Below are 57,671 nucleotides of genomic sequence, written 5' to 3' on the forward strand. Positions count from 1 at the left end.
AACAATTTGCGCAGGCTTTCACTGATCAGCGTGCAGAAGACTATCGGCCGGCATTGGTCGGCGGCGGCCTGCGCGCGGATTTGTGCTACAGCTTGCAGGGCTTTTTCTTCGCTATCGATGTACGGCAGCACAATGCGGCGAAAGGTCACGTCGTCAAACTGTGTGATCAGGCTGTGACCAAGCATTTCGGCGGTAATGGCAGTGCGGCCGGAAACGAAGAAAGCAGTACGAAGCATTGCTGGATACTCCAGCCCGACAAGTCGGGGTTTGACGTCAAGGGCGCCAGAGCGCCGGCTAAAACACCAGGTTAGAAGGTGCGCCGAACCAGTCCGGTGCGATGCATGATGGTCGTGGCCAGTTCTTCAATCGAGCGGGTGGTTGAACTCAGATAAGGCACGCCGACATGGCGCATCAGCGCTTCGGCCTCCGAAATTTCGAACTGGCAATTATCCAGCGCTGCGTAGCGGCTGCCGGGTTTGCGCTCCTCGCGGATTTGCGCCAGTCGGTCAGCATCGATGGTCAGTCCAAACATTTTGGTGCGATACGGCAACAACAAGCGCGGCAGGGTGTGCGCTCCGAAGTCTTCCGGGGTGAGTGGGTAATTGGCGGCCTTGATGCCATATTGCAGTGCCAGATAAAGGCACGTGGGCGTTTTGGCCGAACGCGAAACACCAATCAGGATAATGTCCGCTTCATTCAAATCTCGCGGCATCACGCCATCGTCATGGCTGATGGCGAAATTCACCGCGTCAATCCGCGTTTTGTATTCTTCAAAATTGGAAATACCGTGAGAGCGGCCTACGGTATGTGAAGATTCACGGCCTAATTCACGTTCCAGTGGATTAATGAATATTTCAAAAAAATCCAGCGTCAGTGCTTGTTCGACGTGAATGATTCGTCGCAACGTTTCATCAACCATGGTTGAAAAAACCAGGGGCCGACATTGATCGGCAGCAGCCTGTTCCCGAATGCGGTTGGCCGCTTCCTGCGCTTTCTCTGGGGTATCGATAAACGGCAAGGCAATGCGGCGAAAATTCACGTCATCGAATTGGGTCAACAAAGAGTGGCCCAGCATTTCCGCCGTGATCCCGGTGCGGTCAGAGACGAAAAAGGCGGTACGCGGCATTGTCAGCAACTCCAGGAAACCAGCACGGTTCGAAAGATAAATTTATCTAGCATAAAGTAGTTCATTCATGCGGGTATTGCCGAAACCCCGTAAGGCATCGTTTGCGCGACAGATGACTTGCCATTATTGCAATTGACACTAATCATTGTGATCGAATGCCACGCCTGCCAGATCAGTAAACCCGATAAAAATCAGACCATTGGTGGCTGTTGGGACTTTCCCGATCCGGGATTTTCCCGTAATGGTTATCGCCACTATGCGATCCGCGTTCCCAGCCTAGAATGAAGGCCATCCATTCCGCAACGCAACATTTTGACGAGGTCCGCTGATGAATACCACTGTGAACCACGACCCCGCTGCTGCTGGTCAAGCGCTGGTGATAGATTTCACCCAGTTGCGCATGCACCAGGTTGAGCAAGTGGGCGGCAAAAACGCATCACTGGGCGAGATGATCTCCCAATTGGCCGAACAAGGCGTGCGTGTACCAGGGGGCTTTGCCACCACAGCGGATGCGTATCGGCAGTTTCTGGCACATGAAAGTCTGGCTGACCGCATCGACGGCGCGCTGCACGGGCTGGATGTGGATGATGTCAAAGCACTGGCGCAAGTAGGCAAACAAATCCGTGAGTGGATTGTTGCCACGCCGTTCCCCAAAGCGCTGGAAACAGAAATCGCCGCGCATTATCAATTGCTGGGCGACAACGTGACTGTAGCTGTGCGCTCGTCAGCAACCGCCGAAGATTTGCCGGATGCCTCATTTGCTGGCCAGCAAGAAACCTTCCTCAATATTCAGGGCTTTGAAAATATCCTGCATGCCATCAAGGAAGTGTTCGCCTCGCTCTACAACGACCGGGCGATTTCCTACCGCGTGCACAAAGGGTTCGATCACAAGCTGGTCGCGTTGTCGGCTGGTATTCAGCGCATGGTGCGCTCCGACAAGGGCGCCGCCGGGGTGATGTTCTCGATTGATACCGAAACCGGTTTTGATCAGGTGGTGTTTGTGACTGCCTCGTATGGTCTGGGCGAAACGGTGGTGCAAGGCGCGGTCAACCCCGATGAGTTCTACGTGCACAAGCCCACGCTGGTTGGTGGTCGGCCAGCGATTGTGCGCAAGCATCTGGGCGGCAAAGCCATCAAGATGGAATTCAATACCGAAAGCGTGGCAGGCAAGTCGGTACGCACGGTAGAGGTTGATCCGGCTGAGCGTCGCCAGTTCTCGATCAGCGATGCCGAGGTGGAAGAACTCGCCCGTTACGCGTTGATTATTGAGAAACACTACCAGCGCCCGATGGATATCGAGTGGGGTCGCGACGGCATCGACGGCAAGTTGTACATCCTGCAAGCGCGTCCGGAAACCGTGAAGTCGCAAGAAAGCGCAACCGATAAACTGACCAAGTTCCGCATGCAGGAACGCAGCACGGTACTGACCGAAGGTCGCGCCATTGGCCAGAAGATTGGTGCGGGCAAGGTACGCATTATTCGCGACGTTTCCGAGATGGATCGCGTAGCACCGGGCGATGTGCTGGTGTCTGACATGACCGACCCGGATTGGGAACCAGTCATGAAACGCGCGGCAGCGATTGTGACCAATCGCGGTGGACGGACCTGCCACGCCGCCATTATTGCGCGTGAGTTGGGCATTCCGGCCGTGGTCGGTTGCGGCGATGCGACGCGCGTTTTGCGCGAAGGCGATGAAGTCACGGTGTCTTGTGCCGAAGGCGATACCGGCAATGTCTACCAGGGCATTCTCAAGTTCGAACGCGTGGACGTCTCGCTGGCCAAAATGCCGGAATCCCCGGTCAAGCTGATGATGAATGTCGGCAACCCCGAACTGGCATTCGAGTTCTGTCAGTTGCCGAACGAAGGTGTGGGTTTGGCACGGCTGGAGTTCATCATCAACCGCATGATCGGTGTGCACCCGAAAGCGCTGCTGGCCTATCCGAATCTGCCGCCAGAACTCAAAACTCAGGTAGAAGACCGTATTGCGGGCTATCGCTCGGCAGTGGATTTCTATGTCGACAAGATCGCCGAAGGTATCGCCACGCTGGCCGCCGCCTTCTGGCCGCGCAAGGTGATCGTGCGCTTGTCGGACTTCAAGTCCAACGAATACGCCAACCTGATTGGCGGGCCGCAGTACGAGCCGCATGAAGAAAATCCGATGCTGGGTTTCCGTGGTGCCTCGCGCTATATCGATCCATCTTTCCGCGATTGTTTTGAACTGGAATGCCGCGCCGCGAAGAAAGTGCGTGACGTGATGGGTTTGACCAACGTCGAGCTGATGATTCCGTTCGTGCGCACGCTGAAAGAGGCGGAAAAGGTCATTGATCTGCTGGCGGAAAACGGCCTCAAGCGTGGCGAGAACGGCTTGCGCGTCATCATGATGTGCGAGATTCCATCCAATGCGGTGCTGGCGGATCGCTTCCTTGATTATTTCGACGGGTTCTCGATTGGCTCCAACGACATGACCCAATTGACGCTAGGGATTGACCGCGATTCGGGCGGCCCGGTTTCGGCCTCGTTTGACGAACGCAACGACGCCGTCAAAGCGATGCTGAGTATGGCCATCAAGGCCTGCAAGGCGCGCGGCAAGTACGTCGGCATCTGCGGGCAAGGCCCGTCTGATCATCCGGATCTGGCGCAGTGGTTGGTGGAAGAGGGTATCGAAACCATCTCGCTGAACCCGGATACGGTCATAGAAACCTGGTTGTTCCTGGCCGGTGAAACTGTACAGACTCACTAATCTGCTGGCTTGGTCACAAAAAACGGAGGCGCTGGGTGGCCTCCGTTTTATTTTTGTGGTTTTTGCTTTGGATCATGCCGGTTAGAATGCAAAGCATCGTCTGGCAGCGTGTGCCACTTTGACCCATCGAGTTAAGCGAAAGGAACTGCAATGTCTTTTACCCGTGCCGATTTTGACCAATACATGGTACCCAACTACTCGCCCGCCGCGTTCGTGCCAGTGCGTGGCGAGGGAAGTCGCGTATGGGATCAGGAAGGCCGTGAATACATCGACTTTGGCGGTGGCATTGCGGTGAACTCGCTGGGGCATTGCCATCCGGCGCTGGTCAAAGCGTTGACCGAGCAAGGCAACAAGCTATGGCATTTGTCCAATGTGTTCACCAATGAGCCCGCGCTGGCGCTGGCCAAAAAGCTGATCGAACACACTTTTGCCGAGCGCGTATTCTTTTGCAATTCCGGTGCCGAAGCCAACGAAGCTGCGCTCAAGCTGGCACGTCGGGCGAGCATCGAGCAGTTTGGCGAAAACAAACATAAAGTGCTGGCCGCGCTCAATTCTTTCCACGGTCGCACTTTCTTTACCGTGTGCGTGGGCGGGCAAGCCAAATATTCAGATGGTTTCGGCCCTCGGCCCGCCGGGATCGAACACTTTGAATACAACAATCTGGAATCGCTCAAAGCGCTGATCGATGACGACACCGCGTGCGTGATTGTTGAGCCGATTCAGGGTGAAGGCGGCGTCACCCCGGCAACGCAAGCATTCTTGCAAGGCGTGCGTGAACTGTGTGACCAACACAATGCCATCCTGATCTTTGATGAAGTGCAGAGCGGCAATGGCCGTTCCGGCAGCTTGTACGCATATCAGGACTTTGGCGTAACGCCAGACATTCTCTCCACGGCCAAAGGTCTTGGCGGCGGCTTCCCGGTGGGCGCCATGCTGACTACGGAAAAACTGGCAAAGCATCTGGCGGTAGGCACCCACGGCACTACTTATGGTGGCAATCCGCTGGCGTGTGCGGTGGCTGGCGCAGTGCTGGATGTGATTACCGATCCGGCTGTATTGGCTGGCGTTAAAGCCAAAGCCGAGCGCATTCGTTCCCGTTTGTTGGCCATTTCTGCCAAATACCCGGTATTCCAGGAAGTGCGCGGCATGGGCTTGCTGATCGGTGCAGAACTGAATGACCGCTACAAAGGTCGTGCTCGCGATGTGCTGGCTCTTGCTACGCAAGAAGGTGCAATGATCCTGATGGCGGGGCCAGATGTGCTGCGTTTCGCACCATCGCTGGTGATGCCGGATGCGGATATTGACGAAGGTTTGAATCGCTTTGAAAAGGCAATCGCCAAGCTGGTGGCATAAGGCGTCTTTTGCCAGTCCCATAAAAAAACCGCCCCTGTGGGCGGTTTTTTTATGGGTGACACACTCGTCATTCCATCGTGCTGGAGTTCCAGTACGCCTGCTTGATATACGGCTGGGTCGAAAGCCGCTGGGCAATTTTCTCCAGTTGGGCGGAATTGGCTGATGTCGCCAGCAACGTGGCGGTCAGTTCGACATCGTCATCGCCGAATGGCTCGATATCCATATCGCTGAGCGGATATTGCGCTTGATCCAGCAAAGCATCGATCAAGGCCAGCGCATGTTTTTGCTGGTCGCCATCGACCACCACATGCAACTGCCAGGTAACTTCACTGCTGCTATCGCTAATCGGTTGCCGGTTGATGGCGTTAACCAGCGGGCGCAGCAGTGTGTTGGCGGCCAGCACCAGCAAAGCGGTGAGGATGGCGGCATCCAGTTGCCGGGCACCGGCGGCGGCACCTGCCGCAGCCGAGCCCCAGAGCGTAGCGGCCGTGTTCAGGCCGCGCACGTTCAGACCTTCTTTCATGATGGCGCCTGCGCCCAGAAAACCGACGCCAGACACCACGTACGCCACGACGCGGATGGCGCCGCCCGCACCATCCAGCCGGAAAGCCATATCGACGAAGGCCGCAGCGCCAACGGCCACCAGCGTGTTCGTGCGTAAACCCGCAGTGCGCTGGCGGAACTGGCGTTCGTAGCCAATGATGGTGCCCAGAATAAACGCCACGACGAGCGCAACAATGGATTGGGCGAAATGCGGTAGATCAAAAGTGAAAACACTGAACATGGGTTCTCCTTGCCGTGGTCTGCGCACCATACGCACCGAGCACGACAAAATTGCGACGGCACTTTCAGTCAGCCCGAATGGACAATCCATTCAGTATGAGAAAGTGCGTTGAGCAAAGCAGGTGATTTACATCATCTGCCATGATTAACATTTAAATCGCAATGCGCTGATAGATAAGCGCGCAAGAACTAGCAGAGCGCACCGTCTCGCCGGGCGGCGGGACGATGACCAGAATTGGGCAGGGTCCAGCCGGATCAGCTAACAGGCAAAGCGAAACCGGAAAATATCTGGATATCCAAAGGGGTAGCCCCGAAAAGGAAAACGGCGCGATGGTAAATTCGCGCCGTACTGGCTGTCAACCTTGCTGGGGCAGATTGGTTATCCGACCCGCCGCAGCAAGGGATTATTGAATGAACTTGCTGGCGATCCAGAACAGACCTGCCGCCAGGCCCATTGCTGCGGGCAGCGTCAGTACCCAGGCCAGCAGGATGTTACGGATGGTCGAGCCCTGCAGGCCGGAGCGATTGGCCAGCATGGTGCCCGCTACGCCAGAAGACAGCACATGCGTGGTCGATACGGGTAGACCGAAAATATTGGCAATGCCAATTGATACCGCGGCGGTAATCTGCGCCGACATACCCTGAGCGTAAGTCATGCCTTGTTTGCCGATCTTCTCGCCCACGGTCTGCACCACGCGACGCCAGCCGATCATTGTGCCGACGCCCAGCGCCATGGCCACGGCCAGAATTACCCAGTAGGGCGAGTATTCGGTGGTCGCTGTCAGGTCTTTACGCAACTTTGAGAGGTCTGATTTTTCTGCCGAATCAATGCTTTTCATCGAGCCGACTTTCTTGGCGGTATCGTCCAGACAAAGCAAATTACGGCGCACGCGGTTGCGTGCTTCCGGCGTGATGTCACGATAAGATTGCACGCTGTCGAGCGTGGACAGCAGATCGGCAATCATCGGCTCGGTCATTTGCGGATCACATTTGTACTTGGCCGGCAGCTCGGCAGCAGGGGCTTTGCCTAACGCCAGATATTCGCCCAGCGATGCGTTATTGCGCTGATAGAACTGACGCAAGTGAATGGATGCATCGCGTGTGCGTTCAATCTGGTAAGCCGTGGCATCCAGATCAACCACAAACTTGGCGGGCACGATGCCGATCAGCACCAACATGATCAAGCCAATGCCTTTCTGGCCGTCATTGGAACCGTGAGCAAAACTGACCGCCAGCGCCGAAACCACCAGTACCAGACGAGTCCAGAACGGCGGATGCTTTTTGCCGTCAACCAGTTTGCGTTGCTCCGGATTCTTGTGCATGCCCGATAAGGGGCGCAGTTTTTTCAGAATAATCAACAACAAACCGGCAATCACCACACCCACAATCGGCGAAATGATCAGCGACAGGCCGATTTCCACGACCTTGCCCCAATTGATGCCGTCATGAATCGAGGTATTCGTCAGCACCGCGTTGGTCAGACCTACGCCGAGGATCGAACCGATGAGGGTGTGCGAACTGGAGGCCGGCAAGCCCAGATACCAGGTGCCCAGGTTCCACAAAATGGCCGACGCCAGCAGGGCGAACACCATCACCAAACCGTGGCTGGTGCTCACGTTGATCAGCAAATCAACCGGCAGCAAATGGACGATGGCATAAGCCACACCCAAACCGCCGAGCAGCACACCGCCGAAATTGAAAATACCGGACAAGACCACCGCCAGATGTGGCGGCATGGATTTGGTATAGATCACGGTAGCCACCGCATTGGCGGTGTCATGAAAGCCGTTAATGAATTCGAAAGTCAGGACAAACAACAGCGCCAGCGCAAGGCTGATCGCCACATGAACCGGAATACCGCTAAAAAGATCGGGCATCAGAAGGAGGGGCTTGAAGGCAGGATGGGCCGGATTATCTCAGAATCCGGCCCCGATGAGTGACGTACATTACTAAATATATTGCGCAATTATGACGAACAAGAGACCGATAAGCTGGCCGCCCAGTCCGGCGGCGCGGCGGCATAGTCAGCATATTCAGGTTGTTCAGCGAAAGGTTGGGACAAGCAATCGTGCAGGCGCTGCATCTCGCTGAAGTCGCCTTGTTGGGCTTTGCGGATGGCGATTTCGGCCAGGTGATTGCGCAAAATGTACTTCGGATTGGCCGCGCGGGCGCGTTCCTGAATGACTGCAACCGCATCGCCCGTGGCTGCTACCCGCTCGCGATAGTCAGTTAGCCACTGGTCAAAGGCTTCGCGATCCACAAAGCGATCACGCAACGCCGGGCATGGGTGCGCATCCTGCAATCCCAGGGATGCCAGGTCACGCCAGAAGTTGGTCCAGTCGGTGCGCCCGGCTTGCAGCAGATTAAACAGCGTGGTCAACAAACCCCAATCTTCATCGCGCCAGTCCGGCAAGCCCAGCTTGGACTGAAATTGTGCGGCAAAGGCGGTTTCGAACAGGTCTTGAAAAGTATGCAAAGCAGCGATGGCTGCTTCGCGATCCAGCAACGGCAATAACGCCTGAGCCAGCGTCTGCAGATTCCATAAAGCGATTTGTGGCTGCTGGTTATAAGCGTAGCGGCCACTTTCATCGGAATGATTGCAGATATGGCCCGCGTCAAAGCCGTCCATAAAGCCAAATGGGCCGTAATCCAGGGTCAGACCAAGAATCGACATATTGTCGGTATTCATTACGCCATGACAAAAGCCGACTGCTTGCCAATGCGCCAGCAAGGTGGCGGTACGGGCAATCACGACTTCCAGCAGTGCCAACGCAGGCGAGGCCGCGTCTGCGCATTCTGGATAGAAATGTTCGATGGTCCAGTCGACCAGTGTGCGCAACCCTTCATGATCGCCGTGATGGCAATAGAATTCGAAATGACCGAAACGCACGAAGGTGGGGGCGACGCGTGCCACCACGGCGGCGGTTTCCCGGGTCTCGCGCCAGATGGCTTCGGGCGATGCCGTCATCGCCAACGCCCGGGTAGTGGGAATGCCCAAGCCGTACATGGCTTCAGAGCACAGGTATTCGCGAATGCTGGAACGCAAAACCGCGCGGCCATCGGCGCGCCGGGACCACGGCGTAGGGCCGGCGCCTTTAAGCTGGATTTCTTGCACAATGCCATTGCGGTCTTTGACTTCCGCAATCAGAATCGCCCGCCCATCGCCCAATTGCTGAACGTAAACCCCGAACTGATGCCCGCAGTACACGCTGGCCAGTGGCTCGCTACCAGGAATCAGTAAATTGCCGGTCAGGTAGTCCGTTAATCCGACATGTGCGTTTGTATCAGGATCAAGTCCCAGTTGTGCGGCCAGCGGCGCGTTCCAGATTGCCAGAACCGGCTCGGCTAATGGCGTGGGTGCAACCTTGGCGAAAAAGCGCTCCGGCAAGAGCTGGAAGCGGGGAGTTAGCGCAAGTCGGGCAAAAGTGTCGTTCACGTTTTACAATCCAGTGTTTGTCGGATGTGTCCGGCATGTATCCGGTTTAATTGTTGAGTTGTTTTGTCGGGTATTATATCACCCAAAACGACCAAGCCATCCCAGGAGAGGTGTGCGTTGAGCGAGAAAGCACCGGTCACCGCGGCGATTCGCATGCTGCGCCAGCATAAAGCGTCTTATACCGAGCACTTATACGACTACGAAGAAAAAGGCGGCACGACAGTCTCGGCCCGTGAATTGGGCGTGCCAGAACACGCCGTCATCAAAACCTTGATCATGGAAGACGAAGCAAAGCAGCCCATGGTGGTGTTGATGCATGGCGATTGCGAAGTCTCTACCAAAAATCTGGCGCGGCTACTGCACAAGAAAACCATCCACCCCTGTTCGCCGGATATCGCCAACAAGCATTCGGGATATATGGTGGGCGGGACATCGCCGTTTGGCACGCGCAAGCCGATGCCGGTGTACATGGAAAGCAGCATTTTGGCGCTGGAACGAATTTATCTGAATGGCGGAAAACGCGGATTTCTGGTGGGAATTGCGCCTGCCGTTGCCCAAGACATTTTGCAGCCCGTACTGGTCGATGTGGCCATCGCCCGTGGCGAAAGCCACTAAGACCAGCAAACGCCGGAACGCATCCGGCAAGCACATTCCAGCTTAAGGAATGGCTAATAAGCACAGAACATAATCTCACTTTTTCAGCAAAGGCATCAGCATGGGGCATCGCTTAAGCAAGATCACCACTCGCACCGGAGACGACGGCAGCACCGGACTGGGGGATGGCTCCCGTGTTGCCAAGGATCACCTGCGCATTCATGTGCTGGGAGAGGTGGATGAGCTGAATTCGCAAATTGGGGTAGTGCTAGCGGAGGATTTGCCGGCTATTGCCAGCGAGTGCCTGGTGCTGGTGCAGCATGACTTGTTCGATCTGGGGGGCGAGTTGTGCATACCCGGTCGCGTCGCCTTGGGCGAAGCGCATCTATTGCGGCTGGAAGAGGCCGTCGAACAGTTCAACTCACAGCTATCGCCACTCAAGGAATTCATCCTGCCGGGTGGTACGCGCGCAGCGGCAGCCTTGCATGTTGCCCGCTGCATTGCTCGCCGCGCTGAGCGAGCACTGGTTACGCTGCGGGCCGCCGAGGAGGGTATCTCGGAGAACTCGCTGCGATATCTGAACCGATTGTCGGACCTGCTGTTTGTGATGGCACGCATTGCCAACCAGCACGGCGGCACCGGTGACGTGCTGTGGCAGCCGGGCCTTAATGCTCAGGCCATGGACTGATCCCTTGTACCCATTCATGATTTTCTTTTGTCCTGGTCCGCTGCATGCGTGATTTGAATCTTTCGTCTTTACGCTCGGCGGGCGACGCAGCGCATCGCCTACCCATTGTGTCCGGTCTGGTGCTGTTGGCATTTGTATTGGCCTGGCTATTGCCTGGTCTGGTGGGGCATGAACCCTGGAAACCTGACGAGGGCTACACCTTTGGTCTGGTTGAAAATATCGTCAAAACCGGTGACTGGGTTGTGCCAACGCTGGCCGGTGAGCCTTTCATGGAAAAGCCGCCCATTTTCTTTGTGACGGCGGCGTATTTCTTGCAAGCGTTTGGCGGCTGGATGCCGCTACACGATGCGGCTCGTCTGGCTTCGGGCTTCTGGCTGGTGATCGCCATGGTCGGGATCGCACTGGCGACACGGCAGATGTTTGGCAAAGGCTCCGGGCGCTGGGCCATCTTTTTGTTGCTCGGCTGCATTGGTTTGCCATTGCGTGCGCACCAACTCATTACTGATACCGCGCTGTTCGCGGGCGTGGCATGGGGCATCTGCGGGCTGACCTATGCCCTGAGTCGGCCAATCTGGGGTGGCATCATGTTGGGGCTGGGCGGTACGGTCTCATTCCTGTCCAAAGGGCTGCTCGGGCCGGGATGTCTCGGGCTTACCGCAATTTTGCTACCGGTGTTGCTGCCCGCTTTTCGTAATTCGCGCTATGCCAAAGCGATTGTATTAAGCGTGATTGTGGGTGCGCCGTTGCCGGTGCTGTGGATGTTTCGGCTGTATACCCGTAATCCCGAACTGTTCCAGGTCTGGTTTCGCATCAACAACTTTGGCCGCTTTAATGGCACGGCCCACCTTGGCCCGGCGGCCACACCTTTCTTTTATCTCAAGACGTTGCCTTGGTATGCCTTTCCCGCCTTACCGCTGACATTGTGGGGGTTCTGGCGTGCATCTCGCGGCGCGGTTCATCTGGATGCCGTCAAAGTTGCGCCAGCGGTACTGTGCTTTCTGGTGAGCTTTGGCGTGCTGGTGATCGCATCCGATGCCCGCGAGCTGTACGCCATGCCGTTACTGGCGCCGTTGGCCATGCTGGGGGTGGCCGGTCTGGTGGAATATCGCGAGCCTGATCGTGGCTGGAGCGCTATCTCGATTCTGGTCACGGTACTTGCGTTGATACTGATGGGTTTGCTGCTAACGACTGGCTATGCCTTGTCGACAGGCGAGCCTCACGCCTTGACGACGCTGCTGACGCATCGTTTGTTTGTAGGCTGGATGCCTGCCTGGCACCCCGCCAACTGGGTGGCGTACGGCGCATTGCTGCTGGTGATCGTCATGCTTTGGCGCCGTGTGCCGCGTGGCCTGCCTGCGGGCTTCGTCTGGCGGTGGTCGTTGCTGATTGTGATGACGTGGGGCGGGATTGCAACGCTGTGGTTGCCCGCGCTCGATTTTGGCATGCGTTACCGCGAAGTGTTCATGACACTCAAGCCCGAATTATCAAGGTTGAACGATAAAGGCGAGTGCGTGGCCAGCTTGTGGCTGGGCGAGCCGCAGCGTGCCTTGCTCGATTACTACACGCATTACCGTACCTTGCGGCTGGAATCCTCGGCGGCGGGCTGGTCATGCCATTGGTTGCTGATCCAGAGCCGCCATGATCAATTGCCGGATGTCGCTCATGGTGTGCAACCTGCTTTTGTGGCGGCTCGCCCCGGCGACTTCAACGAGCGCTACATGCTGTTCCAGTTTCCGCAAACCATCCGCCAGATTTGGCCGGATGACGACATGCGGCCAGACCCGCGTGAAGCAAAGTAAAGCGTCAGTGGTGGTTGGCCTTGCTTGAGGCTGGGCAATAAAAAACGGGAGACCAGGTCTCCCGTTTTTTATTGCTGATTCATCACCTGGAAGGGCGATGAAACAGGCTTGATCAATCCACCAGTTCGCGTGCTGCGCCAACCTGGTCTTTGTACGCATCAAAGATACCTTTGAGCGAATCGGCCATGCTGGTGGTCGGCGCCCAGTTCAGATCTGCCTTGGTGTTGTCGATCTTCGGTACGCGGTTTTGGACGTCCTGGTAACCCTTGCCGTAGTACTCAGCGGAGGTGGTTTCCACAACGTTGACCTTGGCCACGCCATCGGCGTATTCCGGATATTGCTTGGCCAGGTCGATCATCATGCTGGCCAGATCACGCACCGAGTAGTTGTTGACCGGGTTGCCGATGTTGTAGATCTGACCGGAAGCGATGCCATCCTTGTTGTCGATGATCTTCATCAGCGCATCGATGCCATCGTCAATGTACGTGAAGGCACGTTTTTGATGGCCGCCATCCACCAGCTTGATGGTTTCGCCACGCACGATATGGCCCAGGAACTGGCTGATCACGCGGCTGGAACCTTCCTTGGTGGTGTGGATGCTGTCCAGACCAGCGCCGATCCAGTTGAACGGACGGAACAACGTGTAGTTCAGACCTTGTTCCATGCCATAAGCGTGAATCACGCGGTCCATCAGTTGCTTGGAGCAGGAGTAAATCCAGCGCGGCTTGTTGATCGGGCCACAGATCAGTTCCGAGTTGTCCGGATCGAATTCGTCGTCGTGACACATGCCGTACACCTCAGAGGTGGACGGGAACACCAGATGCTTTTTGTACTGCAAAGCCTGACGCACGATCGGCAGATTGGCTTCGAAGTCCAGTTCAAACACGCGCAGCGGGTTGTTCACATAAGTGGAAGGCGTTGCGATGGCCACCAGCGGCAGCACGACATCACACTTCTTCACGTGGTATTCGATCCATTCCTTGTTGATGGTGATATCACCTTCAAAGAAGTGGAAACGCTTGTGGTCGAGGAATTCACCAATCTTGTTGGTGAACATGTCCATGCCGAACACTTCCCAATCGGTTGTTTCCAGAATGCGCTTGGTCAGGTGGTGGCCGATGAAGCCATTCACGCCCAGAATCAGCACTTTTTTCATTCTCAATGTCCTTCTCAGGTGTAACCAATCAATTAAAAATCCAGCCGGGCTGCCAGACCCATTGGGGTCACAATCAATTCAGGCAAACCGGCGGCAACAAATCATGCACTCAGCAGCAGGGTGCGACCGGGAAAGCCGGACACCATCTGGGTGGTAAGCGGCTGGCCGTTCAATTCAGCTTCCAGAATCTGCAAAAAACCGCCTTGGGCCGTGGTGGCGATCAGCTTGTCGTGTTCGGCCATCAACGCGGCACGTGGTGCTTGCCCGGTGGCTTGCAAAATGCGCGTACGCCACAAAATCAGCCGACCCTGTGCGGTGTCGCAAAAAGCACCGGGATAAGGGTGGGTTACAGCTCGGACCAGATTATGAACCTGAGTGATCGACTGGCTCCAGTCGATTCGTCCGTCTTCGGCTTTGCGGCCGCCAAAATACGCTCCCAAGCTTAAGTCTTGCTGAACAAACTGCGCAGTGCCGTTCAACAAACCGGGCAGGGCACGATTCAGACAGATTTCAGCCGCTACAGTCACTTTCTCAAAGACTTCTTCAGCCGTGTCATCGGGCAGGATGGGGATAGCCTGTTGATCCACCAGCGGGCCGTTGTCTGGCTTGACGTTCATGACATGCAATGTCGCACCGGTTTCGGTCTCGCCCTTGATGATCGCCCAGTTTACCGGCACCCGGCCGCGATACTTGGGCAGCAGTGATCCATGCATGTTGAATGCGCCGTACTTCGCGGATTCCAGCAGCGTGGCCTTGAGCATGTTGCGGTAGTAGAACGAGAACAGAAAGTCCGGCTTCAGACCGGCAACACGCTGCTCCACTTCCGGCACATTGGGGTTTTCTGGTGTGATAAACGGAATGTCGTAATCTCGGCAAACCTGCGCCACCGAACCAAACCAGATGTTCTCGTTCGGGTTGTCTTCATGGGTTACTACCAGCGCGACGTCAACGCCTTGCGCCAGCAGCACCTTCAGGCAGCGCACGCCAACGTTGTGGTAGGCAAAAACAACGGCACGACTCATGACTCATCCTTTTGCTGCAAGATCGTGGTAATGAGGTAGCGCGGGCGCTGGCGTACTTCGTGATAAATACGACCAATGTATTCACCCAACAAGCCGATGCCGAACAGCGCAATACCGATCAGGAAGAAGGCAATGGCAAACAGAGTAAACAGACCGCCAACTTCCGGCCCGAAAAAAATACGGCGACCGATCAGCAGCAGCACCAACAGGCCCGACAGCAGCGAGATCACCATGCCCATCATCGAGAACGCCTGCAGTGGCACAATCGAAAAGCCCGTCATCAAGTCAAAGTTCAAGCGGATCAGGCTGTACAGCGAATATTTGGATTCACCCGCATGGCGCTCCTCGTGACCGACAATCACTTCGGTGGGGTTTTGCGAGAACGAATACGCCAGCGCCGGAATAAACGTATGCATTTCGGCGCACTGGTTAATCAACTGAATAATGCGGCGGTCATAGGCGCGCAGCATACAGCCCTGATCGGTCATTTTGATGCTGGTGAGCTTTTCGCGCAGGCCGTTCATCGCACGGCTGGCGATGTGACGCCACCAGGAATCATTGCGTTTACGGCGAATGGAACCCACGTAATCGTGGCCTTTGTCCATTTCAGCCAGCAAAGTGCCAACGTCTTCGGGCGGGTTCTGCAGATCGGCATCCATGGTCACAATGCGCAAACCGCGCGCATGTTCAAAGCCCGCCAGAATGGCCCGATGCTGGCCGAAATTGCCATTCAGCAATACGACGCGAGTGACATCAGGGCGCGTTTCAAACTGTGCGGACAGCACACCGGCCGAGCGGTCGCGGCTGCCGTCATTGACGAACAGCACTTCATAGGTTTTACCCAAGGCATCCATGGCCGGGTAAAGCCGGTCGAACAAGGCTTGCAGTCCAGCCTCTTCGTTGTAAACAGGGATAACAACCGTTACTTCTGGATGGCTCATGGTGATATTTTTTGTCGCTGATGAATGGGAAAAGCCGGGCGCTTGCGTCCGGCCAGATAATTCGATGTTGTTGTTATAACGTGGCGCGTCGGTCATTGGCGAACTCTCGTGCCACGGGCACACATTGGATCAAGCGGCTAGAACAGGCAGCAACACATTGCGCAGTGCGGCGCAGACGCGGCTGACATCTTCGTTCTGCATGGCCGGGAACAGCGGCAGGCTTACTGTGGATTCACCCACCCGTTCGGCGTGAGGATACATGCCTTCCTTGAAGCCACGGGCGCGATACAGGCTAAACAAATGCAAGGCTGGGTAGTGGATACCTACGCCAATGCCTTGATCCTTCATACGGTTGATGAATTCGCCGCGGCTGATGCTCATGCGTGCCAGTGGCAGCAGCGGCTGGAACATATGCCAGTTGCTGTCATCGGACCACACCGGCATGGTCAAGCCCAGAGCAGGGTCGATTTGCTCGAAGTACAGCTTGGCCAGTTCTACCCGGCGCGCGTTAAAGGCATCCAGTCGCTTCAATTGGCCCAGGCCCACTGCCGCCGAGACATCGGTCAGATTGTATTTGCCGCCGGGCAAGTCGCAATCCATGGTGCCGTCTGGAAAGCGCGTCACGCCTTGCAGGCGCCATTTTTCAAACAGGCGCGCTTCTTCAGCATTGTTCATAACCAGCGCACCGCCTTCGGTGGTGGTCATGTTCTTGTTGGGGTGAAACGATACTGAACACAGGTCGCCAAAGCTGCCAACCCGCTTGCCACCCCAAGTTGCACCTTGCGATTGGGCGGCGTCTTCCAGTACGCGCAGATTATGCTTTTTGGCGATGGCGTACAGGCGATCACGATCCACCGGCAAGCCCGCCAGATCCACCGGCAAGATTGCCTTGGTGCGGGGCGTGATGGCGGCTTCGACCAGATCCAGATCAATATTACGTGTGGCCGGGTCGACATCTACCAGCACCGGCGTAGCGCCCGCGTTGATGATGATATTGGTGGTGGCAACCCAGGTCATCGGCGTGGTGATGACTTCATCGCCGGGTCCGATGTTCATCAGATGCAATGCGATTTCCATGGCGCCAGTCGCAGAATTGACCACGCGCACCGGACGCCCGCCAAAGTATTCAGACAACCCGGCTTCCAGTGCTTGCACCTTGGGGCCGCTGGTAATCCAGCCACTGCGCAGCACATTGGCTACATCGGCAATGGTTTCTTCGTCAATGGAAGGGCGGGTAAACGGCAAAAAATCAGTCATCGCAACAATCAACTCCGAGCAATCAGGAAAACGCCAACCATGATGATGCCAATGCCGGCGACGCGTTGTGAACTCAACGCTTCACCAAATAACTGCCAAGCCAGCAGCGCGTTGACAACATAACCAATCGACAGCATCGGGTAGGCCACGCTGACCTCAACCCGCGACAGCGCCAGAATCCACACCACCACGCTGATTACATAGCAACTCAGGCCAGTCAGGATGTACGGATTGGTGCCCAGCTGCCAGCCTATCGGCAAAGCGTTAGAGAGCGAAAACTCAAAGTGACCAATGGTGCGTACGCCGGCTTTAAGGGCCAGTTGCGCCCCGGCATTGAGCAGCACGCCAATCAGAATCAACAGAAATTCAAGGGGTTTCATGGTTTGGCAATCACAATGCGACGCGGGTCGCTGGTTACGACAGTCATGGGCAAGCCGAGCTTTTGCAGCTTGTCATAGGTACCTTTGGCCATCACGGCCATGGGCGCGGCATCGGTTTGCCAGCGGCGCATGAATTCATCCAGATGGATCAGTTTGTCGGGTTCGGAAGTCTGACCCAGTTTGAATTCATCGACGTAATCCACAAATTGCAGAGTTCGTTTCAGATAAAACGGCAGCGTCTGATCGTAATAATCGACCGAATACAGCGTTGTTTGCGGCGTAATGCGTGGCTGCATGGCCTGCACGAGGTAATAGCTGGAATTGGTAGCGGCGAAAGACTCGTGTCCGACCATTGGCAACTGGCAGCCAATCAATCCGCCGATCACGGCGCTGGCAATTGCCGCGCTTTTACAGCCTTTGCTGGCGAAGACCCAGGCAGCAATACCTGCAGCGGTCAGTACCACCCCAGCCGCGGTAAGCCACAAGGAATACGCGTGGTTAATGGCAACGGGCGTGCGGTCGTTACCGTGCATGCCAAAAATCTGCGCGCCGATGATCAACGCGATCCCGGCTATCACCAGCCAGCCCAGATGCCAGCGCAATGCCTTGGCGGAAACCCGGTCCAGCACTTGTGCAGCCAGCATGGCCAACGCCGGAAAAATCGGCAGGATGTAAGAGGGCAGCTTGGAATCAGATTTGGAGAAAAACGCAAAAATGAATACGGCCCAGATCAGTAGAAAACGGTTGGTCTGAAAACGCTGGCTAGTTTCTTTCTGCCAACCTGTTTTCAATGCTTGCGGCAAAAAGCTGGTCCACGGAATCATCCCGGCGATCAGGATCGGGATGAAGTACCACAATGGCCCGACTCGGTTGTGCTCGGTGGTGGTAAAACGCTGGAAATGCTCATGCACAAAGAAGAACCAGAGGAACTCCGAATTGGCGCGAGACACCAGAAAGAACCAGGGCACTGTGATCAACAACATCAACAGCAAACCCTTGACGATATGCAGCTTCAACCACATCCGGGCATCGCGCTGGATGATCGAATACAACACCAGCACGGCGCCGGGCAGCACCAGTCCGATCAAACCCTTGGACAGAATCGCCAGGCCCATGGCGGCCCAACAGGTGAGCATCCAGTTGCGGGTTTCTTTGGCGGTGGCAGAGTCACGCTGGGCGAGTACAAACGCGCCCATGCCTAACGTCATGAAATAGCTGACGCCCATATCCAGCGTCAGAAAGTGCCCATTACCCAGCCACCAGGCGCAGCTGGCCAGCATGGCTGCGGCGTACCAGGCGGTGCGCTCACCCCACAGGCGACGGGAAACATAAAACGTAAACAGGATGCCCAGAAAGCCGGTCAGCCCCGGCCAGATGCGGGCGGCGAATTCGCTCTCGCCCAACACTTCAAAGCTGGCGGCGGTGGCCCAATATTGCAGTGCGGGCTTCTCGAAATACTTGATGCCATTCAGACGCGGCGTAACCCAGTCGCCCGAGACAGTCATCTCGCGGGCGATTTCGGAGTAACGGCCTTCATCCGGATTGATGACTTTGCGGTAACCCAGCGTACCGAACCACAGAACGGCAAGCAGAATCACGAGCAACAGGCGAGCCCAAGGCTTGGAGGTGAATTCAGTCATCTGATCAGCATAGCGTCAAAACGCGGCATTGTACCTGAATGGCAGGCCTCACAGCTTAGGGCAGACTTATGCCTCTGTAACGGTCGTTTGCTGGCAGACAATGAAACAATGGCCGCGAAACTATTTTTCACGCCAGCCTTTCAGTAGTACCAGCACGGCGCCGGACCCACCATCCACCGCGCGTGCCTGACTAAAACCAAGCACTTCATCGCGTTGCGCCAGCCAGTTTTTCAGCTTGAGCTTAAGCACCGGTTCGCGATTGACCGAACCCAGACCCTTGCCGTGAATGATTCGCACGCAGCGTTTGTTAGTGCGACGGCAATGCAAGAGAAACTCCGCCACGGCCAGGCGGGCGCTATCACTGTTCATGCCATGCAGATCAAGTTGCGCCTGCACCACCCACTCGCCGCGCCGCAATTTGCGCAAGGTCTCCATCTTGAGGCCAGGCCGGATAAACAGCAGCTCTTCGCCGCTTTCCAGTTCATCCCATGGCCACAGGTCGGACATGGCGTCCGCCATAACCGCCGCTTCATCCTTCTCGTGCTGCCTGGGCCAGGGGCTGGGCTTGGCACGCGGATACTCAAAACGGGCCGGTCGATAAAGCTTTACCACCCCCTGGGTCGCGGCCAGAAACAATTCGTGATCGGTGGGTTCTGAAGGAATGATCGGCGCCGGTTTGGGCGCAGCCTGAGTTTGCTGAACCAGCGTCTTTTTGATTTGCTTCAGGCGCTGCTTCAGGTCGGCACTCATGATGAATAAATAATTGCGGTTCGATGGCGGCAACATAACATGTGTTGCCGGATTTGTTGAGTTTTGCGGGGGCCGGACCAACCAGCGCAGCGTCTGCGGCGTCAGTTGGGCGCGGCGAGCATAAAAAAACCGCACCCGAAGGTGCGGCTTGTCCACAGAGCGGGTCGGCCGTCCGGGTTTAGCGCAAAGTTTCCAGGTAACGATCCGCATCCAGCGCGGCCTGGCAACCGCTGGCAGCGGAGGTCACTGCCTGACGGTAGATATGATCTTGCACGTCGCCGGCAGCAAATACGCCCGGCACGCTGGTTGCGGTAGCGCCGCCGTCACGACCACCCTTGGTGATCAGGTAACCGGTGCTGTCCATCTCCAGTTGACCCTTGAAGATGTCGGTATTGGGCTTGTGGCCAATGGCAATAAACACGCCAGCGACTTCCATGTTTTTGGTGCTGCCATCAATCGACGATTTCAGACGAGCGCCAGTCACACCGGAAGCATCACCCAGCACTTCATCCAGAGTCTGGTTCACTTCCAGCGAAATCTTGCCTTCAGCAACCTTGGCCATCAGATGATCAACCAGAATCTTCTCGGCACGGAAGGTGTCACGACGGTGAATCAGGGTGACGTGGTTGGCAATGTTGGCCAGGTACAGTGCTTCTTCAACAGCGGTATTGCCGCCGCCGACTACCGCGACCTTCTGGCCGCGATAGAAGAAACCATCACATGTAGCACAAGCAGAGACGCCCTTGCCTGCAAAAGCTTCTTCGCTAGGCAAGCCGATGTACTGCGCCGAAGCACCAGTAGCAATAATCAGTGCGTCGCAGGTGTATTCACCGGCATCGCCGACCAGACGGATTGGTTTCTCGTGCAGATGCGTGGTGTGGATGTGGTCAAACAGGATTTCGGTACCAAAGCGCTCAGCATGCTTTTGAAAGCGCACCATCAATTCCGGGCCTTGCACGCCATCGGCATCAGCAGGCCAGTTGTCTACGTCGGTGGTGGTGGTCAGTTGGCCGCCTTGTGCCAGACCGGTGATTAGCACTGGCTTGAGGTTGGCGCGTGCCGCGTACACGGCAGCGGTGTAACCCGCCGGGCCGGAACCAAGGATAAGCAGACCGGAATGTTTGGTGGACATGAGATATTTTCCTGTGTGAAGACCGCAAACTGGTTGTTAGTTTAATTCATTGAATCCAGTCGATCTAATCGAAAATGACTATTAGCGTGATTTGCAGATTGGGGTTGCCCACGGTTTTGCCAAGATGTGGTCGCGGCCGCCAGTGTCCGGCCTCTATAAGCTGTGATACACGGCAATGGCGGAGTCTGACGCAGTTTTGTTGCAGGCTTTCAATGCAGGTTATAGTGCTGCTTCGCTAATGATATTCAAGGGCATCTGCTCCGGATCGCATGCTGCTACGACGCATATTTTTGCCCCTTTTCAGGCCGCTAGCCGGTTTGCAGCATGCCGCCGTCAGACGGGTGCTGCTTAAACAAATTTACTTTACCGGTAACGAGGCGGCATTTCTGATCTTGCTGATCGGTTTTGCGCTGGGTGGCATTGTGGTGGCGATGCTGCACGGGCAATACGGGCAAAGTCAGGAATCCTCATTGCGCTTGCTGGCCTCGCTGGGTTTTCGCGAGATCAGTCCGTTGCTGGCGGCGATTATCCTGGTGGCGCGTTCGTCTTCGGCCGTGGCGAGTGAACTGGCCACCATGCAAGTACATGGAGAGATTCGCAGTTTGTATCGCATGGGCATTCCGTTGGGCGCTTATTTGATAGTGCCACGCGTATTGGGCATGACCATTGCGTGCATTGGGCTGTCGTTTTATCTGGCCGTTGCTGCCCAGTTGGGTGGGGCAGTCCTCGGGGCCGGGGCCGATGTTACCTATCAGGTGATCGAGTTTGATCGCATGTTGAGTCTGGAGCAGGTGCTGACGTGCCTGGCCAAGGCAGCCTTGTTTGGCGCTGCTGCCAGTTTGCTGGCCTGTTACGTCGGTCTGCGAGTGGGGCCTTATGTTACAGATATCCCCAAAGCGTCATCGCGATCTGTTGTGCGCGGACTAAGCGCCGTATTTGTGCTCGATTTCATGTGGTCGTTATGGATCTCCTGAAGCTGTCTGACGGACTCGCTTTGTCACTGGAGCCGGGCCAGCGTTACTGGCTGGTGACAGGTCAAGAACAGCAATTGCAAACGCGCTTTGACGAATGCGCCAGTGCCTTGCACAAACTCAAGCCAGGATCGGCCGCTGCGCTGGAAAGCAGCGGCGGGCTGCTCAGCAATTTGCGGGTGTGGGAAAACCTGGTGTTGCCAGCCTGGTATCATCAGCAACCGCCTTTGGCAGACCTGGAGCAACGTTTTGTGGCAGCCTTTGCCCGGCTGGGAATTGACGGTGAGCAACTGGAAAAAACCGCCAGCGCTTTGCCAGCAAGTCTTGATCGGGAGCATAAGCGCCAATTGGCGCTGGTGCGAGCCATGGTCCAGCAGCCCGCTTTTTTATTGACGGATCAAGACTGGTACGGCTGGATCGTGCGTTCCGCGCCCGGTGTGTATCGCGAACTGTTTGACGAACTGGCCGACGTAGCGCCGGTTATCGTGCTGGGGGTGGGTTCACCTGACCTGGCGCGTGGGCTGGTTGAAGTCTTGCCGAATGTGGCCAATGAGCCTGCCGGATAACAGTGGGGTGCCTCACGAACATCAGCCACCTGGCGATTGCATGCAAATATGTATATGAAATGTTGTCGGCGAGGCGCCTGAAGAGTGCCACCGTGAAACCTCCATCCAGAACCGCACCTGAAATCGATTGCCTATGCCCATAAAATATCTGAGAGACACCGACGCGCGCTTCCAGTGGCTGGGCTGGCGGGTGGGGGTGTTTATTGCTGCTGGCTTTTTGTGCTTTGTGGCGTTGGTGGTGCTGCTGGCGATTCGGCAGGGCTATTTCACCCCCAAGACCCGTTTGTCTTTTGTGGCCGAGAGCGGCAATAGCATGAGCACTGGCATGCAGGTGCGTCTGTCGGGCTTCAAAATTGGCGTCGTGGACCGGGTGGCGCTGAACGACCAGGCCAAGGTGGACGTGGAGTTGCTGATTGAGAACCGGTATATCAAATGGGTAAAACCGGACTCGGTGGCGCTGCTGCAGCAGGACGGTTTTCTGGGTGACCACTTTATCGAGATCGCCGGGGGTACCGCGACTGCGCTCCCGATCGAGGAGGGCGGCAAGCTGATTTTCGCGCCGGTCATGGGTTTGTCCGAGATTGCTGCGGATTTGCGCCAGAGAACCATCCCGGTGATCGATTCCGTGCATGAGATGCTGGAATTCATGAATGACCCCAAAGGTGACGTGCGCGGCACACTAGCCAATCTGAACCAGTTCAGTGCCGAACTGCGCGAAACACGCAAATCGCTGGATCTGGTGCTGGCTCATCTGGATCAAGTGGCTGCCAAAGACCTCCCCGCTACTTTGAGCGATGCCAGACAGGCCGCGCAACGAGCTGACCAAGTATTGCAGACGGCGGACAGGGCCGCGTCTGATGTTGCGGCGCGCTTGCCGGGTATTCTCGAACATGCCAACACCACCGCCAGCGAGGCTGCAGCGCTGGCAACCACCGCGCACCAAATGGTCGACAAAGTTGCGCCACAGGTGCCGGGCCTGGTGCGTGACACCGGTGATTTGGTGCAAACCGGCAATGATTTGACCGAAGGCGCCGCACGCAGCTGGCCGTTCAATCGCTGGATCGATGCGGCGCAGGCTTCGGCGCCCATTCCCGATAGCCGCCAGGGCGGGGGTGCGCAATGAAGATTCGCTTTCATTGGTATGTGGCTTTGTTACTGGCATTGCTGGTTGCCGGTTGCGGCTCCAGTCCCGTCGCCTCTGCGCCGATTGCGCTGGCGCAAGCGCGGGCCGAGGTGGTTGCCGCCAATCGAGGAATGCAGCGCCACGAATGGGATAGCGCCATCGCCCACTGGCAGTTGGCCTTGCGTTTATATTCATCGGTGGATAACTGGGGCGGGCAGGGCGAAGCACGGCTTGGATTGGCCAATGCCTACGCCATGCACGGGCAGCGCAATCTGGCACGCAATACGCTGACAGGCATGCTTGATCAAACCTTGTTTAGTCAGGCGCAGCGTACGCAAGCGGCCTATCAACTGGCACTGCTCGCACTGCCCGATACCGGCGCGGCCGTGTCATATCTAAAGCAGTCGCAAACGCTTTGCGCCGGGCAATGTGCCTTGGTGGCGCAATTGACCAACCTGGAGGCACGCATCCAGCTAACCCAGGGGAATGCGGCAGTGGCACTGGCTCTGGCGCAGACTGTGCTCGCGCATCCGGAAGGTATTCCCGAGTCAGAGCAAGCGCATGCCTGGCGACTGGTGGCGGAGTCGAAACTCCAGCTCGCCGATAGCGCTGGTGGCTGGCTGGCTTTGCAGCAGGCCTTGACCATTGATCGCAAAATAGCGGTGTCCGAATATCTGGCCGACGATCTGCTTCTGCAAAAGCGGCTAGGCAAAGCCATGCCAGACAAGGCCGTTGAGGACGATGCGCAGATGCGCCTGCAAAGCTTGTGCGCTGCTGTACCAGCGCAGGCTTGCACTGCGTTTTGATCCGGGCGTAAAGCCGCTGCTATTTTTGCGCTGAGTGTGGCTTGAGTTGCCTGTCACAATTGGGCTATAATCTTGCGTTCCGCGCTTTGCGGAAATCTTCCCGGTCCGCCATTAAGGGTGCGCCACTGCGATTTGAAAGATATTTCGATCTGGTGAGCGTGCAGCGCGGACGGTAGGCCATAACCCTTATCGGAGTTTTATTTTATGTCTATCAGCATGCGTCAAATGCTCGAAGCCGGCGTCCACTTCGGCCACCAAACACGTTACTGGCACCCAAAGATGGGCCAATACATTTTTGGTGCACGCAACAAGATTCACATTATCAACCTGGAAAAGACCCTGCCGCTGTTTGAAGATGCGCTGAAGTACGTGCGTCGCCTGTCGGCTAACAAGGGCACTGTCCTGTTTGTTGGTACCAAGCGCCAAGCCCGCGAAATCCTGGCTGAAGAAGCACAACGCGCCGGTATGCCGTTTGTCGATCACCGCTGGCTGGGCGGTATGCTGACGAACTTCAAGACCGTCAAGCAGTCCATCAAACGCCTGGAAGAAATGACTGCCATCCTGGCCGACGAAAACAGTGGCTACGGCAAGAAAGAAATCCTGACCATCAAGCGCGAAGTTGAAAAGCTCGAGCGCTCGCTGGGCGGCATCAAGGATATGAAGGGTCTGCCAGACGCGCTGTTCGTTATCGATACCGGCTATCAAAAGGGTGCGATCGTTGAAGCCCAGAAACTGGGTATCCCTGTTATCGGTATCGTTGATACCAACAACAACCCGGAAGGCATCGACTACATCGTTCCAGGTAACGATGACTCCTCCCGCGCTATCCGTCTGTACGCTCGTGGCGTAGCTGACGCAGTGCTGGAAGGTCGTAACCAGGCCGTGCAAGAAGTTGTGGAAGCGGCTGCTGAAGCGCAAGCGTAATTCAGCCCAGCTAGAATCTGCATGAAAAAGGGGCCTGGCGCCCCTTTTTCGCAAGTATCCAAACACAATCGAGATTCAGGAGAATCACTATGGCGGAAATCACCGCAAAACTGGTTGGCGAACTGCGCGAACTGACTGGCATGGGCATGATGGAATGCAAGAAGGCGCTGGTTGAGGCTGCTGGCGACATCAAGGCTGCTGAAGAAGCGCTGCGCATCAAGTCCGGCAACAAGGCTTCCAAGCTGGCTGGTCGTACCGCCGCTGAAGGTACCGTTGCTGTGTTTATCTCCGGCGACAAGAAGCACGGCGCGCTGCTCGAAGTGAACTGTGAAACTGACTTCGTGGGCAAAGATGCCAACTTCCTGGCATTTGCTGCCGTGGCTGTGAAGGCAGTTGCTGAATCGAACGTGACCGATATCGAAGCGCTGGCTTCGGTTGTGGTGGATGGCCAGACTGTTGAAGAACATCGCAAGGCTGTGATCTCCAAGCTGGCAGAAAACATCACCCTGCGTCGTTCGGTGCGTTACGAAACTACCGGCGAACTGGCTGCTTACCTGCACGGCTCCAAGATTGGTGTTCTATTGGCACTGCAAGGTGGCGACGAACAACTGGGTAAAGACATCGCCATGCATATCGCTGCAAGCAAGCCGATTTGCGTGTCGAAAGACCAGGTTTCCGCAGAGCTGCTGGAATCCGAACGCAAGATTTTCTCCGCACAAGCGGCTGAATCGGGCAAGCCTGCCGACATCGTCGAGAAGATGGTTGACGGCCGTATCAACAAGTACCTGGCTGAAGTCACCCTGCTGGGTCAGCCTTTCGTGAAGAACCCTGACCAGACCGTTGAAAAACTGCTGGCCGAGAAGGGTGCCAAAGTTGATGCGTTCACCATGTTCGTGGTGGGCGAGGGCATTGAGAAGAAGGTTGTTGATTACGCTGCAGAAGTTGCAGCTGCTGCGAAGGTCTGATTTTCGACCGCTCCTTGATTGTCATGTGCTATAAATTTTGCACATGCAATCAACGGGCAATCGCGATGCAATTGACTATCCTTCAGGATAAGCATCACGCAACAACGCCGCGCGGCGACGCGCGGCGTTTGTTCGCCCGGTGTGTGCTTCGCCATGTTCGAACAACATCGCAAAGTGCATACTCCGGCTGGTCACGAGCCAGCCCATCCCACTCCTCCCAGCTCGATCAATAAAAGGAACCCGAATGAGCCCCGAACCCAAATACAAACGCATCCTGGTGAAACTGTCCGGTGAAGCCCTGATGGGTGAGGATAGCTACGGTATCAATCGCATCACCATCGAGCGCATCGTCAATGAAATCAAGGCGGTGGTTGATCTGGGCGTCCAGGTGGCGATCGTGATCGGCGGCGGCAACATCTTTCGCGGCGTGGCACCGGCAGCAGCAGGCATGGATCGCGCCACTGCGGACTACATGGGGATGCTGGCAACAGTCATGAATGCCCTGGCTCTGCAAGACGCCATGCGCCACGCAGGCATCGTCAGTCGCGTGCAATCGGCGCTGACCATCCAGCAAGTCGCCGAACCCTACATTCGCGGTAAAGCCATTCGCTATCTGGAAGAAAACAAAGTGGTAATTTTTGGTGCCGGTACCGGTAACCCATTCTTTACTACAGACACCGCCGCCGCATTGCGCGGCATGGAAGTGGGTGCCGATATCGTACTCAAGGCCACCAAGGTGGATGGCGTGTATACCGATGATCCTAAAAAGAATCCGGATGCAGTGCGCTACCAGTCCGTGACCTTTGATGAGGCGATCGGCCGCAATCTGAAGGTGATGGACGCCACTGCTTTTGCCCTCTGTCGTGACCAGAAAATGAATATCAACGTCTTCAGTATCTTCAAGGCTGGCGCTCTCAAGCGCGTGGTACTTGGGGAAGACGAAGGTACGCTGGTACACTGCTAAGTTATTCCGGGCCAGGCCCATCGCTATTTTGCCGGCTGCGGTTCTTACGCGGCCGGCTTTTGATTTAACGAGGTTGCAATCATGATCGCCGAGCTAAAAAAAGAAACTGAAACCAGAATGAACAAGACTCTGGAAACGTTGAAAACAGATCTGATGAAAGTGCGTACCGGTCGTGCGCATACCGGTCTGCTGGACCATATCCAGGTTGATTACTACGGCTCGCCAGTACCGGTGAACCAGGTTGCCAACGTTTCTTTGGCGGATGCCCGTACCATCTCCGTTCAGCCTTACGAAAAGACCATGATTTCCAAGGTGGAAAAGGCGATTCGTGATTCCGACCTGGGTCTGAATCCAGCCACCAATGGCGACCAGATTCGCGTGCCGATGCCCATGCTGACTGAAGAGCGTCGCCGCGATCTGATTAAAGTGGTGCGTACCGAGGCCGAAGGCGCCCGCGTATCGACCCGCAACATTCGTCGCGATGCCAATAACGACCTCAAGAACCTGCTGAAAGACAAAGAAATTTCAGAAGATGAAGAGCGCCGTGGTCAGGATGAAGTACAGAAATTGACAGACAAGTTCATTGCCGAAATCGACAAGGCATTGGCAGAAAAAGAAAAAGAATTGCTGACTGTTTAAGTTTTAAACGCAGTCAGACAGTGGCGTGGGTCGTAAGTAGTAACTGCAGGAGTGACGGGTGAGTATTTTTCGTAGTTCCACGCTGGATACGCCGGATCAAGCATCCGGCACTCCCTGCCACGTTGCAATCATCATGGACGGCAACGGGCGCTGGGCCAAACAGCGGCTGATGCCTCGCGTGTTTGGTCACAAAAAGGGCGTTGAAGCCCTGCGACAAGCCGTTAAAGCGTGCGACACGCTGGGCGTGAAATATCTGACGGTATTTGCCTTTAGCAGTGAAAACTGGCGTCGACCCGCTGACGAAGTCTCTTTTCTAATGGGGCTGTTCCTGCGAGTGCTGCAGTCTGAAGTCGACCGCATGCATGAGAATGACATTCGTCTCAAGATCATTGGCGATCGCAGCCATTTCGCACCGGAGCTGGTGCAGTGGATTGAATCGGCCGAGTCACGTACTGCAAACAATACTGGCGTAACACTGTCCATTGCTGCTGATTATGGCGGCCGCTGGGATGTCATCCAGGCCACTCAGGCCATGCTTAAGGCTCGCCCCGAGCTGGCCACCAACGGTTTTGACGAAGCCGACCTGGCGCCGCATTTAGCCATGGCTTACGCACCCGAGCCGGATCTCTTCATCCGTACTGGTGGCGAGCGGCGCATCAGCAACTTCTTGCTGTGGCAACTGGCCTACGCCGAGCTTTATTTCACCGACATGCTTTGGCCCGACTTCGACCACGACGCGCTGGCCGCTGCGGTCACTTGGTTCCAGGGGCGTGAACGTCGCTTTGGTCGCATCAGCGAACAATTACATCCACAAAGCGCGGCTTCCTGAAATGCTGATCACTCGTGTTCTGACTGCTCTGGTATTGATACCGCTGGTCCTTGCTGCGCTGTTTTTATTGCCGCATTCGGGCTGGGTCCTGTTTGCCGCTGGCGTGACCGCGCTAGGTGCGTGGGAGTGGGGCGGTCTGTGCCGGTTTAATCGACTTGGGCGGATTGCGCTCGGATTGGTGGTGGGCGTTCTGGTCGTGCTACTGTCGCCCGCGCAGTTTTTTGTATTTCGCCAGCCCTGGGTGTGGCCTGTGCTGGCCGCATCGTCCCTGTTTTGGGTGATCATCGCTCCGTTGTGGCTGCGTTATCGCTGGACACTACAGAACACCGCGCTGAAAGGTAGTCTGCCTGGCATCCTCTTGCTCGTGGCTGCGGGCATTGCACTTGTGGCGTTACGGGCGCAGGCTGGAGCGTCGGGCTTGCTGGCGGTGATGGTGGTGGCGTGGGTTGCTGATACTGCCGCGTATTTTTCCGGCAAAGCTTTTGGCAAGCACAAATTGGCTCCCGCAATCAGCCCAGGCAAAACCTGGGAGGGGGCGGTCGGCGCGATGATCGCTGTGGGTATCTACGTACTGGTTATGGCGCATTTCTCCGGCATCGTCTGGTGGAAAATGCTGCTGACGGGCTGGTGCCTCACCGTAGTGTCAATCGTTGGTGATCTGATGGAGTCCCTGTTCAAGCGCCAGGCCGGAATCAAAGATAGCAGCCAGTTGCTGCCAGGTCATGGCGGCGTGCTGGATCGGGTGGATAGTCTGATCGCCCTGCTGCCAGTTGCTGCGCTGATCTGGGTGTGGCTGATTCAAGCGTAATCCGTGTTTTGGTGGCATCGCATTTGTTTTAACGTCGTAACTACGGGCAGCATCCATGACCGCAATCCGAACGCTTACCGTGCTGGGCTCTACCGGCAGCATTGGTGTTAGCACACTCGATGTCGTTGCCCGACATCCTGATCTTTATCGTGTCTTTGCCCTGACCGGGGCTACCCAGCTGGAGCGTCTCGCCCAGCAGTGCCAGCAATTTTCCCCGCGTTACGCGGTGGTGCTGGATGACGCTGCTGCCACAGCGCTGAGCGCCTTGTTGCGAGCCCATGGCAGTGAAACCCAAGTGCTATGCGGGGAACAGGCGCTCGAGCAAGTCTCCACCGCGCCGGAAGTTTGTACCGTAATGGCCGCCATCGTTGGTGCCGCCGGCATGCGACCGACACTCGCCGCCGCCCGTGCGGGCAAACGCGTGTTGTTGGCCAACAAAGAAACGCTGGTACTGGCTGGCAAACTGTTTATGGATGCGGTCACTGCCAGTGGCGCTGAGTTGCTGCCCATCGACAGTGAACATAACGCGATTTTTCAGGTTCTACCTCGCGCGCACCGCGAACACCCATATCGTGGGTCGCTGGCCGAAGCGGGCGTCAAACGCATTCTGTTGACTGCTTCAGGCGGGCCATTCCGCACCCGTGCACCAGAAACACTGATCAATGTCACGCCGGAAGAAGCAGTCAAGCATCCTAACTGGTCGATGGGCCGCAAGATTTCGGTTGATTCGGCCACCATGATGAACAAAGGCCTTGAGGTGATCGAGGCGCATTGGTTGTTCAATGCTGCGGCCGATGAAATTACCGTGGTCGTGCATCCGCAAAGCATCGTGCATTCGATGGTGGAATACGCTGACGGCTCAGTGCTGGCACAAATGGGTGCGCCGGACATGCGCACGCCCATTGCGTATGGCATGGCATATCCACAGCGAGTTGCCTCGGGCGTGAAGTCGCTGGATCTTTTCAGTGTGGGACGGCTGGATTTCGAAGCCCCCGATCTCGTGCGGACCCCGTGCCTGCGTCTGGCGTTTGATGCGTTACGTGCCGGTGGCGCTGCCACCGCCGTGCTCAATGCCGCCAATGAGATCGCCGTTGCGGCATTTCTTGATCGGCAGTTGGGCTATATGGGCATTCCGGCCTTGATCGAGGATGTCCTGGCAAGCTGCGTAGGCGATTGCCGTGCTGATTCGCTCGAAGCCCTGCAACAAGCAGACGCCGTGGCTCGCTTGACTGCGCAACGCTGGCTGGCCGAGCACAACTGAAGTCATGAACGGACTGATCTCGCTGCTGGCATTCATTGTTACTCTCGGCATTCTGGTGACCGTGCATGAGTACGGTCATTACTGGGTGGCGCGCCGTTGCGGCATCAAGGTGTTGACCTTTTCCATCGGTTTCGGCAAGAAGCTGCTGTCCTGGCAACGCGGCGACACCACCTGGCAACTGGCAGCCATCCCGTTGGGCGGCTATGTGCGCATGCTAGACGAGCGCGAAGCGCCGGTGGACGATGCTGATCTGTCGCGATCATTCAATCAGCAGCACCCCCTCAAAAAAATGGCCGTCGCCGTCGCCGGGCCTGCTGCCAATTTGATTCTGGCGCTGCTGTTCTACTGGATATTGTTCCTCAGCGGTGTAAGTACCCTCAAGCCGGTCGTTGCCGACGTGGTGAGCGGTTCTCCGGCGCAACTGGCGGGCATTCGTGCGGGTGATCGCATTGACTCGGTGGCTGGTGAGCCGGTGGTGTCATGGGATGATTTGCTCGGACAAATGATTGACGCCTCCAGCTCTGGCGTACCGTTTGATATGGTTTTACGCGGTGCCAGCGGCGATGCAACCGTGCGGGTCGATCCGGTCAAGGCCGGCATCAGCAATGTGGATGCTGATTTGCTCGACCGCTTTGGTATTTCTCCGTTGCCGATCATTCCAGTGGTTTCGCAAGTCGAGCCGGGCAGCGCTGCAGCGCAAGCTGGCATTCGCGCTGGAGACAAACTGTCCCTCATCAATGGCAAGCCTCTGGATAGCTGGACCACCCTGCAGCAAACCCTGATAAAGCATCCCGATCAACCACTGCAGCTTACGGTGATCCGGGCAGGCGCTCCTTTGGTGATGACCCTCACACCGCATGTACTCGAGTTAAAGGGCAAGCGCATCGGCCGGGTGGGTTTGGCGCCAACGCTAGACCCGCAACGCTGGGATGCCCAGCAAATGCAGTTGCGCTACGGCCCGCTGGATGCGATGGCGGCATCCTGGAGCAAGGCTTGGGGTACCGTTGGCTTTACCTTGCGCATGTTTGGTCGCATGTTGACCGGGCAAGTCTCAACCAGCCAGATTGGCGGCCCGGTGACGCTCGCTACCGTTGCCGGACGCAGTGCACAAATGGGGCTTGAGCCGTTCATCAGCACGCTCGCATTGATCAGCCTTAGCCTTGCCGTGCTTAACCTGCTACCCGTGCCGCTGCTGGACGGAGGGCATTTGATGTATCATACCGCCGAACTGGTGACCGGACGTCCGGTCCCGGAGCGTGTACAAGCGTTCGGCATGCGGTTAGGCCTTGCGTTTCTTGCCGGGTTAATGGCGCTCGCGCTATATAACGATTTCTTCCGACTCATATCTGGCTGAATCCCGCCAGTTTCCGATCCGACACAATGAAATTAAAACCGCTTTCCTTGTTGCTTGGCGCAGCCTTGTCCCTCGGTGCACTTCCTGTTTGGGCCATCGATACATTTGTGGTCAAGGATATCCGTGTGGAAGGGCTCCAGCGTACTGACGCCGGCACCGTATTCAACTATCTGCCTGTCAAAGTGGGCGAAAGCCTCGACGACGACAAAGCGCAGCAGGCGATCAAGGCCCTGTACGCAACTGGCTTTTTTAACGATGTCCGTCTGGAACGCAATGGTGACGTACTGATCGTCACCGTAGATGAGCGTCCAACCATCGCGCAGATCAACATCAACGGTGCCAAGTTGATGGAAAAAGACCAGATCAAGACCGCGCTCAAGAGCCAGAATTTCTCGGAAGGGCGAATTTTTGATCAGGGTGTACTGGATGCTGGCGTACAGGAACTGAAGCAACAGTACTACTCACGCGGTCGGTACTCGGTTCAGATCAAGACCTCGCTCACCCGGCTGGAACGCAATCGGGTTGGCATTCAGTTTGATATTTCCGAAGGCGCGACTGCGCTGATCCAGCAGATCAACCTTGTGGGCACGCACGTCTACAAAGAAAGCGATCTGCTGAAAGAAATGAGCATGACCACGCCCAACTGGATGACGTGGTACACCAAGGACGATCAGTATTCACGTCAGAAAATGACGGCTGATCTGGAAAAGCTGCGTTCCTACTACATGGATCGTGGTTATCTTGAGTTCAATATTGATTCGACGCAGGTTGCCATTGCTGAAGACAAAGAAAGCGTCTTCCTGACAGTCAACCTGAGCGAAGGTCCGCAATACAAAATCACCGACGTCAAATTTGCCGGTGAAAGCACGCTGCCACAGGCTGAGCTGGAAAAAATGGCCAACATCAAGCCGGGCGAGATTTTCTCCCGTGCCAAGCTCAACAAGGCAACGGCAGCCATGTCGGCCAAGCTGGGTAATGATGGCTACGCTTTTGCCAACGTCAATGCCGTACCGGAAGTCGACAAGGTTAACCATACGGTTGCGTTTACCTTCTACGTTGATCCGGGCCGCAAGGTTTACGTGCGCAACATCAACGTCATCGGTAACACCACGACGCGCGACGAAGTAGTGCGCCGTGAGTTGCGTCAGCTGGAATCCGCACCGTATGACGCTTCCAAGATCGATCGCTCCAAACAACGTCTGAACCAACTGGATTACTTCCAGGAAGTGGCCATTGATACGCCGCCAGTGCCGGAATCCCCGGATCAGGTGGACATGAACGTCAAGGTTACCGAGAAGAAAACCGGTCAGTTCAATATTGGCGCGGGTTATGGCCAATCTGAAGGCGTGGTGATTATTGCTTCGGTTTCCCAGACCAACTTCCTGGGGAGCGGTAAACAGTTCTCGGCCGAGTTCAATAACAGCTCATCGCAACGGGTGTACTCGCTGGGTTTGAGCGACCCATATGCCACTGTTGACGGCATTTCGATGGGCTGGAACTTCTACAAGCGCGACACCGATCCTTCCTATAACAGCCTGGGTAACTACACCACCAGCGGTTATGGCGCTGCGCTCAATTTTGGCTTGCCGGTTACTGAAAACAACTCGGTGGGTATGGGACTGGCGTTTGATGACCTATCCATTGTCACCAATACTAATACGCCAAAGTACATTAACGACTTTGTGAACCAGTACGGCGACAAGACCAATACGGTCAGCGTCAACACCAAGTTTGGTCGCGATACGCGAGACAGCGCATCCTATCCAACCACGGGCTGGTACTTCACTACCTCAGCTGAAGCGGCAATTCCGTCATCTGACCTGAAATACTATCGACTGGGGGCTACCAGCCAATACTGGATCCCTTTCGGTGATCAAGGTATGGCGCTGGAATGGAATCTACAGGGTGGTTATGGCGGCAGTTACGGCGGTACGATTTATCCGTTCTACAAGAACTACTACGCCGGTGGCGTGAACTCGGTACGTGGCTTCGCCTACGGTACGATTGGTCCGAAGGATGAAAACGGTGACGGCATGGGCGGTAATCGCATGCTGACCAGTAGCTTTGAATACTTCTTCCCGATGCCTGGCATGAAGAACGACAAGACCACCCGTCTTTCGTTGTTCTTCGATTCCGGTATCGTCAAGGGTCCAACCGATAGCGTGCCTTCCGGAACAATGCGTTATTCCACTGGCGCTTCGTTCTCCTGGGTATCACCGATTGGCCCGCTGAAGTTCTCGTTGGCTAAACCACTGCGCAAAGACGAATCGGATAAGACCGAGTCGTTCCAGTTCCAGATTGGCAATATTTTCTGATTCAGGGCTTCAACGAGGTTAGAGCATGAAAATCGCGCGACTGATTGGGTTTTATCTCTGTTTTGCCATGGTGTGCGCTTCGGCGTGGGCCGCAGATCCTGCATTGAAGATCGGTTTTGTCGATACAGACCGCATCTTGCGTGAATCTGCACCTGCCGTTCGCGCCGCCAAACGTCTGGAGAAGGAGTTCGAAGGACGTCGCGCCGATGTACAAAAGCTGGCTGATCAAGGCAAGGCACTGCAAGGTTTGCTGGATAAAGGTGGCTTGGCCGATGCCGATCGCAAGGATAAAGAGCGGCAACTGGTCAAGCTGAACCTGGATTACCAGCGCATGCAACGCGAGCTCAACGAAGATCTGAATTCACGGCGCAATGAAGAGCTTGCGGGCATCCAGGAACGTGTGAATAGCGCTATCCAGCAAATTGCCAGCAATGACAAATACGATCTGATCCTGCAGGAAGCCGCTTATCGCAGCCCGCGGATTGACATTACCGACAAGGTGCTCAAGCTGTTGTCGGACAAGTAAGCGGATTTTCATATGCGTCTGTCACAGTTAGTCGAAAAGCTTGGTGGAGAATTGCGCGGATCCGATGCCGAAGTGAGCCGGGTTGCGCCGTTGGAAACCGCAACATCCGATGCGCTGGCTTTTCTTGCCAATGTCCGTTTCAAGGCGTTGTTAAGTGAGAGCAGTGCCGGGGCGTTGCTGCTCAAGTCGCAAGATGCTGAGGGCGTAACCACGCCGGTCATCGTTACTGATAATCCTTACCTCTATTACGCGCGGGCTGCGGCATTGCTGCATCCGGCGCCGGCTGTACGCGCTGGCATTCATCCGGCCGCTTCGGTTGATGGTACGGCGGTGATCGACGCTTCGGCAGAAGTTGGGGCAGGTGCAGTGGTGGGGGCGGGCGCAGTCGTTGGCGCTGATGCCGTCATCATGGCGCAGGCTTTTGTTGGCGACCGCGCCCAGGTGGGCGCAGGTAGCCGGATTTTTCCGCAAGCCTGCCTGATGGCCGACTGTGTGATCGGTGAACGAGTCATTCTTCATCCTGGTGCAATTGTCGGGGGCGACGGCTTCGGCAACGCCTGGGCGGGCGATCATTGGGAAAAAATCCCGCAGCTTGGTCGAGCCATTATTGGTGATGATGTAGAAATCGGCTCCAATACCACCGTCGATCGGGGCGCGCTGGAAGATACCGTGATTGCGGGTGGCGCACGCATCGACAACTTGATTCAAATCGCCCATAACTGCCACGTGGGCGAGCACACAGCCATTGCGGCTTGTGTGGGGATTGCGGGCTCTACCCATATTGGCGCGCGGTGCCAGATTGGCGGCGCGGCCATGATTAGCGGCCATCTGGATATCTGTGACGGTGTCACGATTCTTGGCGGCACGCTGGTTGCAAAAACCATCCGTCAAGCAGGCGTCTATGCTGGTTCATACCCCATGCAGACGCACGAACAATGGTTGAAAAACGCCGCGCATTTGCGGCACCTTGATGCATTGAGCGACAAGGTCAAACAACTCGAAAAACAAGTCGCAGCGCTCAAGGCTGCTGGCTCGCAGGAGGAATAATGAGCGAGACGATGGATATCATCGATATCGTCAAGTATCTGCCACATCGTTACCCGTTTTTGCTGATTGATCGGGTCATCGAACTGGAAGTGGGTAAATCGATCAAGGCGATCAAGAACGTAACGATCAATGAGCCCTTTTTTCAGGGCCATTTTCCGCAATACCCGGTTATGCCCGGTGTATTGATCATGGAAGCGCTGGCACAAGCCGCGGGTGTGTTGTCGTTCAAGTCCGAAGGCAAAATGCCGGACGGCGATACGCTTTATTTCTTTGCCGGGATTGATAACGCCCGCTTCAAACGCCAGGTATTACCAGGCGATCAGCTGACTTTGTGTGTTGAGATCGTTGCGCAAAAACGTGGCATCTTCAAATACAAGGCCAAGGCATTTGTGGGTGAAGAACTGGCTGCAGAAGCTGACTTGATGTGTGCCGAACGGCAGGTCAAGAAGACGGTTTGAGTTTGCGCAGGGGCCGTGTAAGCCACGGCCCGCAATGTGACGAATTGGTTTGAACAGGCGGGCGCGATGCCCGCCAGACTTTTTCAGGATCGACGGATATGGCGAACATCCATCCGACAGCTGTGGTTGACCCCAAAGCAAAACTGCATGAGAGCGTTACCGTCGGGCCGTACACAGTGATCGGTCCGGATGTGACGCTGGGTGCCGACACAGTCGTCGAGGCGCATGTTGTCATTTCCGGCGTAACCACTATTGGTGAACGCAATCGCTTCCACTCGTTTGGCAGCATAGGTTGTGAACCGCAAGACAAGAAGTACAAGGGTGAGCCGACGCAGCTGGTCATTGGCAATGGCAATACCTTTTTCCAGAACGTGACCGTTTCCACCGGCACCGCCCAGGACGAAGGCATCACCAGCCTGGGCGACAATAACTGGATCATGGCGTACGTACATATCGCGCATGACTGCCGCATTGGCAGCAACACCATTTTTGCCAATAACGTCACCCTCGCCGGACATGTGCATGTAGGTGATTTTGCCTTTCTGGGTGGCTTTACCACGGTCCACCAGTTCTGCCGGATCGGTGCCCATGCAATGTCCGCCTTTACTGCCGCCATTTCGCAAGATGTGCCGCCGTTCGTAGTAACAGCTGGCAATCGGGCCAAACCAGCAGGTGTGCATAGTGAAGGCATGCGCCGCCACGGCTTTACGTCCGAGCAAATTGCGCAGCTCAAAAAAGCTTACCGCGTGCTGTATCGCCAGAGCTTGCCGCTTGAAGACGCGTTGACCCAACTTGCCGCACTGGCCGAAACGTCACCCGAAATCGCCCGCTTTGCCGAGTTTGTAAAGGCCAGCGAGCGCGGCATCATTCGCTAATTACATGCACCTTTTAAACCTGAAGCTGCATATCCGAATAACCAACGAAAATCAGACGAGCCGATGATTGATCGACTCTTTAGCCAAGCAGGCAAGGGACCACGCATCGCGATTGTCGCGGGCGAAGCGTCCGGGGATTTACTCGGTGCAGAGTTGATTGAGGCGTTAAAACGGCATTTGCCGGACGCTCAATTCAGCGGTATTGCCGGCCCCAAAATGAAAGCCCTCGGTGCCCATTCGGTGGTGCCCATGGAAAAGCTCGCGGTGCGCGGCTATACGGAAGTGATTCGTCACTTGCCAGCGTTGCTGCGCATCCGCCGCGAACTCAAAAAAGCCATCCTGCGCGAAAAGCCTGATCTGCTGATCGGGATCGACGCCCCGGATTTCAATCTGGGACTGGAAGGCGCGGCCAAGGCGGCGGGGATTCCGGCAGTGCACTATGTCAGCCCGTCCATCTGGGCCTGGCGTAGCGAGCGCTTGAAGAAAATTGCCAAGGCTGTTTCGCACGTCCTGTTGTTGTTCCCGTTTGAAGTGCCGCTATACCGGCAGGCCGGGATACCGGCGACTTACGTCGGCCATCCGCTGGCGGATATGTTTCCGCTGGAACCCAATCGCGCCATGTTCCGGGAAATCCTTGGCGTACCCGATAGCGCGCTGGTGTTTGCCATGCTGCCCGGTAGCCGCCAGAGCGAACTGCAACTGCATGCCGAGTTGTTTATCGAAACGGCCAAACAATTAGCCGAGCGTTATCCGGCTGCGGTTTTCCTGGTGCCCTTCATTACGCGTGAAACCCGCGACATGTTCGAAACGCAAATGTGGAAGCTGGGTGCACAAGAACTGCCGTTCCGCTTGATGTTCGGCCACGCGCACGATGCCATGCTGGCATCCGATGCCATTATCGTGGCGTCGGGCACCGCCGCACTTGAAGCCATGCTGGCCAAGCGCCCGCTGGTGGTTACTTACAAGCTCAGCGGCATGACCTATCGCATGGTCAAGAAAAAGATCAAAACCCCGTACGTAAGCCTGCCCAACGCGCTGGCTGGCGGGTTTGTGGTGCCAGAGTTGTTGCAGCATGATGCAACCGTGGAAAACCTGGTTCAGGCAGTCACCAATATGGTCGATGACAAACGTTTTGGCGCGCAACTGGCCGATTGTTTCACCAGTTTTCACCAGCAATTGCAGTGTGGTGCTGCCGAGCGCGCCGCCGAAGCCATTCTGGGTTTACTGAGGCGCCGCGCGTGAGCACGTTGATTTGTGGAGTGGATGAAGCGGGGCGCGGGCCGCTGGCGGGTTCAGTGTATGCCGCCGCGGTGATCTTGCCGGATGATCACGGCCTGGTGGGTTTGAACGACTCCAAGAAATTGAGTGAAGCACAGCGCGAACGTTTGTTTCCGCTCATTCAGGAGCGTGCAGTGTCATGGTCAATTGCTTTTGCCACGCACGCCGAGATTGATCAGATCAACATCCTGCAAGCCACCATGCTGGCCATGCAACGTGCTGTTGCCGGGTTGCATATCGCGCCAGAAAAGGCACTGATTGACGGCAATCGCGCACCCAAAATCATCTGTCAGGCAGAAACCGTGGTGGGTGGTGATGCCATTCACCCGTGCATTTCAGCGGCATCCATCCTGGCCAAGGTGGCGCGTGATCGCGAGATTACCGAGCATGATGCGCAGTGGCCAGGCTATGGCTTTGCCAAACACAAAGGTTATCCCACCGCCGCTCATCTGGACGCGCTCAAACGCTTGGGGCCGTGTCCGATACATCGGTTGAGTTTCGGCCCGGTTCGTGTCGCAGTCGCACAAATGTCGCTCTGGGATTGAATCCCGGTTGTCGGCCCATCGCACTGCAACTAAACTGCGAAACGGGAGGCGTATCCAGAATGGGTATTTAAGGGGTTAAACCCTTACGCCGCAACATAAAGGCTCCACCTCATAATTCATGGGAGTGGGGCGGGAGAGTGATACTCCCTTCAATAACAGAGTTGTCACACGGGAATTCGCGGCGCATGTTTGTCATCATCGGTTATATCTTCATGGTCGCCTGTATTTTTGGCGCCTTTGCTGCCCATGGCGGCGAGTTGATGGTGTTGTGGCAACCAACTGAAATCGTCATTATTTTTGGCGGCGGCATTGGCGCGCTCATCGTGGGTTATGGTGGCAAACCAATCAAAGCCTTTCTTAAAGCTGCGCCGTCTATCTTCAAGGGTTCTCCGTACAACAAAGCCTTTTACATGGATTTGTTTGCGCTGCAATTTGAAGTCCTCACCAAAATTCGCAAAGAAGGCCTGATGTCGATCGAGGCCGACGTCGATGACCCGCATAGCAGTGCGGTCTTCAGTAAATATCCCAAGGTGGCGGCTGATCACCATTTAATCGAATTCATGACCGACTATTTGCGGCTCATGGTGGGCGGTAACCTCAACGCCTTTGAAATCGAAAACCTGATGGATGTGGAAATTGACACCCATCACCATGAAGCAGAAGTTCCAGCCACCGTTATTGCCAAACTGGCAGATGGCTTGCCCGCTTTCGGTATCGTCGCGGCAGTGATGGGTGTGGTGCACACCATGGGTTCGCTGCATTTGCCACCATCCGAGTTGGGCAAGCTGATCGGCGCAGCTCTGGTCGGTACCTTTATGGGTATCTTGCTGGCATATGGCTTTGTCGGACCGATTGCGTCAGTACTGGAATCGCGCGCGGCGGCGGCCACCCAAGCCTTCAATGCGATCAAGGTCACCCTGCTGGCCAGTCTGAATGGCTACGCCCCGCAAGTGGCGGTAGAGTTTGGCCGCAAAGCCGTTGAAAGCACCGAACGCCCAAGCTTCAAAGAACTTGAAGACTTCGTGAAAAGCACCAAGGGTAAGTAACCCGACCTTGACAGCAAATCTCCATGATGTCGGCCGATGATTCGTGCTCGGCCAAACAAGGTAAATAGCAATGAGCGATGATTCCCAACGCCCCATAGTAGTCAAGCGCATCAAGAAGGGCGGCCATGGGCATCATGGCGGCGCCTGGAAAATTGCCTACGCCGACTTTATGACCGCCATGATGGCGTTCTTTTTGCTGATGTGGCTACTGGGGTCTGTCTCGAAAGCCAACCTTAAAGGCATCTCCGATTATTTCTCCAACCCGATGAAAATCGCTCGCCGCGGTGGCGAAGGTGCGGGCGATGCCGACTCGTTGATCAAGGGCGGCGGCAGGGATTTGACTCAGCAAACCGGCCAGTTGCGCAAAGGCTCCATTCCCGATGCCGAATCGGTTAAAGACAAACATCGTTTGTCCGAGCTGAAGAAAAAGGTCGAGTCGTTAATGGACGACAAAGCCAAAACCAACAGCAAACTCGCCCAATATCGCAACCAGTTGCGCCTTGATATGGTGGCTGACGGGCTGCGCATCCAGATCGTCGACGCGCAAAATCGGCCCATGTTCAAATCCGGCAGTAGTGAGCTTGAACCCTATGCCAAAGACATTCTGGATGAGATTGGCAAACTGCTGAACGATGTCCCCAACTCGCTCTCGCTCTCCGGGCATACGGATTCCGCACAGTTCGCCAGTGGCCAGCGCGGTTACTCCAACTGGGAGTTATCGTCAGACCGGGCCAATGCCTCGCGACGGGAATTGATTGATGGCTCCGGTCTGGCTACCGGAAAAATCTTGCGCGTTAACGGGTTTGCCGATCAAGTGCCTCTGGATACCGGCAATGTTTCTGCGCCGGTAAATCGCCGCATCAGCATTGTGGTGCTCAACAAAGACGCCGAAACCGAGATTCGTCAGCAAGCCGGGCTGGATAAAGAGGCGGCGGCGCTGCCTGCATCTGAAGTCGCCTCACACATCAAATAATGGCGCAGCCGATCCGCTTTGTATTATTGCAATGCCTGGCCTCACTGTTTGTCGTTGTCGCTCATGGTCAATGGCCTGCATGTCCGCTCTGGCTGGTTTTGGCCGGTGGTGGCGCTCTGGCGGGTTTTGTTGCCTGGTTCTGGCAGGATGGCCGCTGGTGGTGTCTGTTTCATCTGGCTTTCCCGCTGGCGGTGGGCTTTGCGCTAACTTTGCATATTGATTCCTCGGTGTGGCTAGGCGGTTTTGTACTGTTGTTTCTTTTTTCTGCGGGCGCCATACGCAGCCGGGTTCCGCTATACCTGAGTAATCAACGTACCTTGGCGTTGCTGAATGCCGAAATCCCCGCCAATGCAAAACTGATTGATCTCGGCGCGGGCACGGGGACAGTGCTGGCGTGGTTAAGCAAGAACCGGCCCGATGTGCAGCTCACCGGGGTGGAAGTGGCTCTGATGCCGTGGCTGATAGGCCGACTACGGCTGGGTGCCGGCATCGATTGGCGTCGCGGCAATGTGTTCAACGTAGACCTGGCCGGGTTCGACGTAGTCTATGCTTACCTGTCACCCGAGCCCATGCCCGAGCTTTGGCAAAAGGTGCGGGCGGAGTGTGGGCCGGGCAGCCGCTTCATCAGCAACAGTTTTGCAATTCCCGGCGTTGCGCCGGACAAGACGATCGATATTGGCGACTGGAAAAACAGCAAACTTCTGATATGGCAATCAACATAGCTCCAACTTTTGCTGCCTGGATCGCCGAGTGGACCAATCGGCCGCTCCCGATGCTGCAAACCAGCAAAGACCAATTGCTTCCCATGTTGCGGCGACCGGATCGTGTGCGCTTGCCCGACCTGGTTGACATCGTGCTGCGCGACCCGCTCCTGACGGCGCAGGTATTGCGTACCGTGAATCATCGCGAACGCACCAGTTTGTCGGCCGATGTGGTTTCCATTGAGAACTGCCTGGCGCTTTACGGGATCGGGCCATTTCTGGAGCGATTTGCCAATGGCCCGGTGGTTGAAACCACGCTGATGCCAAATCATCCGCAAGCGTATGCCGCGCTGCTCACCGCGATCACCAATCTGCGTTTTTCTGCCCGATTGGCACGTGAATACGCAGGCCAGCGATTTGACGCCAAGCTGGATGAGATTTTCATCGCTGCCATTTTGTCCGGCTTGCCCAAGCTGCTGAATCTGCTTTCTCCCCAGCATTCCATGCTCGTGCTGGAACAGACTGCCGCACATGATTTGCTGGTGGCATGGCACTTTCCGGAACCACTGCTGCAACTGCAAGCGGGCTCGGCAATCGTGACGCCACGCCAACAATTGCAGGTCGCGGTTCTGGCTTTGGCCAATGCCCTCGATCATGGCTGGTGGCAAACCGATGTGCAGCAGGCGCTGGAAGTCATCGTCGAAATCCTGCAAATACCGCAAGACGAGTGCTGGATGATTGCCAGCAGCGGCGTGCTGCGGTTTGTGCGCAAAGAAGGCGACCGTGTTACGCGTTTGCAAGCGGCGTACGCTTTGCCCATGTTGCCTGGTGAATGGGAAAAGCCAGCAGAGGTCGCTCCCGCAGCAGCGGCGGCACCCCAAGCCACGGCGATCATGTTTGCTGAGCGGTTGCATGCATTGCATGAGGCCTGCAAGAAAGGGGTCAAGCCTTCGCAATTGATCGAACTGGCCCTGCGTGTCTTTACCGATGGTCTTGCTATCCAGCGCGTGGCTTTTCTGGTTTTCTCCGAGCCGGACAACCAGTTGCGTGCCCGCTTCGTGCAAAGCCCGGAAATTCATGATCGTTTGCGCGATTTCACGTTGCCGATGGATAACGTTCATCTGTTCGCGCGGCTGATGCAAAAACCGCAAGCCGTCTGGTTGAGCGAGGCGACGCGCAGCAATCTGCAAAAACTGCTGCCGGGGACGTGGCTGCAACGGTTTGGCGCGGGCGATTTTTATGCGATGTCGGTGTTCATGAACGACAGGCCGGTTGGCCTGTTTGTGGGTCAGCGTACCGCCAGCCTTGCGCTTGATGAAACCACCTTTACCCAATTCAAACAGGTTTGCCTGCTGGTCAGCCGTGCGCTAGCCGAACGCAACGCACGCGCTTGAGTCGTACCCAAGGATTACCCATGGAAGTCATCCATTCCCCGCACAATGCGCTGTACAAGCTTTGCCACAAGCTGGCAACGCACCGACGGGACCGACTGAAACAGAAAAAGACCCTGCTGGATGGCGCGCACCTGGTAGCCGCCGCACTTGATGCGCAATGGCCATTGGAAAAGCTGCTGGTCACGCCTGATGGATTGGCCAACCCAGAAAATTTCGCCTTGATCGTCGCCAGCGGTGTTGACGCTACCGTGCTGGACCCCGCGTTGTTTCAAACGCTAACTGAACTACCCAGCCCTACGGGTTTGATCGCGCTGGTGGCGATCCCGGACGCGCCTGCGATGCGCAGTGATGGCCTGTGTTTGCTGCTCGATGGCGTACAAGATCCGGGCAACGTAGGATCCATGTTGCGCACTGCAGCTGCGGCAGGGGTGGATCAAGTGCTGTTATCCAGCCAATGCGCCGACTTATGGTCGCCCAAAGTATTGCGAGCGGGAATGGGCGCGCATTTTGCACTCAACCTGGTTGAACGAGCCGATTTGCTGCAGTTTGCCGAGCAGTTTTCCGGCCGCCTGGGTGCGCTGATGCTGGATGGGGCTGTGGATTTATATGAGGCCCGCTTGCATGGCGATCTTGCGCTGGTTATGGGTTCCGAAGGGCAGGGTGTGTCTGAAGAACTGAGTCAACGGGCGCAATTGCGGCTCAAAATACCGATGCATGCCGGGATTGAATCGCTCAATGTCGGCGCCGCAACCGCTATCTGCCTGTACGAACGACTCCGGCAGACTCGCGCAGTCTGATATCCGCCGGTTGCGGGGAGGATCGCGAGTTATAATTCGGTTGTCTTTGATTGTCGTGGTGCCGATTACTTATCCACCCTCAGCAGCGGAACAATGCCATGCCCAATTTCCCGGACGGCCTTTACTACCAGACCAGCCTGCCGCTGGCCTGGCTGGATGCGCCAGTGCAGAGTGAACTGGAGGCCCAGCGTTATCTGGAAGTACTGGAAGCCATGGAGCAGCATCCGCATGAGGGTATTGAGGTCTCGCAAGTCGAAGCGCGGCTGGATTTGCAGTTACTGTGGCTGGCGCGCTTGCTGACACCGCAAAAACCACCGGAGCGTGATGCCGAGATTGGCATCGAGCACATTCGTTGGTCGCAAACTGATGCGCCACAGGTTGGCGCCGAAGGTTATGTGGGGATGATATTGAGCCCCAGCCTGCCGTATCTATTGAGTATTGCTGCCACCATCACCGAGGTAGAGCCGGTCGATGGCGCCGTACAGGTCATGGCCACCTGGACGTGGCAGATACAGAGCTTGCGTGAAGCGTTTGAACGTACTGTTTTCCGTCACCATCGCGTGCAAATTCGCCGCAATCGTGGAGCCGTTTCTTGATTTTTGATGCCATTCCCGCCACTTGGCAGCCCGTGCTGTCGTCCTTACGCAATCAACCTTCACTCGTCAAACTGGGCGAATTTCTCGATGCCGAGATCGCTGCCGGTAAAACCATCTATCCGTCGCGGGATCACTGGTTTGCCGCGCTGGAGCATGTTGCGCCTGCCAACGTCAAAGTGGTGATTTTGGGACAAGACCCTTATCACGGCGCCGGTCAGGCGCACGGCTTGAGCTTTTCAGTGCCGCAGGGCGTGCGCAAGCCGCCGTCACTGGCCAATATCTGGAAAGAAATCACCCGCGATCTGGATATAACCCCGCCGCAAGATGGCTCGCTCACCGGCTGGGCAGATCAAGGGGTGTTGTTGCTCAACACTGTGCTGACGGTTGAAGCGGATTGCGCCGCTTCACATGCCAAACGGGGCTGGGAAGTGCTGACCGATGCCATCATTGCCCAACTGAGTGCGCAGCAAGAAGGGATTGTGTTCATGTTGTGGGGCAGCCATGCGCAAAAGAAAGGCGCGCTGATCGACCGCAGCAAACATCTGGTGCTGGAGTCGGTGCATCCTTCTCCGCTTTCGGCGTACCGCGGATTTATCGGCAATGGTCACTTTTCTGCAGCCAACCGCTATTTGCAGGAACACCACCGGCAGCCGGTGGATTGGGCCAATGCCTGACTCGTTCTGGCCAGCACCTGAAAACAAGACAGACAACAACTCGCACAAGAAACGAAACCATGTCCGTTATTCTCGCCATTGATATCGGCGGCACCCAGATCAAATACGGCATCGTGGCCGACGACGGCGCGGTGCTGCACCATGCTCAAGTTGATACCCCAGCCACTCGCGGCGGCCTCTATCTGCTGGATTATCTCTGTGAATTGGCCGCGCCACTGGTGCGCGAGTTTGCCCCGATCGGCATCGCCGTCAGTTCGCTCGGGCTGATTGACCCGGTCACGGGCACCATCCTCGGCGCCGCAGAAGCTGTGCCCGACTATGCAGGCTGTTCGCCCAAAGCCGCACTTGAAGCGGCTTTCAAGGTGCCGGTAACTGTCGAAAATGATGTCAATTGCGTCGCGCTGGCCGAAGGCTGGCAGGGCGCCGCCAAAGGCGTGCAACATTTCATTGCGCTAACCATTGGCACCGGCATTGGCGGCGGCATTGTCATCAACGGCAATCTGTATCGTGGTGCGCGCGCGGCGGCGGGTGAGTGGGGTTATATGCGGATCGCCGGCAAGATGTGGGAGCGATATGCGTCCATGTCGGCCTTGATCCGCACCGTCGAGGCGGCAACGGGTGAGGGCAACTGGGACGGTAAGCGCATTCTGGCCGAATACGATGCGAAAAATGCGCAGATTTGTGCCGTCGTTGCCCAATGGCTGGACCTGTTGGCGACTGGCATCGCCAACCTGATATACGCTTTCAATCCGCAACGTGTGATTGTGGGTGGTGGAGTCAGTGCGCGCGGCGAGCCGTTCCGGCTGGAACTGGCCAATGGCATCGATGCGGTGCTGGAGCCGGATTTTCGCGGCATGACCGAAATCTGCCTCGCCAGCGCTGGCAACCACGCCGGCATGATCGGCGCCACTCGCAACTGGCTGCTGACCAATACGCCAGATCACGCGCTCCAGACCCCATCATTCTGAGCCTGTCACCCAGGCCGCCCGGAGACAAAATTGAAAATCCTGTTCAACCACATCGGCTTTACCCTCAACTCTCGCAAAACAGCGGTGATCGAAGCCCCGGCTGACGCATCGCTGCTTACCTTTTCGGTCTTTAACGCGAGCACGGGGGAAAAGGCGCTGGCGGGCACAATTCAGTTCAGCGGCCCGGTCGCAAAGTGGAAGGATTGGCAATTCTGGCAAGCGGATTTTTCAGCTTTGACCGAATCGGGCGAATATTTCCTGGTGGTGGACGGGCAAACCCCGCCGCTGGTGTCGCATACCTTTAGCATCGCCGCAGACCTGTTTGGCGGCCAAATGCTGTCGGATATCGTGCATTACATCAAAGGCCAGCGCTGCACCGGTCTGTACGACAACGCCGACCGCAGCCGTCCGAAGTGGGGCAGCGACGAGCACCGCGACGTGCATGGTGGTTGGTACGACGCTTCAGGCGATTGCTCCAAGTATCTGTCGCATCTGTCCGTCGCCAACTTCATGAATCCGCAACAAACTCCGCAGGTAGTGTGGAACTTGATTGATGGCTGGGCCCAACTACCGCCGCAGGCTAAGTGGTTCAACGAACGTATGGTGGATGAAGCGCTGCACGGCGCGGATTTTCTACTGCGCATGCAAGACCCTGCCGGTTTCTTCTACATGACCTTGTTCGATAAATGGTCAAAAGATGAAAACCAGCGTGACCTGTGCGCCTATGCCACGCAGCAAGGCATCAAGTCGGACCAGTACCAAGCTGCGTTCCGCCAGGGGGGCGGGGTGGCGATTGCCGCATTGGCGCGGGCGAGCCAGTTGCCGCGTGATGGTGAATTTGCGCGTGCGGCGTACCTGGTTGCCGCAGAAAAGGGCTTTGCCCATTTGCTGGCCCACAACACCGAATACCTGGACGATGGTGTTGAGAACATCATCGATGATTACTGTGCACTGCTGGCCGCGACCGAGTTGCTGGCGGTGACGGGTGATGGCGTATACGCCGATGCCGCCATCCGCCGCGTGCTTAACCTGCTGGAGCGCCAGCAAGATGCCGGCTGGTTTGTGGCCGACGCAGCGGGTGAGCGCTCGTTCTTTCATGCTGCCGACGCCGGCCTGCCGCATATCGCGTTGATGCGTTATCTGGAAGTAGTGCCCGCCAGTCCGTTAGCGGGTCGTATCCGCGAGAGCCTGCGCCAGGCTTTTGCCTGGGAAACCCGCATTACTTTTGATGAAGTCGCCAATCCGTTTGGCTACCCACGACAGTTTATTAAACAACCGGGCAGCGCAGGGCAGACACAATTCTTTATTCCGCATGACAATGGCACCGGTTACTGGTGGCAAGGCGAAAACGCCCGGCTGGGGTCGATTGCCGCTGCTGCTGGTCGGGCTCAAAAGCTGTTTGCCGACGAGACTGACCTGGCTCAAGCGCTGGACCACTATGCGCAAAGCGCGCTGGACTGGATACTGGGCGCCAATCCGTTCGACGCCTGCATGTTGCAAGGTTGGGGCCGCAATAACCCGCGATACGAAACGGGCTACTACAATGCACCTGGTGGTGTGTGCAACGGCATCACCGCCGGGTTCGATGATGAAGCCGATATCGACTTCAAAAAATCAGAAATAGCGACCATGGCCAATAGCTGGCGCTGGACCGAACAATGGATGCCGCATGGCGCGTGGCTGTTCCTCGCGCTGTGTAGCCGTAACAACCTGGAGTAAACAGTAATGACAATCGTGGTGACCGGCGCGGCCGGCTTTATCGGGTCCAATATCGTCAAGGCGCTGAACGAGCGCGGTGAAACCGACATCATTGCGGTAGATAACCTCACGCGTGGCGACAAGTTCCGCAATCTGGTGGATTGCCAGATTGCGCACTACGTCGACAAAACCGAGTTCATTGCCGAATTGGCCAGCGGCCGCTGGGATGGCCAGATTACCGCCATCCTGCATCAGGGCGCATGTTCGGACACTATGGAACACAACGGCAAGTACATGATGGAAAACAACTATCAGTACACGCTGGGATTGTTTGAATGGTGTCAGGCCGAGGAAGTCCAGTTTATCTACGCTTCCAGCGCCGCCACCTATGGCGCGGGCACCAACGGTTTTCACGAAGACCCGGAGTGCGAATCGCCGCTGAACGTGTATGGCTATTCCAAATTGTTGTTTGACCAGGTTCTGCGTCAGCGTTGGGATGATCTCTCCGCGCAAGCCGTGGGTTTCCGTTACTTCAATGTGTACGGTGACCGCGAGTGGCACAAAGAACGCATGGCTTCGGTGGCGTTCCACCATTTCAACCAGTACCGCCAGACCGGCAAGGTCAAACTGTTTGGTGAATACGGCGGCTATCCGAATGGCGGCCACACGCGTGACTTCATCTCGGTTGAAGACGTGGTCAAGGTCAACTTGTGGTTCCTCGATAACGCGGAAATCTGTGGCGTGTACAACGTCGGCACTGGTCGCGCCCAGCCGTTTAACGATGTCGCGCTCGCGGTGGTGAACACGTGCCGTGCTGCCGAAGGCAAGCCAGCACTGACGCTGGAGCAAATCCTGGCCGAAGGCATCCTGGAGTACACCGATTTCCCCGACGCCCTTAAAGGCAAATACCAAAGCTTTACCGAAGCGGACCTCACGCTGCTGCGTGAAGCGGGCTATGACGAGCCATTCCTGAGCGTGGAAGAGGGTGTGCAGCGTTACGTGCAGCAATTGCTGAAACGCTGATTTCTCTGGTTAGTCAGTCCAACTGGAAGCCGGAACCACGTCACGCGGGTTCCGGCTTTTGTTTGCCTTTGCGAACGTATCTTCGGCTTCGCCAACCTGATGCCAATTGCAAAGATCGCTTCCGGCCAGCACGAGAGCAGGATCAACCGGACCGTATTCTTGCTCTGATGTGGCTGCGCGACGCAAATGAAAACGCTTGCGAAATGCCGCTGGAGACAACCCCTTGGCGATGCCAAATTGCTTGTAAAAGTGGCTGGGACTTGGAAAACCGCTTTCTTCAGCGATCAATTGAATCGGCATTTGCGTGGTAATCAACAAATTGCAGGCATGACCGATACGCAACTGACTGAGCAAACCCGTCATGCTGTCGTGCAATTGTTCACGTAACAGCCGTTTGATGGTGGCCTCGCTGGTGCTGGTTTCAGCGGCCAGATCGGCCAGCGTAACCGGCTCGCGATAATGCGCGTGCAGCCAGGCAAGGGCTGTCTCGATCCGTTTATCCTGGGTGTCCGGGGTAAACGTGCCGCCGATCAAGCGCGCATCGTGGTCACGCGGGATTTGCCCGAAAATCTGCAGCAGACAACTCAGACGTTCCAGCCCACTGGTCTGATGCAGTCGATCAAACAGCGGTAGCAAGCGTTGAATGCAGGCTGGGCTGAACTCCACGCCTTGTTGCACGCCACGTAACCACTCACAAAACCCCATCAGTTCGGGCAAGCCGATTGCCGCCAGTTGTTCCAGCCATTCGCGCGTAAAAAAGATCACCTGAACTTCTTGCGGTTGGCCATCTGCACGGCTCTGCGCTTGCCAGGTGTGTGCCTGATTGGGCGCAACCAGCACCAGATCCAGTTCACCGAAGGAAGCAACATCGCCGCCGACATAGCGCATGCCGCGCGCACGCCGTGTCAAGGTGAGCTCGAACTCTGGATGGTAGTGCCAGGCAAATGGCACACGCTCAACTTGCAAGTATTGGTAATGCCAGCGCTGCCCGAAAGTCTGGCCAACCAGTTCACGTATAAGCATACGGGTTAAACCTTAGGGGTTGATCTGAGCTAATTGTAGAGAAATTTGCACCATAACTGAACGTTAAATCCAGGTGTCAGCCTAAGATAAACAACATTGAGTAATACCGGACTAACGGTAATGAGGTTCTATATGCAGCAACATCGCGCGCAGGCTTTTTTGTTTGATATGGATGGCACCCTGATCGACTCGCATCTGCTGGTCGAGCGCGTGTGGGAGGCGTGGTGCGCCCGCTGCGATCTGAATCTGGACGACATCCGTCAATACACCCATGGTGTGCGCACCGAAGACACTGTGCGCATGGTGGCACCGCATCTGAATGTGGGCGCAGAAGTGGCATGGATGGAAGAAATTGAAACCGACACCACTGGCGGCATTGCGCCATTGCCCGGCGCGGTCGAGTTTCTGGCGCAAGTGCCCGCCGGACGTTGGGCCGTGGTTACGTCGGCGTCGTTTCCGGTGCTCAAAGCGCGTTTTGACGCCTGCGAAATCCGCCTGCCTGAGGTGGTGGTGACTTCAGAAAACGTCGAACGTGGCAAACCGGCGCCCGATCCTTATCTGCTGGCCGCCCAAAAAATGGGAATTGATCCACGCAATTGCATCGTGTTTGAAGATGCACCAGCTGGTATGGCGTCGGCTCTGGCTGCGGGTTGCCGCGTAGTGCTGGTTGGCGATTTCATTTCACGTGAGCCCGGCGTTATTGGTCACATCACCGACTTTGCGCAGCTGACCTTCTCGGTTGATGGTGACTTGCTGCTCAGTGCGCCCGAACCGGTTTTGAAGGGCCTGCGCGCTATCGCCTGATAACGCCCGAAAGGCGGCACGCCATGATCAGAGTATAATTACTCTCATTCACGGAGTGCCGCATGTTCAAATACCTTGAAGATTTCGTAGGCAACACCCCGCTGGTCAAGCTCAAGCGCTTGCCTGGCAATACCAGCAACACCGTCCTCGTCAAGCTGGAAGGCAATAACCCGGCTGGTTCAGTCAAAGATCGCCCAGCGCTGTCGATGATTCGGCACGCCCAGGAGCGTGGCACCATTAAACCCGGCGATCGCCTGATCGAAGCCACTTCTGGCAATACCGGCATCGCGCTGGCCATGGCCGCTGCCATGATGGGTTATCGCATGACCCTGATCATGGCCAAAAGCTCCAGCGTTGAACGGGTGCAGACCATGAAAGCGTTTGGCGCAGAGGTTATTCTGGCGGAAAGCATGGAAGCCTCGCGCGATCTGGCCGCGACCATGGTCGACCAAGGTCAGGGCATCATGCTGGATCAATTTGCCAATCCGGATAACCCGCTGGCGCACTACGAAACCACCGGCCCGGAAATCTGGCGTGATACCGAAGGCACCATTACCCACTTTGTTTCCAGCATGGGCACCACTGGTACCGTGATGGGCACGCAGCGTTATCTCAAAGAGCAAAACGCCAATATCCAGATTATTGGCGTACAACCATGTGATGGCGCATCCATTGCAGGTATTCGTAAATGGCCCGCCGAATACGTGCCCGCTATTTGTGACTGGAGCAAACTCGACCGCGTAATGGAAGTTTCGCAGCCAGAAGCGGAAGAAATGACTCGCCGTCTGGCACGCGAAGAAGGCATCTTTGCCGGTGTTTCATCCGGCGGCGCGCTGGCTGCTGCGCTTCGATTGTCGGCCGAAGTCGAAAACGCCGTCATTGTGTCGGTTGTTTGCGACCGCGGTGACCGTTATCTCTCCACCGGGATTTTTCCGGCATGAAGCATTGTGTATTGCTCTCCCACGCCACCTGCTTCACTCAAATAGCGAGGCCGCAGGCATGATGGTTCCCGTCGATTTGCATTGCCACTCCAATTTCTCGGACGGCTTGCTGCCACCGCAGGAAGTGACCCGCAAGGCCGCCGAACGTGGCTGCAAACTGTTTGCACTGACCGATCACGACGACACCCGTGGCCTGGCGTTGGCGGCAGAAGAAGCCGCCAAATACGATATGAAGTTTCTCAATGGCGTAGAAGTCTCCGCCAGTTGGGGTAAGTACACGCTGCATATTGTCGGGTTGAATGTTGATCCGGCTAACCCGGTATTGTCTGAAGGCTTGGCCAGTGTCCGTGCCGGGCGTGATGACCGCGCCCAGCAGATGAGTGCCTCGCTGGCGCGGGTCGGCCTGGATAACGTACTGGAAGGTGCCCGCAAGTACGCCGAAAACCCGGAAATGATCAGCCGTACCCACTTCGCCCGCTATCTGGTGGAAATCGGCGCGGCCAAAGATACCAAATCCGTGTTCAAGAAGTTTCTGGTACGCGGCAAGCCTGGTTATGTGGATCACGAGTGGGCGCGCATGCATGAAGCCATCGAGTGGATTCGCGCTGCTGGCGGCGTAGCTGTTCTGGCGCATCCTGGCCGCTACGAAATGGGTAACGAGACCATGCGCGTGCTACTCACCGAGTACCGACGCCTGGGTGGCGAAGCAATTGAAGTCGTCTCCGGCAGCCACGGCGCTGCAGAGGTAGGGCGCTTTGGCCGGTTGGCGCAAGAGTTTGGCTTTATGGCGTCTTGCGGTACCGATTATCACGCTACTGGTGAAGGCGCTCGCGAACCGGGCTTGAATCCTGAACTGCCAATTGGTTGCACGCCAGTGTGGGCACAATGGTTACCGGAGCACGCATGACCACGGTGGTGCTCTATGCGGCTATCTCGCTAGACGGCAAACTCGCCCGCAGTAACGGTGATCTGGACTGGTTGCCGCAAGTCGATCCGCAAGGCGGCGACTTTGGTTATGGCGAGTTCTATGCCGGAATCGATGCATTGGTAATGGGGCGCGCCACGTTCGACCAGGTGCTGACCTTCGGTACCTGGCCGCATGCGGATCGGCCGTGTTATGTGTTTAGCCACCACGCTTTACCCACCCAGCCGGTATCCAGCACTTTGCAACGGGTTGATGAGCCGGTAGCTGACTGGCTGCAAAGCATGCAACGCGCCGGTTTTGAGCGCATCTGGCTGGTTGGCGGCGGCAAACTGGCTGCCGATTTTTTCACGGCTGGCCGCATTGATGAGCTGATTCTGACGCTGGTGCCTGAGGTTTTAGGCGAAGGCATCGATCTTTTTGCCGGGCCAGCCGCGTCATCCTGGCAATTGCAGCGCACACAAGCATTACCCGGCGGGCTGTTCCAGCTACACTATGCCCGCTCCACCACCCAGGTACTTGACCGGGCGGACTCCTGACCTTATCTGTTGAGACATGGCCCAATTCTTTTCAATACACCCTGAAAACCCGCAAGCGCGTCTGATCAAACAGGCCGCAGACATTGTCCGCAAAGGCGGATTGATCGTTTATCCGACGGATTCCTGCTACGCCCTGGGCTGTCGGCTGGACGATAAAGACGCGCTGGAACGCATCCGCCGCATCCGGCAACTGGATGACAAGCACCATTTCACGCTGGTTTGCCACGATCTGTCGCAACTGGGCACGTATGCCCGCGTCGACAATCGCACCTACCGCATGCTCAAAACCGCGACGCCAGGCAGCTACACATTTATCTTGCAGGCCACCAAAGAAACACCGCGTCGCGTGTGGAACCCCAAAAAGCAGACTATTGGTTTGCGGGTGCCGCAGCATCCGGTCGCGCTGGCCATGCTGGAAGAAATGGGCGAGCCGCTGCTGTCATCCACGCTTATCTTGCCCGGCGATGATTACGCGCTAACCGATGTGTGGGATATTCGCGACCGGTTGGAACACGATGTCGATCTGATTATTGATGGCGGTTATTGCGGTATCGACCCGAGTACTGTGGTTGATCTGTCTGGCGAGAACCCGGTGGTGTTGCGACAAGGCAAGGGCGACGCCAGCTTGTTTGGCGGTTAACCGTGGGTGATTGAACCCTTGGTCGCACATCTGCTCCATTCACGACGGCACTGCGATTCCCGCAGTGCCGTTTCCGTGCGATGATTCTGCGCACGCTCGCTCAAGCTCCTTCCGGTAAGGCCACATGGATATCAATTCCTTTATTCAGAACGTTTGCATTTACGCGTTGCCCGTTTTGTTTGCGATTACCCTGCACGAAGCCGCGCATGCCTATGCAGCCAAGAAATTTGGTGATCCAACTGCCTTTTTGATGGGGCGCATGACGCTCAATCCGATCAAGCATATTGATCCGCTGGGCACCATTGCCTTGCCGTTGCTGTGTTTGTTGTTGCCGGGCAGTTTTCTGTTTGGCTGGGCCAAGCCGGTGCCGGTCAACTTCGGCGATTTGCGCAACCCCAAACGCGATATGCGCTGGGTGGCGCTGGCTGGCCCGGCTGCCAATCTGGTGATGGGCATACTGTGGACACTGGTGCTGGGCGCAGTCATTCACGCCGCTGAAGGTGATTTCATGTTCCCGCTGCGGCAAATGGCGCAGGCCGGTGTGCAGATCAACGTGGTGTTGATGGTGTTGAACTTGATTCCGATTCCACCACTGGATGGCGGGCGGATTCTGGTCTCCATCCTGCCTATCAAAGCGGCCCAGACGGTGGCGCGCATTGAACCCTATGGCATGATCATCGTGCTGGTGCTGATGATGACCAAGGTGCTGTTTTTGGTAATGAGCCCGTTTATGGCGCTCACCTTCCAGTTCCTGCAGTTGTTTTTGAGGCCTTTTCTGTAAACCGCTTTGCGCGCGGTTGTGTTGCATATACTAATAAAATTAACTGGATCAAGGATTTAACATGTTTCCCGATCGTGTTCTCTCAGGCATGCGCCCGACCGGCAAGCTGCATCTCGGTCATTATCACGGCGTGCTCAAGAACTGGGTCAAGCTGCAAAGCGAATACGAATGCCTGTTTATGGTGGCTGATCTGCATGCGCTGACCACGGCGTATGACGATGTAACTGTCATCGAGAAGAGCGTTTGGGACATGGTGATCGACTGGATTGCTGCCGGAGTAGACCCCGCACAAGCCACCATTTTTATCCAGAGCCGGGTGCCGGAACATGCCGAGCTGCATTTGTTGCTGTCGATGATTACGCCGCTGTCCTGGCTGGAACGCGTACCGACATACAAAGACCAGATCGAAAAGCTGTCCAGCAAAGACCTCGGCACCTACGGATTTCTGGGCTACCCGCTACTGCAAGCCGCTGACATTCTGCTGTATCGCGGCACGCTGGTACCCGTAGGCGAAGATCAGGTGCCGCACGTTGAGATCACCCGCGAAATCGCCCGACGCTTCAATCATATGTTCGGCAAAGAACCCAACTTTGCTGAAAAAGCCGAAGCCGCCATCAAGAAAATGGGTGGCAAAAAAGGCAAGTTGTATGAAGAGTTGCGTACGCGTTATCAGCAAGAAGGCGATGTAGAGGCGCTCGAATCCGCTCGTGCCATGCTGGCCGACACGCAGAACCTGAGCCACGGCGATATGGAGCGGCTGTTTGGTTATCTGGAAGGCGGCGGCAAGATGATCCTGCCGGAATCCCAGCCCTTGCTGACCAGTGCCTCGCGTATGCCCGGGCTGGATGGCGCCAAGATGTCCAAGTCTTATGGCAACACCATCAGCCTGCGCGAAGACTCCGATGTCGTCGCCAAAAAAATCCGTCAGATGCCCACCGACCCGGCGCGTGTACGTCGCACCGATGTGGGCGATCCGGAAAAATGCCCGGTTTGGCAGTTGCACCAGGTTTACTCCGAAGACAGCACCAAACAGTGGGTGATTGAAGGCTGTAAAACAGCAGGGATCGGCTGTATCGAATGCAAGCAGCCGGTGATTGATGGCGTGCTGGCCGAACAAAAGCCGATGTTTGAACGCGCCCAACCGTATCTGGAAGACCCGACGCTGGTGCGTAACCTGGTGGCCGATGGCTGTGAGCGGGCGCGTGATCTGGCGCGCGAAACCATGCGTGATGTGCGCGAAGCCATGGGCCTGGGCTACGATTGATGTCCACTGGTGACCTTTCGCTGTGAATGCGCCTGCCCATCCTGCCGCCGAGCCCACGGAACCGCTGCCGCTAGCCACTGAAGGTGAGGCCGTGTTGCCGCTGGCCTTGGCGCATGTCTTTGGTGAAGTGGTCACTGAGTATCCGCAAGACCTCTATATTCCGCCTGATGCCTTGCGCGTGCTGCTGGATGCCTTTGAAGGTCCGCTGGACCTGTTGCTGTATCTGATCCGCAAACAGAACATCGACATTCTTGATATCCCGATGGCGCGCGTTACTGCGCAATATATGGAATATGTCGATGTGATGCGGGTCGATCGGCTGGAGTTGGCGGCTGAATACCTGCTGATGGCCGCCATGCTCATCGAGATCAAATCCCGCCTGTTGCTGCCCAAGCCTGCGAGCAGCGAAGAGGGCGATGAAACCGATCCGCGTGCCGAACTGGTGCGGCGCTTGCTGGAATACGAACAAGTCAAACTGGCGGCGTACGAACTGGACCAACTGCCGCAAGCCGGACGGGACTTCCAGTTGGTGAGCGTGCTGTTTGAAAAAGACATGGTGGTGCGCTTGCCCGAAGTGCGTCAGGAAGACCTCAAAACCGCATGGATGGCTATTCTGGCGCGGGCCAAACGCAACAAGAGTCACACCGTAAAACCGGATGAGTTGTCTGTGCGTGAGCAAATGACGCATATCCTCAAGCTCTTGAAGGATGGCCGTTACGCCCGTTTTGAAACACTGTTTGATACCACGCGCGGCGTGCCGTTGCTGGTGGTGACGTTTATCGCGGTGATGGAGCTGGTGAAAGAGAAATACATCTGGGTGAATCAGGATGAAGGATTCGCCCCCATTTACGTTCGTCTGGCTGGTGCTTCGGCCGATGAAGTCATGCCCTTACCGCCTGAACACTGAGCCTGGTCCATGAGCACCTCTGTATCCACTTCCAGTCTTTATGACCGAGCCCACATGCAAAAAGTGCTGGAAACAGCGCTGCTGGTGGCGCCAGAGCCGTTGTCGCTGGCTTCGCTAAAAATCCTGTTTGCCGAGGAAATCCCCGGTGCTTTGATTAACGAACTGCTGGAAGAAATCCAGCAATCGTGGTCAGGGCGTGGCGTAGAGCTGATCAAGGTGGCGTCTGGCTGGCGTTTTCGCGCGCGGCTGGAAATGCAGCCCTATCTGGAAAGGCTCAACCCGGAGCGCCCACCACGCTATTCGCGTGCAGTGATGGAAACGCTCGCCATCATCGCCTACAAACAGCCGGTTACCCGTGGCGACATTGAAGAAATTCGCGGCGTAACGGTATCCAGTCAGATCATCCAGACGTTGAAAGAACGCGGCTGGCTGGATGTGATTGGCCATAAAGAAGTCCCGGGCCGTCCTGAGTTGCTCGGCACTACCAAACAATTCCTGGATGATCTGGGGCTGGCTGGCCTGGCTGCACTGCCGCCACTACAAGAACTTGGCAATATGGTGTTGCCTGGCTCTGGCGATGCCACCACTGAGTAATCCTGGCCTGGTTTGCCGGCTGGTCTCTCAAGCAAACCCGGTTTTTCCCCCGCGACAGGCGTATCTGCTCTGCTAGAATGGCCCTTTTCGTCTTAACCTCTGATAAGTCCATGCTGAATATCTACAACACACTCGCCCGCGAGAAACAGGAATTCGTCCCCATCACCCCAGGCTTGGCCAAGATGTATGTCTGCGGCATGACGGTGTACGACTACTGTCACCTCGGCCATGGGCGCGTGATGGTGGTGTTCGACATGGTCTCGCGCTGGCTCAAGGCCAGCGGTTACGAGGTTGATTACGTGCGCAATATCACGGATATCGACGACAAGATCATC

58 protein-coding genes (2 of these 58 cut by a window edge) are annotated in these 57,671 nt (G+C 56.4%); 44 read left to right on the forward strand and 14 right to left on the reverse strand.

Going from position 1 to position 57,671, the window contains the following annotated elements:
- Both ppsR (N7220_RS20055) and ppsR (N7220_RS20060) read right to left on the reverse strand, forming a co-directional pair.
- On the reverse strand, positions 1-236 hold the 5' portion of the coding sequence (ppsR, locus tag N7220_RS20055; protein WP_283149308.1) for a posphoenolpyruvate synthetase regulatory kinase/phosphorylase PpsR. Its footprint begins 583 nt before the window's first position; the window shows 236 of its 819 coding nt (coding positions 1-236); it begins with the start codon at positions 234-236; the stop codon falls past the left edge of the window.
- A 71-nt stretch (positions 237-307) separates the two neighbouring features.
- Entirely contained in the window at positions 308-1,126 is an 819-nt protein-coding gene (gene ppsR / locus N7220_RS20060; RefSeq protein ID WP_283149309.1) for a posphoenolpyruvate synthetase regulatory kinase/phosphorylase PpsR, read from the reverse strand.
- A gap of 328 nt (positions 1,127-1,454) precedes the next feature.
- On the opposite strand from ppsR (N7220_RS20060), the gene ppsA reads away from it, so the two are divergent.
- Positions 1,455-3,866: a phosphoenolpyruvate synthase gene (ppsA, locus tag N7220_RS20065; protein ID WP_283149310.1), complete on the forward strand. Its 2,412-nt coding sequence runs from the start codon at positions 1,455-1,457 to the stop codon at positions 3,864-3,866.
- A 150-nt stretch (positions 3,867-4,016) separates the two neighbouring features.
- Entirely contained in the window at positions 4,017-5,219 is a 1,203-nt protein-coding gene (locus N7220_RS20070) for an aspartate aminotransferase family protein (protein WP_283149311.1), read from the forward strand.
- Between the two features lie 67 nt (positions 5,220-5,286).
- On the opposite strand, the gene N7220_RS20075 is transcribed toward N7220_RS20070, so the two are convergent.
- From N7220_RS20075 to N7220_RS20085, 3 genes are all read right to left on the reverse strand, one after another.
- Positions 5,287-6,003 (reverse strand): MgtC/SapB family protein, encoded by a 717-nt coding sequence (locus N7220_RS20075; protein ID WP_283149312.1) that lies wholly within the window; start codon positions 6,001-6,003, stop codon positions 5,287-5,289.
- A gap of 403 nt (positions 6,004-6,406) precedes the next feature.
- A complete protein-coding gene (locus tag N7220_RS20080; protein ID WP_283149313.1) occupies positions 6,407-7,879 on the reverse strand; it encodes an inorganic phosphate transporter in 1,473 nt (490 codons plus the stop codon).
- A gap of 89 nt (positions 7,880-7,968) precedes the next feature.
- Positions 7,969-9,438: a protein adenylyltransferase SelO gene (locus N7220_RS20085; protein ID WP_283149314.1), complete on the reverse strand. Its 1,470-nt coding sequence runs from the start codon at positions 9,436-9,438 to the stop codon at positions 7,969-7,971.
- Positions 9,439-9,555: 117 nt separating this feature from the next.
- Here N7220_RS20085 and ybaK point away from each other — a divergent pair, with 117 nt between their 5' ends.
- The 3 genes from ybaK (at position 9,556) to N7220_RS20100 (ending at position 12,519) form a co-directional block, all read left to right on the forward strand.
- Positions 9,556-10,053, forward strand: coding sequence for a Cys-tRNA(Pro) deacylase (gene ybaK, locus N7220_RS20090; protein WP_283149315.1), 498 nt, complete (start codon positions 9,556-9,558; stop codon positions 10,051-10,053).
- 100 nt (positions 10,054-10,153) lie between these two features.
- Positions 10,154-10,720: a cob(I)yrinic acid a,c-diamide adenosyltransferase gene (locus N7220_RS20095; protein WP_283149316.1), complete on the forward strand. Its 567-nt coding sequence runs from the start codon at positions 10,154-10,156 to the stop codon at positions 10,718-10,720.
- Between the two features lie 44 nt (positions 10,721-10,764).
- Positions 10,765-12,519, forward strand: coding sequence for an ArnT family glycosyltransferase (locus N7220_RS20100; RefSeq protein ID WP_283149317.1), 1,755 nt, complete (start codon positions 10,765-10,767; stop codon positions 12,517-12,519).
- Positions 12,520-12,631: 112 nt separating this feature from the next.
- Here N7220_RS20100 and N7220_RS20105 read toward each other — a convergent pair whose 3' ends face one another.
- The 8 genes from N7220_RS20105 to trxB form a co-directional block, all read right to left on the reverse strand.
- On the reverse strand, positions 12,632-13,675 hold the full coding sequence (locus N7220_RS20105) for a bifunctional UDP-4-keto-pentose/UDP-xylose synthase (RefSeq protein ID WP_283149318.1): 1,044 nt from the start codon (positions 13,673-13,675) through the stop codon (positions 12,632-12,634).
- A gap of 101 nt (positions 13,676-13,776) precedes the next feature.
- Positions 13,777-14,697, reverse strand: a complete 921-nt coding sequence (locus N7220_RS20110; RefSeq protein ID WP_283149319.1) for a formyltransferase — start codon at positions 14,695-14,697, stop codon at positions 13,777-13,779.
- Positions 14,694-15,638, reverse strand: coding sequence for a glycosyltransferase (locus N7220_RS20115; protein WP_283149320.1), 945 nt, complete (start codon positions 15,636-15,638; stop codon positions 14,694-14,696). The genes N7220_RS20110 and N7220_RS20115 overlap by 4 nt, the downstream gene beginning before the upstream one ends.
- A 129-nt stretch (positions 15,639-15,767) precedes the next feature.
- Positions 15,768-16,895, reverse strand: coding sequence for a DegT/DnrJ/EryC1/StrS family aminotransferase (locus N7220_RS20120; RefSeq protein ID WP_283149321.1), 1,128 nt, complete (start codon positions 16,893-16,895; stop codon positions 15,768-15,770).
- An 8-nt stretch (positions 16,896-16,903) separates the two neighbouring features.
- On the reverse strand, positions 16,904-17,275 hold the full coding sequence (locus N7220_RS20125; RefSeq protein ID WP_283149322.1) for an SMR family transporter: 372 nt from the start codon (positions 17,273-17,275) through the stop codon (positions 16,904-16,906).
- Positions 17,272-18,915, reverse strand: a complete 1,644-nt coding sequence (locus N7220_RS20130) for a glycosyltransferase family 39 protein (protein ID WP_283149323.1) — start codon at positions 18,913-18,915, stop codon at positions 17,272-17,274. Before N7220_RS20130 ends, N7220_RS20125 begins: the two co-directional genes overlap by 4 nt.
- Positions 18,916-19,035: 120 nt before the next feature.
- The gene (locus tag N7220_RS20135) at positions 19,036-19,701 is read right to left on the reverse strand and encodes a Smr/MutS family protein (RefSeq protein ID WP_283149324.1); all 666 of its coding nucleotides are present in this window, start codon (positions 19,699-19,701) and stop codon (positions 19,036-19,038) included.
- Positions 19,702-19,843: 142 nt separating this feature from the next.
- On the reverse strand, positions 19,844-20,797 hold the full coding sequence (gene trxB, locus N7220_RS20140) for a thioredoxin-disulfide reductase (protein ID WP_283149325.1): 954 nt from the start codon (positions 20,795-20,797) through the stop codon (positions 19,844-19,846).
- 290 nt (positions 20,798-21,087) lie between these two features.
- Here trxB and N7220_RS20145 point away from each other — a divergent pair, with 290 nt between their 5' ends.
- The 29 genes from N7220_RS20145 (at position 21,088) to rfaD (ending at position 48,921) form a co-directional block, all read left to right on the forward strand.
- A complete protein-coding gene (locus N7220_RS20145) occupies positions 21,088-21,771 on the forward strand; it encodes an ABC transporter permease (protein ID WP_283149326.1) in 684 nt (227 codons plus the stop codon).
- Complete coding sequence (locus N7220_RS20150; protein WP_283149327.1) at positions 21,759-22,334, forward strand: hypothetical protein; 576 nt, start codon at positions 21,759-21,761, stop codon at positions 22,332-22,334. Before N7220_RS20145 ends, N7220_RS20150 begins: the two co-directional genes overlap by 13 nt.
- A gap of 133 nt (positions 22,335-22,467) precedes the next feature.
- Positions 22,468-23,457, forward strand: a complete 990-nt coding sequence (locus N7220_RS20155) for an MlaD family protein (protein WP_283149328.1) — start codon at positions 22,468-22,470, stop codon at positions 23,455-23,457.
- Positions 23,454-24,263: a hypothetical protein gene (locus N7220_RS20160; RefSeq protein WP_283149329.1), complete on the forward strand. Its 810-nt coding sequence runs from the start codon at positions 23,454-23,456 to the stop codon at positions 24,261-24,263. The genes N7220_RS20155 and N7220_RS20160 overlap by 4 nt, the downstream gene beginning before the upstream one ends.
- 204 nt (positions 24,264-24,467) lie before the next feature.
- Positions 24,468-25,187: a 30S ribosomal protein S2 gene (rpsB, locus tag N7220_RS20165; protein WP_283149330.1), complete on the forward strand. Its 720-nt coding sequence runs from the start codon at positions 24,468-24,470 to the stop codon at positions 25,185-25,187.
- Between the two features lie 89 nt (positions 25,188-25,276).
- Positions 25,277-26,152 (forward strand): translation elongation factor Ts, encoded by an 876-nt coding sequence (gene tsf / locus N7220_RS20170; protein WP_283149331.1) that lies wholly within the window; start codon positions 25,277-25,279, stop codon positions 26,150-26,152.
- 244 nt (positions 26,153-26,396) lie between these two features.
- On the forward strand, positions 26,397-27,116 hold the full coding sequence (gene pyrH, locus N7220_RS20175) for a UMP kinase (protein WP_283149332.1): 720 nt from the start codon (positions 26,397-26,399) through the stop codon (positions 27,114-27,116).
- Between the two features lie 81 nt (positions 27,117-27,197).
- Complete coding sequence (gene frr, locus N7220_RS20180) at positions 27,198-27,755, forward strand: ribosome recycling factor (RefSeq protein ID WP_390901532.1); 558 nt, start codon at positions 27,198-27,200, stop codon at positions 27,753-27,755.
- A 64-nt stretch (positions 27,756-27,819) separates the two neighbouring features.
- The gene (gene uppS / locus N7220_RS20185; RefSeq protein ID WP_390901591.1) at positions 27,820-28,584 is read left to right on the forward strand and encodes a polyprenyl diphosphate synthase; all 765 of its coding nucleotides are present in this window, start codon (positions 27,820-27,822) and stop codon (positions 28,582-28,584) included.
- A gap of 1 nt (position 28,585) precedes the next feature.
- Complete coding sequence (locus tag N7220_RS20190) at positions 28,586-29,392, forward strand: phosphatidate cytidylyltransferase (protein ID WP_283149333.1); 807 nt, start codon at positions 28,586-28,588, stop codon at positions 29,390-29,392.
- A gap of 55 nt (positions 29,393-29,447) precedes the next feature.
- Entirely contained in the window at positions 29,448-30,653 is a 1,206-nt protein-coding gene (ispC, locus tag N7220_RS20195; RefSeq protein ID WP_283149334.1) for a 1-deoxy-D-xylulose-5-phosphate reductoisomerase, read from the forward strand.
- Positions 30,654-30,657: 4 nt separating this feature from the next.
- Entirely contained in the window at positions 30,658-32,007 is a 1,350-nt protein-coding gene (gene rseP, locus N7220_RS20200; protein WP_283149335.1) for an RIP metalloprotease RseP, read from the forward strand.
- Between the two features lie 26 nt (positions 32,008-32,033).
- Positions 32,034-34,322: an outer membrane protein assembly factor BamA gene (bamA, locus tag N7220_RS20205; RefSeq protein WP_283149336.1), complete on the forward strand. Its 2,289-nt coding sequence runs from the start codon at positions 32,034-32,036 to the stop codon at positions 34,320-34,322.
- 25 nt (positions 34,323-34,347) lie between these two features.
- Positions 34,348-34,848: an OmpH/Skp family outer membrane protein gene (locus tag N7220_RS20210; RefSeq protein ID WP_283149337.1), complete on the forward strand. Its 501-nt coding sequence runs from the start codon at positions 34,348-34,350 to the stop codon at positions 34,846-34,848.
- A 12-nt stretch (positions 34,849-34,860) separates the two neighbouring features.
- Positions 34,861-35,895: a UDP-3-O-(3-hydroxymyristoyl)glucosamine N-acyltransferase gene (gene lpxD, locus N7220_RS20215; protein ID WP_283149338.1), complete on the forward strand. Its 1,035-nt coding sequence runs from the start codon at positions 34,861-34,863 to the stop codon at positions 35,893-35,895.
- Complete coding sequence (gene fabZ / locus N7220_RS20220) at positions 35,895-36,353, forward strand: 3-hydroxyacyl-ACP dehydratase FabZ (protein ID WP_283149339.1); 459 nt, start codon at positions 35,895-35,897, stop codon at positions 36,351-36,353. The genes lpxD and fabZ overlap by 1 nt, the downstream gene beginning before the upstream one ends.
- Before the next feature lie 98 nt (positions 36,354-36,451).
- The gene (gene lpxA, locus N7220_RS20225) at positions 36,452-37,228 is read left to right on the forward strand and encodes an acyl-ACP--UDP-N-acetylglucosamine O-acyltransferase (RefSeq protein WP_283149340.1); all 777 of its coding nucleotides are present in this window, start codon (positions 36,452-36,454) and stop codon (positions 37,226-37,228) included.
- Positions 37,229-37,291: 63 nt separating this feature from the next.
- Positions 37,292-38,470 carry a lipid-A-disaccharide synthase gene (gene lpxB, locus N7220_RS20230; RefSeq protein WP_283149341.1) on the forward strand — a complete coding sequence of 393 codons (1,179 nt, stop codon included), beginning with the start codon at positions 37,292-37,294 and terminating at the stop codon, positions 38,468-38,470.
- Positions 38,467-39,051: a ribonuclease HII gene (gene rnhB, locus N7220_RS20235; RefSeq protein WP_283149342.1), complete on the forward strand. Its 585-nt coding sequence runs from the start codon at positions 38,467-38,469 to the stop codon at positions 39,049-39,051. The genes lpxB and rnhB overlap by 4 nt, the downstream gene beginning before the upstream one ends.
- 185 nt (positions 39,052-39,236) lie before the next feature.
- Complete coding sequence (motA, locus tag N7220_RS20240; RefSeq protein WP_283149343.1) at positions 39,237-40,097, forward strand: flagellar motor stator protein MotA; 861 nt, start codon at positions 39,237-39,239, stop codon at positions 40,095-40,097.
- Between the two features lie 70 nt (positions 40,098-40,167).
- Positions 40,168-41,070, forward strand: coding sequence for a flagellar motor protein MotB (motB, locus tag N7220_RS20245; RefSeq protein ID WP_283149344.1), 903 nt, complete (start codon positions 40,168-40,170; stop codon positions 41,068-41,070).
- Positions 41,070-41,792, forward strand: coding sequence for a class I SAM-dependent methyltransferase (locus tag N7220_RS20250; RefSeq protein WP_283149345.1), 723 nt, complete (start codon positions 41,070-41,072; stop codon positions 41,790-41,792). Before motB ends, N7220_RS20250 begins: the two co-directional genes overlap by 1 nt.
- On the forward strand, positions 41,777-43,165 hold the full coding sequence (locus tag N7220_RS20255; RefSeq protein WP_283149346.1) for an HDOD domain-containing protein: 1,389 nt from the start codon (positions 41,777-41,779) through the stop codon (positions 43,163-43,165). The genes N7220_RS20250 and N7220_RS20255 overlap by 16 nt, the downstream gene beginning before the upstream one ends.
- Before the next feature lie 20 nt (positions 43,166-43,185).
- Positions 43,186-43,962: a TrmH family RNA methyltransferase gene (locus tag N7220_RS20260; protein ID WP_283149347.1), complete on the forward strand. Its 777-nt coding sequence runs from the start codon at positions 43,186-43,188 to the stop codon at positions 43,960-43,962.
- Between the two features lie 98 nt (positions 43,963-44,060).
- Positions 44,061-44,558: a PilZ domain-containing protein gene (locus tag N7220_RS20265; protein ID WP_283149348.1), complete on the forward strand. Its 498-nt coding sequence runs from the start codon at positions 44,061-44,063 to the stop codon at positions 44,556-44,558.
- Positions 44,555-45,232 carry a uracil-DNA glycosylase gene (gene ung, locus N7220_RS20270; protein WP_283149349.1) on the forward strand — a complete coding sequence of 226 codons (678 nt, stop codon included), beginning with the start codon at positions 44,555-44,557 and terminating at the stop codon, positions 45,230-45,232. The genes N7220_RS20265 and ung overlap by 4 nt, the downstream gene beginning before the upstream one ends.
- A 59-nt stretch (positions 45,233-45,291) precedes the next feature.
- On the forward strand, positions 45,292-46,200 hold the full coding sequence (locus N7220_RS20275) for an ROK family protein (protein ID WP_283149350.1): 909 nt from the start codon (positions 45,292-45,294) through the stop codon (positions 46,198-46,200).
- A gap of 30 nt (positions 46,201-46,230) precedes the next feature.
- Positions 46,231-47,919 (forward strand): glycoside hydrolase family 9 protein, encoded by a 1,689-nt coding sequence (locus tag N7220_RS20280; RefSeq protein WP_283149351.1) that lies wholly within the window; start codon positions 46,231-46,233, stop codon positions 47,917-47,919.
- A gap of 6 nt (positions 47,920-47,925) precedes the next feature.
- Positions 47,926-48,921, forward strand: a complete 996-nt coding sequence (gene rfaD, locus N7220_RS20285) for an ADP-glyceromanno-heptose 6-epimerase (protein ID WP_283149352.1) — start codon at positions 47,926-47,928, stop codon at positions 48,919-48,921.
- A 9-nt stretch (positions 48,922-48,930) separates the two neighbouring features.
- Here the strand turns inward: rfaD and N7220_RS20290 are convergent, their stop codons facing one another.
- Entirely contained in the window at positions 48,931-49,944 is a 1,014-nt protein-coding gene (locus N7220_RS20290; RefSeq protein WP_283149353.1) for a helix-turn-helix domain-containing protein, read from the reverse strand.
- Positions 49,945-50,076: 132 nt separating this feature from the next.
- Between N7220_RS20290 and N7220_RS20295 the strand changes: the two genes are divergently transcribed.
- The 10 genes from N7220_RS20295 to cysS form a co-directional block, all read left to right on the forward strand.
- Positions 50,077-50,748, forward strand: a complete 672-nt coding sequence (locus N7220_RS20295; protein ID WP_283149354.1) for an HAD-IA family hydrolase — start codon at positions 50,077-50,079, stop codon at positions 50,746-50,748.
- Between the two features lie 62 nt (positions 50,749-50,810).
- Positions 50,811-51,689 carry a cysteine synthase CysM gene (cysM, locus tag N7220_RS20300; RefSeq protein ID WP_283149355.1) on the forward strand — a complete coding sequence of 293 codons (879 nt, stop codon included), beginning with the start codon at positions 50,811-50,813 and terminating at the stop codon, positions 51,687-51,689.
- A gap of 58 nt (positions 51,690-51,747) precedes the next feature.
- Positions 51,748-52,596: a 3',5'-nucleoside bisphosphate phosphatase gene (locus tag N7220_RS20305; protein WP_283149356.1), complete on the forward strand. Its 849-nt coding sequence runs from the start codon at positions 51,748-51,750 to the stop codon at positions 52,594-52,596.
- Positions 52,593-53,150 (forward strand): dihydrofolate reductase family protein, encoded by a 558-nt coding sequence (locus N7220_RS20310; protein ID WP_283149357.1) that lies wholly within the window; start codon positions 52,593-52,595, stop codon positions 53,148-53,150. Before N7220_RS20305 ends, N7220_RS20310 begins: the two co-directional genes overlap by 4 nt.
- A 16-nt stretch (positions 53,151-53,166) precedes the next feature.
- Positions 53,167-53,790 (forward strand): L-threonylcarbamoyladenylate synthase, encoded by a 624-nt coding sequence (locus N7220_RS20315; RefSeq protein ID WP_283149358.1) that lies wholly within the window; start codon positions 53,167-53,169, stop codon positions 53,788-53,790.
- Between the two features lie 124 nt (positions 53,791-53,914).
- Entirely contained in the window at positions 53,915-54,571 is a 657-nt protein-coding gene (locus tag N7220_RS20320) for a site-2 protease family protein (protein WP_283149359.1), read from the forward strand.
- A gap of 61 nt (positions 54,572-54,632) precedes the next feature.
- Positions 54,633-55,835 (forward strand): tryptophan--tRNA ligase, encoded by a 1,203-nt coding sequence (locus N7220_RS20325; RefSeq protein WP_283149360.1) that lies wholly within the window; start codon positions 54,633-54,635, stop codon positions 55,833-55,835.
- 91 nt (positions 55,836-55,926) lie between these two features.
- Positions 55,927-56,742: a segregation and condensation protein A gene (locus N7220_RS20330; RefSeq protein ID WP_283151458.1), complete on the forward strand. Its 816-nt coding sequence runs from the start codon at positions 55,927-55,929 to the stop codon at positions 56,740-56,742.
- Positions 56,743-56,751: 9 nt separating this feature from the next.
- A complete protein-coding gene (gene scpB, locus N7220_RS20335) occupies positions 56,752-57,336 on the forward strand; it encodes an SMC-Scp complex subunit ScpB (RefSeq protein WP_283149361.1) in 585 nt (194 codons plus the stop codon).
- Positions 57,337-57,446: 110 nt separating this feature from the next.
- A protein-coding gene (gene cysS, locus N7220_RS20340) for a cysteine--tRNA ligase (protein WP_283149362.1) crosses the window boundary here: on the forward strand, positions 57,447-57,671 show its 5' portion. It continues 1,146 nt past the right edge of the window; only the first 225 of its 1,371 coding nucleotides appear in the window; it begins with the start codon at positions 57,447-57,449; its stop codon lies off the right edge, out of view.

The organism is Silvimonas soli, assembly GCF_030035605.1.
In the GTDB taxonomy this organism is placed as follows: Bacteria; Pseudomonadota; Gammaproteobacteria; order Burkholderiales; family Chitinibacteraceae; genus Silvimonas; species Silvimonas soli.

Coding starts and splice junctions, on each gene's coding strand:
- ppsA (WP_283149310.1), top strand. CDS start 1,455: ATGAATACCACTGTGAACCACGACCCCGCTGCTGCTGGTCAAGCGCTG.
- N7220_RS20105 (WP_283149318.1), bottom strand. CDS start 13,675: ATGAAAAAAGTGCTGATTCTGGGCGTGAATGGCTTCATCGGCCACCAC.
- N7220_RS20135 (WP_283149324.1), bottom strand. CDS start 19,701: ATGTTGCCGCCATCGAACCGCAATTATTTATTCATCATGAGTGCCGAC.
- N7220_RS20305 (WP_283149356.1), top strand. CDS start 51,748: ATGATGGTTCCCGTCGATTTGCATTGCCACTCCAATTTCTCGGACGGC.
- frr (WP_390901532.1), top strand. CDS start 27,198: ATGATCGCCGAGCTAAAAAAAGAAACTGAAACCAGAATGAACAAGACT.
- N7220_RS20130 (WP_283149323.1), bottom strand. CDS start 18,915: ATGACTGAATTCACCTCCAAGCCTTGGGCTCGCCTGTTGCTCGTGATT.
- ispC (WP_283149334.1), top strand. CDS start 29,448: ATGACCGCAATCCGAACGCTTACCGTGCTGGGCTCTACCGGCAGCATT.
- N7220_RS20265 (WP_283149348.1), top strand. CDS start 44,061: ATGCCCAATTTCCCGGACGGCCTTTACTACCAGACCAGCCTGCCGCTG.
- N7220_RS20110 (WP_283149319.1), bottom strand. CDS start 14,697: ATGAGTCGTGCCGTTGTTTTTGCCTACCACAACGTTGGCGTGCGCTGC.
- N7220_RS20120 (WP_283149321.1), bottom strand. CDS start 16,895: ATGACTGATTTTTTGCCGTTTACCCGCCCTTCCATTGACGAAGAAACC.
- N7220_RS20250 (WP_283149345.1), top strand. CDS start 41,070: ATGGCGCAGCCGATCCGCTTTGTATTATTGCAATGCCTGGCCTCACTG.
- N7220_RS20115 (WP_283149320.1), bottom strand. CDS start 15,638: ATGAGCCATCCAGAAGTAACGGTTGTTATCCCTGTTTACAACGAAGAG.
- N7220_RS20290 (WP_283149353.1), bottom strand. CDS start 49,944: ATGCTTATACGTGAACTGGTTGGCCAGACTTTCGGGCAGCGCTGGCAT.
- N7220_RS20150 (WP_283149327.1), top strand. CDS start 21,759: ATGGATCTCCTGAAGCTGTCTGACGGACTCGCTTTGTCACTGGAGCCG.
- N7220_RS20160 (WP_283149329.1), top strand. CDS start 23,454: ATGAAGATTCGCTTTCATTGGTATGTGGCTTTGTTACTGGCATTGCTG.
- N7220_RS20080 (WP_283149313.1), bottom strand. CDS start 7,879: ATGCCCGATCTTTTTAGCGGTATTCCGGTTCATGTGGCGATCAGCCTT.
- N7220_RS20310 (WP_283149357.1), top strand. CDS start 52,593: ATGACCACGGTGGTGCTCTATGCGGCTATCTCGCTAGACGGCAAACTC.
- fabZ (WP_283149339.1), top strand. CDS start 35,895: ATGAGCGAGACGATGGATATCATCGATATCGTCAAGTATCTGCCACAT.
- ppsR (WP_283149309.1), bottom strand. CDS start 1,126: ATGCCGCGTACCGCCTTTTTCGTCTCTGACCGCACCGGGATCACGGCG.
- N7220_RS20070 (WP_283149311.1), top strand. CDS start 4,017: ATGTCTTTTACCCGTGCCGATTTTGACCAATACATGGTACCCAACTAC.
- N7220_RS20255 (WP_283149346.1), top strand. CDS start 41,777: ATGGCAATCAACATAGCTCCAACTTTTGCTGCCTGGATCGCCGAGTGG.
- N7220_RS20155 (WP_283149328.1), top strand. CDS start 22,468: ATGCCCATAAAATATCTGAGAGACACCGACGCGCGCTTCCAGTGGCTG.
- rseP (WP_283149335.1), top strand. CDS start 30,658: ATGAACGGACTGATCTCGCTGCTGGCATTCATTGTTACTCTCGGCATT.
- motB (WP_283149344.1), top strand. CDS start 40,168: ATGAGCGATGATTCCCAACGCCCCATAGTAGTCAAGCGCATCAAGAAG.
- trxB (WP_283149325.1), bottom strand. CDS start 20,797: ATGTCCACCAAACATTCCGGTCTGCTTATCCTTGGTTCCGGCCCGGCG.
- N7220_RS20095 (WP_283149316.1), top strand. CDS start 10,154: ATGGGGCATCGCTTAAGCAAGATCACCACTCGCACCGGAGACGACGGC.
- N7220_RS20260 (WP_283149347.1), top strand. CDS start 43,186: ATGGAAGTCATCCATTCCCCGCACAATGCGCTGTACAAGCTTTGCCAC.
- bamA (WP_283149336.1), top strand. CDS start 32,034: ATGAAATTAAAACCGCTTTCCTTGTTGCTTGGCGCAGCCTTGTCCCTC.
- rpsB (WP_283149330.1), top strand. CDS start 24,468: ATGTCTATCAGCATGCGTCAAATGCTCGAAGCCGGCGTCCACTTCGGC.
- pyrH (WP_283149332.1), top strand. CDS start 26,397: ATGAGCCCCGAACCCAAATACAAACGCATCCTGGTGAAACTGTCCGGT.
- N7220_RS20295 (WP_283149354.1), top strand. CDS start 50,077: ATGCAGCAACATCGCGCGCAGGCTTTTTTGTTTGATATGGATGGCACC.
- lpxA (WP_283149340.1), top strand. CDS start 36,452: ATGGCGAACATCCATCCGACAGCTGTGGTTGACCCCAAAGCAAAACTG.
- N7220_RS20075 (WP_283149312.1), bottom strand. CDS start 6,003: ATGTTCAGTGTTTTCACTTTTGATCTACCGCATTTCGCCCAATCCATT.
- N7220_RS20320 (WP_283149359.1), top strand. CDS start 53,915: ATGGATATCAATTCCTTTATTCAGAACGTTTGCATTTACGCGTTGCCC.
- motA (WP_283149343.1), top strand. CDS start 39,237: ATGTTTGTCATCATCGGTTATATCTTCATGGTCGCCTGTATTTTTGGC.
- N7220_RS20315 (WP_283149358.1), top strand. CDS start 53,167: ATGGCCCAATTCTTTTCAATACACCCTGAAAACCCGCAAGCGCGTCTG.
- tsf (WP_283149331.1), top strand. CDS start 25,277: ATGGCGGAAATCACCGCAAAACTGGTTGGCGAACTGCGCGAACTGACT.
- scpB (WP_283149361.1), top strand. CDS start 56,752: ATGAGCACCTCTGTATCCACTTCCAGTCTTTATGACCGAGCCCACATG.
- rfaD (WP_283149352.1), top strand. CDS start 47,926: ATGACAATCGTGGTGACCGGCGCGGCCGGCTTTATCGGGTCCAATATC.
- lpxD (WP_283149338.1), top strand. CDS start 34,861: ATGCGTCTGTCACAGTTAGTCGAAAAGCTTGGTGGAGAATTGCGCGGA.
- N7220_RS20100 (WP_283149317.1), top strand. CDS start 10,765: ATGCGTGATTTGAATCTTTCGTCTTTACGCTCGGCGGGCGACGCAGCG.
- N7220_RS20125 (WP_283149322.1), bottom strand. CDS start 17,275: ATGAAACCCCTTGAATTTCTGTTGATTCTGATTGGCGTGCTGCTCAAT.
- lpxB (WP_283149341.1), top strand. CDS start 37,292: ATGATTGATCGACTCTTTAGCCAAGCAGGCAAGGGACCACGCATCGCG.
- N7220_RS20210 (WP_283149337.1), top strand. CDS start 34,348: ATGAAAATCGCGCGACTGATTGGGTTTTATCTCTGTTTTGCCATGGTG.
- cysM (WP_283149355.1), top strand. CDS start 50,811: ATGTTCAAATACCTTGAAGATTTCGTAGGCAACACCCCGCTGGTCAAG.
- N7220_RS20275 (WP_283149350.1), top strand. CDS start 45,292: ATGTCCGTTATTCTCGCCATTGATATCGGCGGCACCCAGATCAAATAC.
- N7220_RS20190 (WP_283149333.1), top strand. CDS start 28,586: ATGCTGATCACTCGTGTTCTGACTGCTCTGGTATTGATACCGCTGGTC.
- N7220_RS20325 (WP_283149360.1), top strand. CDS start 54,633: ATGTTTCCCGATCGTGTTCTCTCAGGCATGCGCCCGACCGGCAAGCTG.